The organism is Novosphingobium guangzhouense, from assembly GCF_002896965.1.
GTDB classification, from domain to species: Bacteria; Pseudomonadota; Alphaproteobacteria; order Sphingomonadales; family Sphingomonadaceae; genus Novosphingobium; species Novosphingobium guangzhouense.
Genome location: NZ_LYMM01000037.1, coordinates 1 through 57,671 on the forward strand (window position 1 = coordinate 1; position 57,671 = coordinate 57,671).

40 protein-coding genes and 1 pseudogene (1 of these 41 running past the window's edge) are annotated in these 57,671 nt (G+C 64.7%); 20 read left to right on the forward strand and 21 right to left on the reverse strand.

From position 1 onward, the window contains the following. Positions 1-110: pseudogene (locus A8V01_RS29235) on the reverse strand (5-dehydro-4-deoxy-D-glucuronate isomerase); the annotation flags it as partial. 105 nt (positions 111-215) lie between these two features. Then, positions 216-1,235 carry a LacI family DNA-binding transcriptional regulator gene (locus tag A8V01_RS13445; protein ID WP_103096352.1) on the reverse strand — a complete coding sequence of 340 codons (1,020 nt, stop codon included), beginning with the start codon at positions 1,233-1,235 and terminating at the stop codon, positions 216-218. A 295-nt stretch (positions 1,236-1,530) separates the two neighbouring features. Here A8V01_RS13445 and A8V01_RS13450 point away from each other — a divergent pair, with 295 nt between their 5' ends. The 3 genes from A8V01_RS13450 to A8V01_RS13460 are packed head-to-tail and all read left to right on the forward strand — an operon-like array spanning position 1,531 to position 4,655. Further along, entirely contained in the window at positions 1,531-2,328 is a 798-nt protein-coding gene (locus A8V01_RS13450; RefSeq protein ID WP_103096353.1) for a 2-keto-4-pentenoate hydratase, read from the forward strand. Positions 2,329-2,379: 51 nt separating this feature from the next. Continuing rightward, on the forward strand, positions 2,380-3,669 hold the full coding sequence (locus A8V01_RS13455; protein WP_103096354.1) for an MFS transporter: 1,290 nt from the start codon (positions 2,380-2,382) through the stop codon (positions 3,667-3,669). Between the two features lie 2 nt (positions 3,670-3,671). After that, on the forward strand, positions 3,672-4,655 hold the full coding sequence (locus A8V01_RS13460; protein ID WP_103096355.1) for an alpha/beta hydrolase: 984 nt from the start codon (positions 3,672-3,674) through the stop codon (positions 4,653-4,655). A gap of 141 nt (positions 4,656-4,796) precedes the next feature. Here the strand turns inward: A8V01_RS13460 and kdgD are convergent, their stop codons facing one another. After that, positions 4,797-5,723 (reverse strand): 5-dehydro-4-deoxyglucarate dehydratase, encoded by a 927-nt coding sequence (kdgD, locus tag A8V01_RS13465; protein WP_103096356.1) that lies wholly within the window; start codon positions 5,721-5,723, stop codon positions 4,797-4,799. A gap of 163 nt (positions 5,724-5,886) precedes the next feature. On the opposite strand from kdgD, the gene A8V01_RS13470 reads away from it, so the two are divergent. Beyond that, a complete protein-coding gene (locus A8V01_RS13470; protein ID WP_103096357.1) occupies positions 5,887-7,326 on the forward strand; it encodes a glycoside hydrolase family 28 protein in 1,440 nt (479 codons plus the stop codon). A 44-nt stretch (positions 7,327-7,370) separates the two neighbouring features. Then, complete coding sequence (locus A8V01_RS13475; RefSeq protein WP_245892513.1) at positions 7,371-8,267, forward strand: LysR family transcriptional regulator; 897 nt, start codon at positions 7,371-7,373, stop codon at positions 8,265-8,267. 35 nt (positions 8,268-8,302) lie between these two features. On the opposite strand, the gene A8V01_RS13480 is transcribed toward A8V01_RS13475, so the two are convergent. Then, positions 8,303-10,144 (reverse strand): DUF8034 domain-containing protein, encoded by a 1,842-nt coding sequence (locus A8V01_RS13480; protein ID WP_103096358.1) that lies wholly within the window; start codon positions 10,142-10,144, stop codon positions 8,303-8,305. Further along, positions 10,141-11,484: an MFS transporter gene (locus A8V01_RS13485; protein WP_103096359.1), complete on the reverse strand. Its 1,344-nt coding sequence runs from the start codon at positions 11,482-11,484 to the stop codon at positions 10,141-10,143. The genes A8V01_RS13480 and A8V01_RS13485 overlap by 4 nt, the downstream gene beginning before the upstream one ends. Before the next feature lie 325 nt (positions 11,485-11,809). On the opposite strand from A8V01_RS13485, the gene A8V01_RS13490 reads away from it, so the two are divergent. Further along, positions 11,810-14,665 carry a TonB-dependent receptor gene (locus tag A8V01_RS13490; RefSeq protein ID WP_103096360.1) on the forward strand — a complete coding sequence of 952 codons (2,856 nt, stop codon included), beginning with the start codon at positions 11,810-11,812 and terminating at the stop codon, positions 14,663-14,665. A gap of 89 nt (positions 14,666-14,754) precedes the next feature. Further along, positions 14,755-16,005: a family 43 glycosylhydrolase gene (locus A8V01_RS13495; protein ID WP_103096361.1), complete on the forward strand. Its 1,251-nt coding sequence runs from the start codon at positions 14,755-14,757 to the stop codon at positions 16,003-16,005. 11 nt (positions 16,006-16,016) lie between these two features. Here A8V01_RS13495 and rfbA read toward each other — a convergent pair whose 3' ends face one another. The 4 genes from rfbA to rfbC are packed head-to-tail and all read right to left on the reverse strand — an operon-like array spanning position 16,017 to position 19,529. After that, positions 16,017-16,964: a glucose-1-phosphate thymidylyltransferase RfbA gene (rfbA, locus tag A8V01_RS13500; protein WP_103096362.1), complete on the reverse strand. Its 948-nt coding sequence runs from the start codon at positions 16,962-16,964 to the stop codon at positions 16,017-16,019. Further along, complete coding sequence (gene rfbD, locus A8V01_RS13505; RefSeq protein ID WP_103096363.1) at positions 16,961-17,893, reverse strand: dTDP-4-dehydrorhamnose reductase; 933 nt, start codon at positions 17,891-17,893, stop codon at positions 16,961-16,963. Before rfbD ends, rfbA begins: the two co-directional genes overlap by 4 nt. Beyond that, positions 17,890-18,960, reverse strand: a complete 1,071-nt coding sequence (gene rfbB, locus A8V01_RS13510) for a dTDP-glucose 4,6-dehydratase (RefSeq protein ID WP_103096364.1) — start codon at positions 18,958-18,960, stop codon at positions 17,890-17,892. Before rfbB ends, rfbD begins: the two co-directional genes overlap by 4 nt. Beyond that, positions 18,951-19,529, reverse strand: a complete 579-nt coding sequence (gene rfbC, locus A8V01_RS13515; RefSeq protein WP_103096365.1) for a dTDP-4-dehydrorhamnose 3,5-epimerase — start codon at positions 19,527-19,529, stop codon at positions 18,951-18,953. The genes rfbB and rfbC overlap by 10 nt, the downstream gene beginning before the upstream one ends. Before the next feature lie 298 nt (positions 19,530-19,827). Between rfbC and A8V01_RS13520 the strand changes: the two genes are divergently transcribed. Together A8V01_RS13520 and A8V01_RS13525 are read left to right on the forward strand one after the other, a co-directional pair. Next, positions 19,828-20,724 carry a response regulator transcription factor gene (locus A8V01_RS13520; RefSeq protein WP_103096366.1) on the forward strand — a complete coding sequence of 299 codons (897 nt, stop codon included), beginning with the start codon at positions 19,828-19,830 and terminating at the stop codon, positions 20,722-20,724. Positions 20,725-20,877: 153 nt separating this feature from the next. Then, a complete protein-coding gene (locus A8V01_RS13525; RefSeq protein ID WP_103096367.1) occupies positions 20,878-21,111 on the forward strand; it encodes a response regulator transcription factor in 234 nt (77 codons plus the stop codon). A 58-nt stretch (positions 21,112-21,169) separates the two neighbouring features. On the opposite strand, the gene A8V01_RS13530 is transcribed toward A8V01_RS13525, so the two are convergent. The 6 genes from A8V01_RS13530 to A8V01_RS13555 all read right to left on the reverse strand — a co-directional run bounded on the left by A8V01_RS13530 (position 21,170) and on the right by A8V01_RS13555 (position 36,369). Then, positions 21,170-21,868: a 4'-phosphopantetheinyl transferase family protein gene (locus A8V01_RS13530; RefSeq protein ID WP_245892515.1), complete on the reverse strand. Its 699-nt coding sequence runs from the start codon at positions 21,866-21,868 to the stop codon at positions 21,170-21,172. A gap of 4 nt (positions 21,869-21,872) precedes the next feature. Continuing rightward, the gene (locus tag A8V01_RS13535; protein ID WP_103096369.1) at positions 21,873-22,874 is read right to left on the reverse strand and encodes a glycosyltransferase family 2 protein; all 1,002 of its coding nucleotides are present in this window, start codon (positions 22,872-22,874) and stop codon (positions 21,873-21,875) included. Beyond that, positions 22,871-29,386, reverse strand: coding sequence for a type I polyketide synthase (locus A8V01_RS13540; RefSeq protein ID WP_103096370.1), 6,516 nt, complete (start codon positions 29,384-29,386; stop codon positions 22,871-22,873). Before A8V01_RS13540 ends, A8V01_RS13535 begins: the two co-directional genes overlap by 4 nt. Before the next feature lie 49 nt (positions 29,387-29,435). Beyond that, entirely contained in the window at positions 29,436-33,986 is a 4,551-nt protein-coding gene (locus tag A8V01_RS13545; protein ID WP_245892517.1) for a MupA/Atu3671 family FMN-dependent luciferase-like monooxygenase, read from the reverse strand. Between the two features lie 257 nt (positions 33,987-34,243). Further along, a complete protein-coding gene (locus A8V01_RS13550) occupies positions 34,244-35,194 on the reverse strand; it encodes a glycosyltransferase family 2 protein (protein ID WP_170065926.1) in 951 nt (316 codons plus the stop codon). Then, the gene (locus tag A8V01_RS13555) at positions 35,167-36,369 is read right to left on the reverse strand and encodes a glycosyltransferase family 2 protein (protein WP_103096373.1); all 1,203 of its coding nucleotides are present in this window, start codon (positions 36,367-36,369) and stop codon (positions 35,167-35,169) included. The genes A8V01_RS13550 and A8V01_RS13555 overlap by 28 nt, the downstream gene beginning before the upstream one ends. A 288-nt stretch (positions 36,370-36,657) precedes the next feature. Here A8V01_RS13555 and A8V01_RS13560 point away from each other — a divergent pair, with 288 nt between their 5' ends. Together A8V01_RS13560 and A8V01_RS13565 are read left to right on the forward strand one after the other, a co-directional pair. Next, complete coding sequence (locus A8V01_RS13560; RefSeq protein ID WP_103096374.1) at positions 36,658-38,034, forward strand: oligosaccharide flippase family protein; 1,377 nt, start codon at positions 36,658-36,660, stop codon at positions 38,032-38,034. Between the two features lie 38 nt (positions 38,035-38,072). Next, positions 38,073-39,233, forward strand: coding sequence for a glycosyltransferase (locus A8V01_RS13565; protein ID WP_170065927.1), 1,161 nt, complete (start codon positions 38,073-38,075; stop codon positions 39,231-39,233). On the opposite strand, the gene A8V01_RS13570 is transcribed toward A8V01_RS13565, so the two are convergent. The 3 genes from A8V01_RS13570 to A8V01_RS13580 are packed head-to-tail and all read right to left on the reverse strand — an operon-like array spanning position 39,230 to position 43,305. Beyond that, on the reverse strand, positions 39,230-40,861 hold the full coding sequence (locus A8V01_RS13570) for an O-antigen ligase family protein (RefSeq protein WP_245892525.1): 1,632 nt from the start codon (positions 40,859-40,861) through the stop codon (positions 39,230-39,232). The genes A8V01_RS13565 and A8V01_RS13570 overlap by 4 nt on opposite strands. Next, complete coding sequence (locus A8V01_RS13575; protein WP_103096376.1) at positions 40,858-42,393, reverse strand: hypothetical protein; 1,536 nt, start codon at positions 42,391-42,393, stop codon at positions 40,858-40,860. The genes A8V01_RS13570 and A8V01_RS13575 overlap by 4 nt, the downstream gene beginning before the upstream one ends. Before the next feature lie 24 nt (positions 42,394-42,417). Further along, positions 42,418-43,305 carry a WecB/TagA/CpsF family glycosyltransferase gene (locus A8V01_RS13580; protein ID WP_103096377.1) on the reverse strand — a complete coding sequence of 296 codons (888 nt, stop codon included), beginning with the start codon at positions 43,303-43,305 and terminating at the stop codon, positions 42,418-42,420. A 272-nt stretch (positions 43,306-43,577) separates the two neighbouring features. Between A8V01_RS13580 and A8V01_RS13585 the strand changes: the two genes are divergently transcribed. The 5 genes from A8V01_RS13585 to A8V01_RS13605 are packed head-to-tail and all read left to right on the forward strand — an operon-like array spanning position 43,578 to position 48,708. Further along, positions 43,578-44,294: a polysaccharide biosynthesis/export family protein gene (locus A8V01_RS13585; protein WP_245892527.1), complete on the forward strand. Its 717-nt coding sequence runs from the start codon at positions 43,578-43,580 to the stop codon at positions 44,292-44,294. Continuing rightward, the gene (locus A8V01_RS13590) at positions 44,291-45,445 is read left to right on the forward strand and encodes a hypothetical protein (RefSeq protein ID WP_245892528.1); all 1,155 of its coding nucleotides are present in this window, start codon (positions 44,291-44,293) and stop codon (positions 45,443-45,445) included. The genes A8V01_RS13585 and A8V01_RS13590 overlap by 4 nt, the downstream gene beginning before the upstream one ends. Next, positions 45,442-46,935 carry a GumC family protein gene (locus A8V01_RS13595; RefSeq protein ID WP_103096379.1) on the forward strand — a complete coding sequence of 498 codons (1,494 nt, stop codon included), beginning with the start codon at positions 45,442-45,444 and terminating at the stop codon, positions 46,933-46,935. The genes A8V01_RS13590 and A8V01_RS13595 overlap by 4 nt, the downstream gene beginning before the upstream one ends. Before the next feature lie 14 nt (positions 46,936-46,949). Next, positions 46,950-47,720: a CpsD/CapB family tyrosine-protein kinase gene (locus A8V01_RS13600; protein WP_103096380.1), complete on the forward strand. Its 771-nt coding sequence runs from the start codon at positions 46,950-46,952 to the stop codon at positions 47,718-47,720. A gap of 22 nt (positions 47,721-47,742) precedes the next feature. Next, on the forward strand, positions 47,743-48,708 hold the full coding sequence (locus A8V01_RS13605; RefSeq protein ID WP_103096381.1) for a phytanoyl-CoA dioxygenase family protein: 966 nt from the start codon (positions 47,743-47,745) through the stop codon (positions 48,706-48,708). Positions 48,709-48,716: 8 nt separating this feature from the next. On the opposite strand, the gene A8V01_RS13610 is transcribed toward A8V01_RS13605, so the two are convergent. After that, positions 48,717-50,015 carry a glycosyltransferase family 4 protein gene (locus A8V01_RS13610; RefSeq protein ID WP_170065928.1) on the reverse strand — a complete coding sequence of 433 codons (1,299 nt, stop codon included), beginning with the start codon at positions 50,013-50,015 and terminating at the stop codon, positions 48,717-48,719. 145 nt (positions 50,016-50,160) lie between these two features. Between A8V01_RS13610 and A8V01_RS13615 the strand changes: the two genes are divergently transcribed. Genes A8V01_RS13615 through A8V01_RS13630 form a run of 4 tightly spaced genes read left to right on the forward strand, consistent with a single transcriptional unit; the run spans position 50,161 to position 55,776 of the window. Then, positions 50,161-51,390 carry a cell wall hydrolase gene (locus tag A8V01_RS13615; protein WP_245892529.1) on the forward strand — a complete coding sequence of 410 codons (1,230 nt, stop codon included), beginning with the start codon at positions 50,161-50,163 and terminating at the stop codon, positions 51,388-51,390. Then, positions 51,390-53,444, forward strand: a complete 2,055-nt coding sequence (locus A8V01_RS13620) for an acyltransferase family protein (protein ID WP_103096383.1) — start codon at positions 51,390-51,392, stop codon at positions 53,442-53,444. Before A8V01_RS13615 ends, A8V01_RS13620 begins: the two co-directional genes overlap by 1 nt. Then, on the forward strand, positions 53,441-55,021 hold the full coding sequence (locus A8V01_RS13625; protein ID WP_245892530.1) for a GMC oxidoreductase: 1,581 nt from the start codon (positions 53,441-53,443) through the stop codon (positions 55,019-55,021). The genes A8V01_RS13620 and A8V01_RS13625 overlap by 4 nt, the downstream gene beginning before the upstream one ends. Next, entirely contained in the window at positions 55,018-55,776 is a 759-nt protein-coding gene (locus tag A8V01_RS13630) for an SDR family oxidoreductase (RefSeq protein ID WP_103096384.1), read from the forward strand. Before A8V01_RS13625 ends, A8V01_RS13630 begins: the two co-directional genes overlap by 4 nt. Before the next feature lie 60 nt (positions 55,777-55,836). Here A8V01_RS13630 and A8V01_RS13635 read toward each other — a convergent pair whose 3' ends face one another. Together A8V01_RS13635 and A8V01_RS13640 are read right to left on the reverse strand one after the other, a co-directional pair. Next, on the reverse strand, positions 55,837-56,964 hold the full coding sequence (locus A8V01_RS13635) for a glycosyltransferase (protein ID WP_103096385.1): 1,128 nt from the start codon (positions 56,962-56,964) through the stop codon (positions 55,837-55,839). A 6-nt stretch (positions 56,965-56,970) separates the two neighbouring features. Further along, positions 56,971-57,671, reverse strand: the 3' portion of a protein-coding gene (locus tag A8V01_RS13640) for a polysaccharide pyruvyl transferase family protein (protein ID WP_103096386.1). Its footprint extends 544 nt past the window's final position; only the last 701 of its 1,245 coding nucleotides appear in the window; its start codon lies off the right edge, out of view; its stop codon occupies positions 56,971-56,973.

The window sequence follows — 57,671 nt, forward strand, 5'->3', positions numbered from 1 at the left end:
ACTTCCCCAGCCTTGAACATGCCCGTCACCAGATAACGGTCGCGCAGTTCCTCGTTGGAGACACACTCCATCATGTCCGGATGGGTGGCGTGGTACGTCTTGCAAAACACTGTGAACTCTCCCGTTCAGGTCTTGGGTGCATTCGTATCCGCTTTAGGTAACCGGTGTCAACGGGCTTGGGACCAGGACACCCGATTAGCCGCGAGACGGCGCAATCACCCCTTGGTGCAGGGTATGGCGGAAGCCCGGCGGATGAGGTCCGACAGGAAAAACGAGGGTTCCGATGCGGCAGAGGCAGGCCGGATCAGCTTTGCGGCAGCCGTGCGCGCCATCGTTCGGATCGGCCAGCGCACAGTGGTGAGAGGCGGCCAGATCTGCGCGGCCGTCGCGGTATCGTCGAAGCCGATTATCGACAGATCTTCCGGCACGTTCAGCCCCCGCTCGCGGGCTGCGTGGAGGATCCCGGCAGCCATTTCGTCATTGCTGGAAAACACGGCAGTGGGCGGCTCTGCGGCCGAGAGCAGCTTTTCACCGGCGGCCTTGCCCGATTCGAACCGATATGTGCCCCGCGCCGCGATTGCCGGATCGAGCGCAAGGCCGGCAGCCGCCAGTCCGTCAAGAAACCCCTGCTCGCGCTCGTTTGCGGACCGGAAGCCTTCCGGCCCCGCGACGAAGCCGATTCGCGTATGTCCCAGTTCGACCAGCCAGGCGACAGCCTCGCTCACCGCCTGGCGGTCGTTCGAGGCGACGAGGTGTTCGTCATCGTCCAGCTTGGCCGATCCCATGCGGACCAGCGTGCAGCCCAGATCGCGGCACAGTTCGGCCAGATCGTCGCGCTCCGACAGCGGAGGCAGCAGCATCACACCGTAAAGCCGCTGCTGCTCGATGAAGCGGCGGATATCCTCGGCCAGCGTCGGCGAATATCGGTTCACCGGATGAACGACGAGCGCGAATTCAGTGTCGCGAATGGTATCGAGGATGCCCTCCTGCACGCCAAGCACCATCTGCGCGTTCGGGTTGTCGTGGATCAGCCCGATCAGGAAATTGCGCCTGAGCGCCAGCGCCCGCGCCTGCGGATTGGGCACATAGCCGAGTTCGGCAATGACCGATTCGACCTTCTCGCGGGTGGCCTGATTGAGCAGCGGCGACTTGTTGATGACGCGGCTCACCGTCTTCTTGGACACGCCGGAAATGCGCGCAACATCGTTGATCGTAGGTTTCTGGCCTTCTGCCATGCGGCGTCCTTATGGTCTTGCGTCGGCGCGTTGGTCGTTGGGCCGAATTTTTCCGGCTTGCCTTCAAGCGGGACGAAAGGCAAGATGACACCGGTTACCATTCCGGCGCCTGTTCATTTGCACAGGGCGGAAAGACTCCGCAACGCCGTCACAGGCATTGCGGCAGGTGACCGATCCGACAGAGCGGACACTCTGTACAGACGGGTCGCGATGGGCGAAGGTATGACACCGGTGTCGCCGGTGACCTGCGCCGAAAGCGGCCGAAACACGGTATTCCTTGGGTGTGGGGATTGTTTTGACAGACACGGCAAAGGCAGTCGCCGAAGCATTCGTGACGGCGCGGCGCGAAAAGCGCGCATTGAATTCCTATCCCGGACAGGCCCCGACCGACCTCGGTGGTGGCTATGCGATCCAGGACATCGCCCTTGCGTTCGATGGACGCGAGGTTGCCGGCTGGAAGGTCGGCAAGATCAACCCGCCGCTTGACGGACAACTGGGCGCCAACCGCCTTGCCGGGCCGATCTTCACCGACAGCGTGGTGACGGTGGCAGAAGGCGAATCGCCCGAGATGCCCGTCTTCGCCGACGGCTTCGCGGCCGGAGAGGCAGAGTTCCTGCTCCACGTCGCAGCAGGCTGGGACGGCGTGGTGCCGCAGGACGATGCGGGCACCCGCGCGATCCTTGACGCGGTCCACATCGGCATCGAAGTCGCCAGTTCGCCCTATCCGGGCATCAACGCCGATGGCCCGCCGGTGACCGTTTCGGATTACGGCAACAACTACGGCATGATCATCGGCCCGGTGCTGGAAGGCTGGGACACGATCGACTTCAACGCCGTCACCGTGCGCCTCGACATCGATGGCGAGACTGCGGGAGAGGCGACCACGGCAACGATGCTCGACGGCCCGCTGGGCGCGGTGCGCTTTCTGCTGGGCAACCTTTCGGCACGCGGGATCGACTGCAGCAGCGGCACCTGGGTCTCGACCGGAGCGGTCACCGGGGTTCATCCGGTTAGGCCCGGCCAGCAGGTACTGGCGACTTTCGAAGGCCACGGTACGGTGGCCTGCGGGATCGTCGCGGCGATCCCCGCCTGATAGAGACTTTACGGCGGCACACGAACAAGATGGCCGCAAGGGAGTAGGGAAATGGATGCAGGAACCAGCGGTACGATAGGCCAGACCGCAAAAGTCGGGCGCTATCGCTGGGTAGTGGTGGCGCTGCTGTTCGCGGCAACCGCCATCAACTATGTCGACCGCCAGATGATCGGCGTTCTCAAGCCGACGCTTTCGGCGGAATTCGGCTGGTCCGAGTCCGACTTCGCGGGCATCGTGTTCTGGTTCCAGGTCGCCTACGCGATCGGCTACCTGTCGTTCGGCAAGGTGGTCGACGCGCTGGGCGCCCGGCTTGGCTATACCGTGGCCATCGTGATCTGGACCATCAGCCACATGGCCCACGGTTTCGCCACCGGCATCACCTCGTTCGCGATGGCCCGCTTCGGCCTTGGCGTTGGCGAATCGGGCAACTTCCCCGCCGGCATCCGCGCCGTGACCGACTGGTTCCCCCAGAAGGAACGCGCCTTCGCAATCGGCGTGTTCAATGCGGGCGCCAACGTAGGCGCGATCGTCACTCCGCTGCTGGTGCCGCTGCTGGTGCTTTGGTTCGACTGGCGCATGGCGTTCTTCGTCACCGGCCTGTTCGGCATCATCTGGCTGGCCGTGTGGTGGGCCGTATACCGCCACCCGACCGAGCACCCGCGCGTCACCCCCGGCGAACTGGCCTACATCCAGCAGGACCCCGCCGACCCGGTCGAGCAGATCGGCTGGAGCCGCCTGCTGGTGGTCAAGGAAACCTGGGCTTATGCGCTCGGCAAGTTCCTGATCGACCCGATCTGGTGGTTCTTCCTGTTCTGGCTGCCGGGCTACCTGTTCGAACGCTACGACCTTGATCTCAAGACTTTCGGCCTGCCGCTTGCCGCAATCTACCTGATCTCCGACGTGGGCAGCATTGCCGGTGGCTGGATGTCTTCCAAGCTCATCAAGGCAGGCCGCACCCCGAACTTCGCCCGCAAGGCGACGATGCTGCTCTCCGCGCTGTGCGTGCTGCCGATCTGGTTCGTCCAGAGCGTCGACAATGTGTGGATCGCAGTGCTGGTTATCGGTCTTGCCACCGCAGCGCACCAGGCGTTTTCGGCCAACCTCTACACCCTGCCGTCCGATGTGTTCCCGCGCGGCGCGGTAGGCTCCGTGGTCGGCATCGGCGGCACCGTGGGCGCCTTCGGCGGCATGGGCATGGCCCTGTTCGCAGGCTATATCCTTGACGCCACGCACAGCTACGAAGTGCTCTTCGCGATCTGCGCGAGCGCCTATCTGTTGGCGTTGCTGGTCGTCCACGTCCTCAGCCCGCGTCTTGCGCAGGCGCGGGTCAAGGCGGCCTGAGCATGGAGATCGACCGCAGGGCCCTGTTCGCCGGGGCCTTCGCGGCCTCGGTGATCCGCACGATACCGGCGGGGGCGGCAGAAGCGCTCCCGCCGCGTCCGTTTCATGAGAGCGGCGAAGTGATCGACCTCTGGCCCGGCACGCCGCCCGGAGCGCCCTCCCCACTGCCGGTGGAAATCGCGACCGAGCGCTCCGCCAACCCGGCCCAGCCCGACCGCGTGATCGCGGGTATCGCCCGGCCGCGCATCACCGCCTTCCGTCCGAAGTACCCCAACGGCGCCGCGCTGCTGGTCATCCCCGGAGGCGGTTACCGAGAGGAATCGTTCGACAAGGGCGGCATCCAGGTTGCCCAGTGGCTGGCCGAACATGGCTATACCGCCTTCGTGCTGACCTATCGCCTGCCTGCGGAGGGGTGGAAGGACCGTTCCAACACTCCCCTGGCCGACGCCCAGCGCGCCATGCGCCTGATCCGCGCAAAGGCGGCTGGCTATGGCGTAACGCCGGAACGGGTTGCGGTGATGGGGTCGTCGGCGGGCGGGCACTTGTGCGCCGACCTTGCCAGCCGGTTCGATTTTCCCGCCTATGCTCCGGTGGACGCGGCGGACAAGCTCTCTGCCCGGCCGTTCTGCGCAAGCCCCCTCTATCCGGTGGTGAGCATGGACCCGGCCATCACCCATGCCGGATCGCGCGAGAAGCTGCTGGGCCCGAACCCGACGCCCGCCCTGGAAGCCGCGCATTCGGTGGACCGCAATGTGACCGCCAAGAGCCCGCCGCACTTCATCGTCCATGCCGAGGATGACGCGACAGTGCCGGTCGAGAATTCACTGCGCCTGCGCGCGGCGCTGCGCAAGGTGGGGGTGGCGGTGGACCTGCACCTTTTCGCCGAGGGCGGGCACGGGTTCAACTTGTGGAACATTGCCGGCAAGCCGGTGGCGGCATGGCCCGGCCTCTGGCTCGACTGGGCGAGCCGGTGCGGACTGGCTTGAAAGAGATTGGATTGGCCTGAACTGCGTTCGGCGCATCGCACAAAAAACAGGGATGAACCGGCTCCCGGAGGGGTGGGAGCAAGTTCATCCCTGCATCAGGGCGCGGGCGTTTGGAGCCACCCGCGCCTTTGGGGGATAATCTCAGGCCGTTTCGCGCAGCGAGGCCTGGGCCTTTTCGACAAGCGCGGCGAGCATCGCCTGCTCTTCGGCGGTCAGGTCGGTCAGCGGCGAGCGCACAGGCCCCGCCGGACGGCCGATCACGTTCATGCCCGCCTTGACGATCGACACCGCATAGCCGGTGCCGCGATTGCGGATCGCGATATAGGGCAGCACGAAGTCGGTCAGACCCGCAAGGATCGCCGCCTTGTCACGCGCGCGGACGGACTTGTAGAAAGCCAGCGCCCATTCCGGCATGAAGTTGAAGATTGCCGAAGAGTACGTCGTCACGCCCATTTCCAGATAGGCGGGCGCGAAGGTTTCCGCCGTGGGCAGGCCGCCGATATAGGTCAGGCGATCCCCCAGCTTGGCATAGATGCGCATCATCAGTTCGACGTCGCCGACGCCGTCCTTGTAGCCGATGAGGTTGGGGTTACGTTCCGCAAGACCGGCCAGCGTGTCTTCGGTGACGATCGCGTTATCGCGGTTGTAGACGATGACGCCCAGCGAGGTCGCCTTGCAGACCGCCTCGATATGCGCGGCAAGGCCCTCTTGCGTCGAATTGACGAGATAGGGCGGCAGCAGCAGCAAGCCATTGGCGCCCGCCTTCTCCACGTTCTTCGCAAGGTCGACCGCGATCGCCGTGCCATAGCCGCAGCCCGAAAGCACCGGCACCTTGCCCGCCGCTTCCTCGACCGCGGCCTTGACGATCACCGGCACTTCGGTCGGGGTGAGCGAGAAGAACTCGCCCGTGCCGCCCGCGGCGAAAAGGCCCGCCACGTCATAGTCCGACAGCCAGCCGAGGTGGTCGCGATAGGCCGCCTCGTCGAACTTCAGGTCGGCGTCGAAGTGGGTGACCGGAAACGAGAGGAGGCCCCCGCCGATACGGGCGGCCAGTTCCTGAGGCGACATCGCTTAATGCTCCAATTGATCCTGAGCCTCCTTGCTACCGCTGCCCCGGCGCTGCGCCCATCGCTGGAAATGGATCGATTTATGTCCACCCGGCATCAATGAGGCCGCCGGGTTGTGAGACAAGCATTGCATCGAGCCCATGAGGCAGAGGGAGAGAGCCGCCATGAACACCCCCAGTGCAACCACCGTTTCACGCCGTACCTTGCTGGGCGGATCGGCGCTGTCCGTGGCCGCCTGCGCAATGGGAGGCACAGCATTTGCCGCCACTTCCGCCGATCCGTGGGACCATGCAGCGTGGATCGTGCAGTCCATCAAACAGACGAAATTCCCCAAGGCGGACTTTCCGATCACCCGCTTCGGCGCGAAGCCGGGCGACGGGCATGACAACACCGCCGCCATCGCCGCTGCCATCGCGGCCGCGCATGATGCAGGCGGCGGACGGGTGATCGTCCCGGCGGGCGCATGGAATTCGGGGGCGATCCACATCCGCTCGAACGTTAACCTGCACCTTGAGGAAGGGGCGACGATCCGCTTCTCGCGCGATCCGAAGGACTACCCGATCGTCTTCACGCGGTGGGAGGGGATCGAACTGATGAACTACTCCCCCTTCGTCTATGCCCACGGGCAGGAGAACGTCGCCCTTACCGGCAGCGGCACTCTGGACGGGCAATCGGGGCCGGACGCCTGGTGGAGCTGGAAAGGACCATGGGGCGGCACGGTGGAGCACGGCTGGAAGGAAGGCATGGCCGACCAGCGCCCCGCCCGCGCCCGCCTCTTCGCCATGGCCGAGGACAACGTGCCGGTGAAGGAGCGCGTGTTCGGCGAAGGCGATTACCTGCGCCCCGCCTTCGTCCAGTTCTACGCCTGCGACCGGGTGCTGATCGAAGGGGTGAAGCTGCGTCGCTCGCCGTTCTGGCAGGTGCATCCGGTGCTGTGCCGCAATGTCGTGGTGCGCGGGATCGACATCTCCAGCCACGGCCCCAACAATGACGGCTGCGATCCCGAATCCGTCGACATGATGCTGATCGAGGACTGCACGTTCGACACCGGGGACGATTGCATAGCCGTCAACTCGGGCCGCAACGCCGATGGGCGGCGGCTGGCCGCGCCGTCGCAGAACATCGTCATCCGCAACTGCCGCATGAAGGAAGGGCATGGCGGCGTGGTCGTCGGCAGCCAGATCTCGGGCGGGGCGCACCACATCTATGCCGAGCGCTGCCGGATGGATTCGCCCGACTTGTGGTATGCCCTGCGCTTCAAGAACAACGCCCTGCGCGGCGGCCTGCTGGAGCACTTCCATTTCCGCGATATCGACGTAGGCCAGGTTTCGCGCGCGGCCATCGCCTGCGACTTCAACTACGAGGAAGGCGCGGACGGTCCGTTCAAGCCGGTGCTGACCGGTATCGTCGTAGAGCGTCTGAAAGTGGCGCAGGCAACCCGCGTGCTCGACAGTCAGGGCCTGCCCGGCGCGCCGATCGGCACGCTGCGTCTGGAAGACTGCACTTTCGACGGAGTAGCCAAGGATTCCATCCTGAAGCACAGCCCGCAGATCACGCTCGACCGGGTGCGGGTGAATGGCAAGGTGGTCACCACGCTCGCCTGATTCGCGAACGGCTTTTCCTTGAGTCAGGCAGCATGTACGTATCGATGATGTTCGAACTCACCCACTTGCGCTGCTTCGTCGTGCTGGCCGAGGAACTGCACTTCGGCCGCGCCGCAGAACGTCTGCACATGACGCAGTCGCCGCTCAGCCGCCAGATCCAGGTGCTGGAACGCATCCTTGGGGTGGAGCTGTTCAACCGCACCAGCCGCCGGGTGACGCTGACGCTGGCGGGCGAGACGTTCCTTCACGAAGCGCGCCGCATCGTGCGCCTTTCCGAAAGCGCGGCGCTGGCAGCGCGGCGGGTATGGAAAGGGGAGACGGGCCGCATCTCGATCGGCTTCACCGCCGTTTCCGGCTATGTGCTGCTGCCGCGCATCGTCAAGCGCGCGGCGGTGGAACTGCCGGGGCTCGAACTGCAACTGCACGAACTCGTCTCCGGCGATCAGTTCGAGGCGCTGCATACCGGGATGATCGACCTCGCGCTGGTGCGCCCGCCGGTGGACAAGGTGCAGTTCGATTCCGCCCCCCTGCTGCTGGAAAGCCTGATGGTGGCGCTGCACGAAGACGATCCGCGTGCGGGGCAGGAACGTTTCGCACCGGGGGATTTCGACGGGCAAGACCTTGTCATGTATGCCCAGCGCGGGGCCGGTTACTTCAACCAGTTGCTCTCCAGCCTGTTCGAGCGGGCCGGAGCGGCGCCGAACTATGTGCAGCACGTCACCCAGATCCATTCGCTGCTGGGACTAGTCGGCGCGGCACTGGCGCCGGGGATCGTGCCTGAAGCGGCGGCAGGACTGCAACCGCGCGGCGTCGTCTTCCGGCCGTTCGAGAGCGAGCCCGCAGCGCCCGTGGAACTGCATCTGGCCTGGCGGCGCGAAAGCGAGAACCCCGCGCTGCCGGCGTTTCGGGAATTGTGTTTGAAGGCAGTTGCGGAAGCCTGAATCCCCCCGAGCTTGTCGCGGGGAGAGATTTGGGATCACACCATCTCCGGCCACGCCAGCGTCGGCTGCTGGGTGAAGCGGCTCATTTCCAGCACCACCCGCGCGCCTGCCCCCGGCTCCAGCCTGAGCGCCACGTCGCGGTCGCCCACGGCCACGCGCCTGTCACCGATCCGCACCGCCTCGATCCGGTGTTCGCCATAGCCGCCGCCGCGGATCACCAGCCGCCGCGCCAGCGCGGGGTTGAGGTTGACCAGCGAGAGCGTGGTCGTGCCCGCATCCATCTTCTCGACCAGCGCCGCCACGTCCTCGGGCAAGCCCGGACGCTTGCGGTCGGCATCGAAGTGCCGCAGCCGCGCGAACAGCAGCGTGCCGCCCTGATTGGGAGAGGTCTTCGACCACGGCGGCCGCGCCACGTGGATCGCGCCCATGGTCTGGTGCAGCAGCGCGGTCACCGAAACCGGGTTACGCTCGATCGGATTGTCGGCAAGGCGCGTCGCGGCGGTGGTCCTGTCCTCGTGCACACGGACCATCTGGGTGCGAACCCGCTCCATATCGTCAAGCAGCGCCTGTTCGGCCCAGCCGTCCTGCTTGCCGTCAAGGAACCGGGTCCACGGCGTCGGCTCCATCGCCACGCGATCGGCCTCGCGCTGCGACAGATACCAGATCTCGCCGGTATTGAAGCGGTAGGGGCCGGGCTTGAAGCTGTACCACCCCTGCGCGCCGTGCATGGTCGGGGCGCAGAGTACGCCATCCACCTTGCGCGCCTGTGCGTTGATCGCGGCGTTCTGGTCACGCCAGACCTGCAGGTAGCGATCGTCGCCGGTCGCCATGTAGGCGTTCATGAAGCCCATGATCGCGCGCGGGATGCGGTTGCGATCCTCGCGCTTGCCGGTGACGGGGTTGATCGGGCTGAACCCCCAGCCATAGGTGCCTCCCCACCAGTGACCGCCCGCGCCGCCGCCGACCTTGCCATCAGGGCCGATGTTGCTGGGCAGGATACCGCCGTTGGCCTTCGCCCGCGCCGCCCATGCTTCGACATACTCCAGCATCCAGTCGCGGAAGCGCGCCTCACCGGTCAGCATCCACGCATTGAAGCCCAGCGCGGTGGAATGCAGGTTCAGCGGGTTGTCGCCCACCGTCTGGGTATATTCGCGGTAGTGCTCAAGCGTGTCCTTGTAGCTCGATTCCCCGTGGACCATCTCAAAGGGCGCGGTGTCGAAGGGATCACCCGCCCAGTCCAGCATCGTCGCCGGGCGCATCAGCGGGCCGATGCTGCCGTTGAACATCGACCGGATCAGCTTCAGCTTCGGATCATAGTTGCGCGCGATCGGATCGCGGCCGGTGTAGAAATCGGCAAAGCGACGGGCGCGCTCGATCAGCTTGCGGTCTTCGGGATTGCAGAGGCCCAGCTGGTTGAAGGTGGTCAGCCCTTCGGAGATGTGCTGCCAGTCCATCTGCGGCGGGAATTCGCGCTGGTACATGCCCGCCCGACCCATCGGCACATCCTTGGTGCGCGCGCGCGAATATTGCGCGAAGTGCGCTTCCTGAACTTTCTGTGCCAGGTCAAGCAGGCCACCCTCGCCGCCGATAAGGTAGAGGTAGGGCCAGTCGTTGATCGCCTCGATGGCATCGTCCGGGCCGTCGTTGGCGCCCCAGCGCAGGAATGCCTCGATCTCGTGGTTCGCGTTGAAGTAGCGGTCGTGGAAGGCGCGGGCGGCGTCGCCCTGCATGGCGATGAGGTGGCGCTGCAGCACCGCCCAGCGCGGCGCGGCCATCGGCGTGTCGATGGCGATCTCGGCGGCGCGCGCGCGTGCCATCGCGGGGACAAGGGCAAGGGCGCCGGTGCCCAGCAGTACGGAACGACGGTTCAGGTTCATGCAGCAAGCTCCAGCCGTTCGAGCTTCTGCACGACGACGAAATAGGCAACGATGGTCAGCAGGCAATGCGCGCCCACGAAGATCAGCGCAGTGTCGAAAGACCCCGCCTGCGCGACGAGGATTCCCACCACGATGGGCGTCACGATCCCGGCGGCATTGCCGAAGGTGTTGAACACTCCGCCCGCCAGCCCCGCCAGCTTGCGCGGTGCGACGTCGGACATGACCGCCCAGCCGAGCGACGCCACGCCCTTGCCGAAGAACGCCAGCGACATCAGCAGCACCACGCCCACCTGACTCTCCACCCTGGCGGCAACCATGATGAGGCTGGCCAGCAGCATCCCGGCCAGCAACGGCGCCTTGCGCGCCGTGGTGATCGATCCGGTGCGGGCCAGCAGCATGTCGGACATGACGCCCCCTGCCACGCCGCCGACGAAGCCGCACAGCGCCGGCAGCGCGGCAACGAACCCGGCCTCCAGGATATTGAAGCCGCGATCCTTGACCAGATAGATCGGGAACCATGTCACGAAGAAATAGGTCAGCACGTTGATGCAGTACTGGCCAAGGTAGACGCCGATCATCATCCGGCTGGTCAGCAACTGGCGGATGTTGTTCCATGTGAAGGTCGGCTCGCGCGCCTCGGTGCGGCTGACCGGCTCGACGAGGCCGCCGCCTTCGCGGATGAGGTCGATCTCTGCCCTGTTGGCCCACTTGTGGCGCACCGGCTCGCGGATGAAGGCGGCGAAGGCGCCCATCGCCATCAGGCCCAGCCCGCCCATCACGAAGAACACCGCGCGCCAGCCCCATTCGTGGACCACCCAGCCCATCAGCGGCGCGAAGGCGACGAGCGAGAAATACTGCGCCGAATTGAAGATCGCCGATGCCGTCCCGCGTTCTCGCGCCGGGAACCATGCCGCCACGATCCGCGCATTTCCGGGGAACGATGGCGCCTCGCACAGCCCGACGAGGAAGCGCAGCAGGAACAGCTGCGTCACCACCGTCGCGCCGAGGATGAAGCCCGCGAAGCCCTGCAGCACGGTGAAGAACGACCACGTGCCGATCGCGGCGATGTAGATCGGCCGCGTCCCGAACCGGTCGAGCAGCGCACCGCCGGGGATCTGCGCCAGCGAATAGGCCCATGCGAAGGCGGACAGGATGAAGCCCGTCTGCACCGCATCGAGCCCCAGTTCTGCCGAGGCCGATGCCCCCGCGATCGAGAAGGTCGAACGGTCCGCATAGTTCAGCGATGTAATGATGAAGATCAGTGCGATAATGCAGTATCGCACCCTGGTCGGGCGTAGCTGCGCGGGAGCCGCCGCTTCTATCGAACCTGACAAATCCATCTCTCCATCGCCCCATATCCGCCGCACTGGTTTGCGGCTTTTTCCGTGCCTTCAGACTTACGCGCGGGCCGTCCACTCCATCCATGCCGCTGTGCAGCTTGATCGATGTGCGCTGTGCATCGTCGGCTGCTCCAACCGATGCGCGCGCTGCATCGATCAAGCCCGTTTTCGCGCACGAAGCCATGAGGCACCGGGCGTATCAATCTGGTCTTGTTGCTAGTCACTGACACCGGTATCAAGCCTGACCATATAAGGGAGGCTGGGCCGGTCAAGGCGAGGACGGGAAAGTCCCGCGTCGCCGGTCTGTAATGGGGAGGAAATCAGGGTGCGTAATTCCGCAGTTCTTCGTCGTCGTCTGGTGCGCGGTGCGTCCGCAACCGTGCTGGCCGTTGCATGCATTTCGCCCGTCTATGCGCAGGACGCGCAGACGTCCGAGATCGACGGCGCAACCCCGGCCGACATCATCGTCACGGGCTTTCGCAATTCGGTGCAGACTGCACAGGCTGAAAAGCGCGAATCCACCGCCGCGGTGGACGTCATCAAGGCAGAAGACGTCGCCAAATTCCCGGACAACAACCTGGCGGAATCACTGCAGCGTATCCCCGGCGTCGCGATCAGCCGCGAAGGCGGTGAAGGCCGTGCGATCTCGGTACGCGGCCTTGGCCCGGAATATACCCGCGTGCGCATCAACGGCATGGAAGCCGTGGCGACCACCGGCGGTTCGGACGCGGGCGGCGGCGTGAACCGCGGCCGCGGCTTCGACTTCAACATCTTCGCGTCCGAACTGTTCAACTCGCTGACCGTGCGCAAGACCGCCTCGGCCTCGGTCGAGGAAGGCTCGCTTGGCGCCACGGTTGACCTGCAGGCCGCCCGCCCGCTGGACTTCAAGGACAACTTCGTCGTCGCCGGGTCCGCGCGTGCGGGCTACAACGACTTGTCCAAAGCCTGGGACCCGCGCCTTGCAGGTCTTGTCAGCTGGCAGAACGATTCGGGCACCTTCGGCGTCCTCGCCTCGGCCGCCTACTCCACCCGCACCATCGAGGAGGAAGGCCACTCGACCGTACGCTGGAGCCCCTCGGGCGTGAACGGCGGCTTCAACGCCGCATCGACCCTGCCGGGCTATACCATCGGCCAGATCAACGCCGCCCCCGCCGCCGACGGTTCCAACTGGGGCGACCTGATCTATCACCCGCGCATCCCGCGCTATGATACCTGGAAGAACGACATCAAGCGCCTGGGCCTGACCGGCGCAATCCAGTGGAAGCCCTCGGACCGCACCGAAATCGTCGTCGAGGGGCTCTATGCGAAGTCCAAGACGCAGCGCTGGGAAAACTACATCGAAGCGCTGTCGTTCAGCCGCTCGGGCGCTTCGGGCAAGTCGCAGACGATCATCCGCGACGGCGAGGTCGATGCGAACAACTCGCTGGTCTATGGCGTGTTCGACGATGTCGACATGCGCATCGAATCGCGCCACGACCGGTTCAGCACCACCTTCTACCAGTACAACACCGTGCTGAAGCAGGAACTGAGCGACACCTTCCGCGTCAACGGCTATGCGGGCTACTCCAAGTCCAAGTTCGACAGCCCGGAACAGACCACCGTGGTGCTCGACCGCCAGAATTCGGACGGGTTCTCGTGGGATTACCGCGACAACAGCCGCTCGCCGGTCATCAACTGGGGCTTCGATCCCAGTGATCCGGCAAGCTGGTCGTTCACCAACGGCGCTTCGGACGTGCGTATCCGCCGCAATGAGGTGACGAACGACTACCTTTCGACCAAGCTGGGTGCCGAATGGGATCTGACCGACGGCTTCAAGCTGTCGTTCGGCGGCGAATACCGCCGCTTCCGCTACAGCACCTTCGAAAGCCGCCGCTTCGTGGCCGAAACCCAGTCCGGCACGCTGACGCCTGAACAGGTCGCCGCGCTGACTTCGCCGTTCAGCGGCAATACCGGCGATCCGAACTACAACGGCTACGTGATCCCCAACCTGCAGGGCTTCATCGATACGCTGGATATCTACTGCAACTGCGTGACCACCATCAACGGGCAGCAGGTGGACTTCCGCGTCAACGGACGTGACGTTGCCGGCACCAACCCCAACGCGACGGCGGCCAGCAACACCGGATCGATCAAGGAAGTCGACAAGGCGCTGTGGTTCCAGATCGATTTCGAGCGCGAGATCGGCGGCATCATGCTGCGCGGCGATGCGGGCCTGCGCTATGTCCGCACCGGCCAGACCTCGTTCGGCTATGGCCTTGCCAGCGGCGTCGCCACCCCGATCACCGTCAAGCGCAGCTACGAGAACTGGCTGCCCTCGATGAACCTCGTCGCCGAGATCACGCCTGACTTCCTGCTGCGCTTCGGCGCGGCGCAGGTGATCACCCGTCCGGGCCTCGGCTCGCTGTCGCCGGGCGGCAGCCTGACGCTGCAGCAGGCGAACCAGGTGTTCAACCAGGGCAACCCGTACCTGAACCCGACCGAGGCGTTCAACCTCGACCTTTCGGCCGAATGGTACTTCGCCCCCGGTTCGCTGCTGGGCGTCAGCCTGTTCCAGAAGGATATCGGATCGCTTTCGGGCACGCAGATCTCAACGCTGGTGCCGTTTGACCAGCTGGGCTTCCCGCTCAACCTGGCGACCGATCAGGGCCTGCCCGCCAACGTGCCGGTCACCGTGCGGCGCACGATCAACGGCGATGGCGGCAAGCTCAAGGGCTTCGAGCTGAACTACCAGCACCAGCTGGACTTCCTGCCCGGCTTCCTGAGCAACCTTGGTATCCTTGCGAACTACACCTACGTCAAGGCCGACCTCAAGTATCCCGGCCCCGGCGGCGTCGGCACCGTGGTCGGCCCGCTGACGAACCTGTCCAAGCACACCGCCAACGGCACGCTGTTCTACGAAGACAAGCTGCTCTCCCTGCGCGGTTCGGTGTCCTACCGTTCGGGCTATGTCGAGGCTTTCGGCGGCGGTGCACGTGAACAGAGCACCGAGGAAGGCGTGAACAGCGCGATCAACGTCGATGCCTCGATCGGCATCAACCTGACCGACAAGATCACGCTGACCATCGAAGGCAACAACCTGACGAACGAGGTGAAGGACATGTACATCGGCGATGCCGATCGCGTGGTCCTCAACCACAGCTTCGGCCGCCAGTTCTACTTCGGCGTCCGCTTCAAGTACTGACGACCTGTCCCGGCCCCGCTTCGCGCGGGTGCCGGGATTTTTTTGGTCCATTCATGATAGCGCTATCGAAATTGCGGGAGAGAGATGACGTGACCAAGGGCTTCGAACTGAGCCGCCGCGCGGTGGTAGCCGGCAGTCTTGCGCTGCTGGGTACGCGCCCCTCTCTCGGCCTAGCGGCAGAACCGCTGAAACGCCCGCCGTTCCCTGTGGAGGACGATCACGGCCGCCCGATCGCGCCGCCGCCGCCCGGCTATTACGACGTCGCCACCCGCAGCGGCCCCGGTCTGCCTGTGACGGCGGAAACGGAGCGCGGCGGCTGGGTCACCAGCGAAGCCGCGGTGGACCGCAAGGGCGTGCGCTTCAAAGGCCCCGGCGCGCCGCCGAAGAACGCGCTGCCGTGGAACGATTCCGATTCCGGCCGCGTCGTCACGCAGGGGCTGATCCCGCCGGTGAAGCCGCTGATCCACGTACACTTGCGCGACACCATCGTGTGCCTGGGCGGGGACGGGTTCTACTACATGACCGGCTCCACCGGGGACGACATCTGGAAGGCCAACGACGGCGTCGAACTGTGGCGCTCGGCCGACCTGAAGCAGTGGGACTACCTTGGCCTCGTCTGGAGCATCGAGCGCGACGGCGGCTGGGAAAAACAGTGGACCGTGCGAAAGGGCGACTATTTCCGCGCGATCTGGGCGCCGGAAATCCACTTCATCAACGGCAATTACTACATCTGCCATTCGGTCAGCCGATCGGGCATTGCGGTGCTGCGCAGCACCACCGGCAAGGCGACCGGCCCTTACGTCCACGCCTTGTCCCCCGACAAGCCGCTGCGCAACGGCATCGACGCGACCCTGTTCGGCGATGACGACGGCGCGGTCTACCTGACATACGGCGGCGCGTTCGAAATGGTGCGCCTCAAGCCCGACCTCTCCGGCTATGATGGCGAATGGACGCCGATCACGCTGGAAACGCCCGATCCCGATCCGCTTCACCACAACAAGAAGTGTGTCCATCGCGGCTTCAAGGACATCGGCTTCGAAGGCGCCACAATGTTCAAGCATGACGGCAGGTACTACCTCGGCGCCGTGGACCGCTTTCACCCCAACCGCTATTCCTTCGCGCTGGCGACTTCGGACAAGCCTTTCGGTCCTTACCGCGACCGGTACGAAAGCGTGCCCTGCGGCGGCGGCGGCAATATCTTCAAGGACAAGGACGGCCGCTGGTGGTGCACCATCTTCGGCAACGACGACGAAGCGCCCTTCCGCGAGAAGCCGGGGATCGTGCCTGCCCGCATGGACGAGAAGGGACACCTTGTCCCCGACTTCACCCCGCGCGGGTAACGTCCCTGCCGCTATTGCACCGAGGGATGCGGCTCCAGTTCCAGCCGCGTCCCCGTGATAGTCGGTTCGGGGGCTATCCCGCCCTGCTCCAGCACGTGGCGCAGGTAGCGGGCATAATCCGACTTGCCGAGCCTGACGATAGCGCGTTCCAACCCCGCTTCGCTGATGAAGCCACGGCGATAGGCGACTTCTTCGGGGCTGGCGATCTTGGTGCTCTGGCGCTTTTCGAGGATGCGCACGAATTCCGCCGCGTCCATCAGACTGTCAGGCGTGCCGGTATCCAGCCAGGTGTAGCCCCGGCCCATCATCTCCACCGATAGCTGCCCGCGTTCCAGATAGGCGCGGTTGACGTCGGTGATCTCCAGTTCCCCGCGGGGCGAAGGGGCAAGGTCGGCGGCGATGTCCACCACTTGCTCGTCGTAGAAATAGAGCCCCGTCACCGCCCAGTTGGAGCGCGGCAGGCTAGGCTTCTCATCGATCGAAACCGCGCGCATCCGGCTGTCGAACTCCACCACGCCGTAGCGTTCGGGATCCTGAACGTTATAGGCGAAGACGCTAGCACCCCCCGCCTGTTTGCCGGCGCGCTGCGCCGCGCGGGCCAGAAGGTCCGGCAGGCCATGGCCATGGAAGATGTTGTCTCCCAGGATCAGCGCCGATGGGCCTCCCTCCACGAAATCCGCGCCTATCACGTAAGCCTGAGCCAGCCCTTCCGGGCGTGGCTGCACGGCATATTCCAGTTCCAGCCCCCACTGCGTCCCGTCTCCCAGCAGTTCGCGGAAGGCAGGCAGGTCACGCGGGGTGGAGATGATCAGGATCTGCCGGATGCCCGCCAGCATCAGCGTGCTCAGCGGATAGTAGATCATCGGTTTGTCGTAGACCGGCATCAGCTGCTTCGAGGTAGACAGCGTCATCGGATAGAGCCGGGTGCCGCTGCCCCCGGCAAGAATGATGCCCTTCATGAAGAGGCTCCCGCAAGCTGGTTCAAGGAGTGATGCCGCGCCACAAGCCGCGCGACCACCGGCCGCAGCGAGGACCGCCACGGCGGCAGGGTAATGCCATGCGCCGCCGCGATGCGCGCGCAGTCGAGCCGCGAATCCGCCGGGCGGCGCGCCACGGTGGGATAGTCCGCCGTGGTGATCGAGCGCACCTGAGCCCATGGCCCGCCCATTTCGTGCGACTGGTCGAACACCGCGCTGGCAAGGTCCGCCCAGCTGCCATCGCCCTGCGCTGTCATGTGGAACAGGCCGCGCAGCCGGGGATCGGGATCGGCCAGCAGGTTGCGCGCCACCGCGATAATGCCGTCCGCGATATCAAGCGCGCTGGTCGGATTGCCGAACTGGTCTGACACGACCGCAACTTCGTCGCGATCACGGGCCAGCCGCAGCATGGTCTTCACGAAGTTCCCGCCGAACGGGCTGTGCACCCAGGCCGTGCGCAGCACCGCACTGTCTGCTTCATGCGCGGCCAGCACGGCGCGCTCGCCCGCCAGCTTGGTTGCGCCGTAGATCCCCGCAGGCGTGGCGGTCGCAGCCTCTCCATGCGGTCCCCGTGCATCGGCGGCAAAGACATAGTCGGTAGACAGGTGGACCAGCGGCACGCCAAGATCGCGCGCGGCCAGCGCCACCGCCCGTGCGCCGCCTTCGTTCACCGCCAGCGCCTTCGCCCGATCGGTTTCGGCCGCATCGACCCCGGTATAGGCGGCGGCAGAGACGATCGCGTCGGGCTGCAGCGCCGCCAGCGCAGGCAGCACGGTTTCGGGCCGCAGGAGGTCAAGGACCGGGCGGCCGACGGTGACGACCTCCACCCCCAACGCCTTGCCACGCTCCACCAGCGCGCGGGCGACCTGCCCGCCGGTGCCGGTAACGGCCAGCCGAAAATCCGCGCTCATTCCGCGGCTTCCTGTAACAGACCCAGCCGCTCTCCTTCGTAGCGATTGCGCAAGGGGCGCCACCACCATTCGTTGTCGATGTACCAGCGGACGGTGCGGGCGATGCCGGTTTCAAACGTTTCCTGCGCACGCCAGCCCAGTCCGCTTTCCAGCTTGGTCGCATCGATCGCATAGCGGGCATCGTGGCCGGGGCGATCCGCCACGAATTCGATCAGGCTTTCGCGCGGAGAGGCTGCAGGGGCCATGGCGTCCAGGATCAGGCAGATGCGCCGCACCACGTCGATGTTGCGCCGCTCGTTGCGGCCGCCGACGTTGTAAGTCTCTCCCGGCCGGCCATGCGCCGCGATGCAGTCCAGCGCGCGCACGTGGTCTTCCACATAGAGCCAGTCGCGCACGTTCTCGCCCCGACCGTAAACCGGCAGGCGGCGCCCTTCGAGGGCATTGATGATGGTGAGCGGGATGAGCTTTTCCGGGAAGTGGTACGGCCCGTAATTGTTAGAGCAGTTGGAGACGACGACCGGCAGGCCATAAGTGCGATGCCAGGCCTTCACCAGATGGTCCGACGCCGCCTTGGATGCGGAATAGGGAGAACTGGGATCGTATGGCGTAGTTTCCGCGAACAGCCCTTGCGGGCCAAGCGATCCATAGACTTCGTCCGTGGAGACGTGGAGGAAACGGAAGCGATCGCGTTCCGGCGCGGGCAGCCGCTGCCAGTAGTCTCGCGCCACATCCAGCAGGGTGAACGTGCCCATGACGTTGGTGGCCATGAAGTCCGACGCCCCGGTGATCGATCGGTCGACATGGCTTTCCGCCGCAAGGTGCATGACACGATCGGGACGGAACTGGGCGAAGGCACGTTCCATCGCCGCGCGATCGCAGATGTCGGCCTGCATGAAGCGATAGTTCCCGCGCCCGGACACGCTATGCAGCGAAGCCGGATTTCCCGCATAAGTCAGCTTGTCGATATTGAGGACGCAATGCTCGCGGCCCTGTACGGGATTGGTCACCAGATGGCGCACCAGCGCAGAACCGATGAATCCCGCCCCGCCTGTCACCATTACACGCATGCGGCAAGCTCCTCGAACACGAAATGAGCGGGCCGTTCGCCGAGCAGGGGCTGGGCACGATCCTTGGGTGACAGGCTTGCCGGGTCGGCCAGATCGGGCCATGCGATCGCCAGCGCGGGATCGTCCCAGCGAAGGCCGAGATCGCACTCTGCGCTGTAGTAGTCGGTCACCTTGTAGGCGACGACGGTTTCCGAAAGCAACGTGCAGAACCCGTGCGCGAAGCCCGGCGGAATCCACAACTGGATGCCGTTGTCCGGCGTCAGCACTTCGCTCACCCAGCGACCATAGGTGGGCGAGCCGGCGCGGATGTCCACCGCCACGTCAAGGATCGCGCCCGCCGTGCACCGCACCAGTTTACCCTGCGCATGGGGCGGGCGCTGGAAGTGCAGGCCGCGCACCGTTCCGGCAGCAAGGCTGCTGGATTCGTTGTCCTGAACGAACATCGCATCACCGCAATGACGGGTGAAAAGATCGGCGCGGAAAGTCTCGGCGAACCAGCCGCGGGCGTCGGCGATCCTGCTCGGCAGGAAGGCGCATGGCCCGGCAATCTCGAATGTCCTGACACGCATGGTCAAATCCCCCGCCTTCCCGCCTGACGGGAAAGTGTGCGGGCAAGAAGCCAGATTTGGCCGTCACCGCCTATTCGGGGATGACCGCCCCGACTACGCTATTACGACTTCAGGGCTGTGAGTTTTACGCAGCACCAAAGAGTAACGTGACCGGATTATTTCGTCCGAGCCGCAACAAAATCCCGCAAATTATGTCTGTTAGCCACTGAATTTTACGGCATTGTCAAAATATTAATCATCATTCATGGTGTCGGCACGCATGGGGGCAAAAAGTGCGAAGAAGGGCATACGAACAGACATGCCGGCATCCATTTCCATTGCGATCACCAATTCGATCATTCGCGAAGGTCTTAGACGCATATTCACGGATGCTTCCTTTGAAGTCGTGGAATCCGTTTCCCACCTCGATGAACTTGACCTTCATTCCCGGCCGGAGGATGGCCGGCACATACTCGTCGTAGAACGCGAACTGCTGCAGGAAGACTGTGTCGGCAGTATCGAGACGATGCAGCGCAATCATCCGCAAACAACGGTAGTCGTCCTGACCGCCGCCTTCGATTTCGACGAAATGGTGGCGCTCTACATGGCCGGGGTCTACGCCTATTTCCCGGACAACGTGCCTTATCTCTCGCTGGTCGCGATCCTGCAGATGGTGGCAAACGGCCAGAAGGTGGCGCCGCCCCAGGTGATCGACTTCCTTATCGCCCTGCCGCCGACCGTGCGGCACCCCGCAGCCACTCCCGCGCTGGAAGCCTTCGGGTTCCGCGAACGTGAACTGCGCGTGCTGGAACATCTGGCACTGGGCCAGCCGAACAAGGCGATCTCACGCGAAATGGCGATCAACGAGGCTGCCGTCAAAGCGGCGGTCAAGGCGATCCTGCGCAAGCTGGGCGTAGAGAACCGCACGCAGGCGGCGGTCATGGCGCGAGAGTTAATCAATACCCCCTCCGCCCCGCTTGATCGCGAGAACATGGAGGGAAACGTCGACCCGTTCCCGGCGCACCACCCTCCACCGCAGAATCAATCCGGGCATGGATCGACCAGCTGCGCTCCAGACTCTGAGGTGCATGCGGCACAGTCATCAGAAGAAACACGCCCTTCGCGCGCCAGAAACAGTTTGTTACAAGACATGATGCGGAAATCTTCTGCCTGCCTGATCTACCTTCCGGCACTCCAGATGGCCTTGGCATCCTGACTTTTCAGAATCCCATTCTAGTACAGACAACACTCTAATGGGACTCATATGGAAGATTTACTCCCCCAAAATATTACGTGACTCTCCGTAAGGGCGATGCGACATTGGGTTTGTGGGGTTAATTGACTCCATTAGAGTCTAAGGGGGTTTTAGATGTACCGAATTCAAGCTACCGAAAACGTGCAACTCACCTCGCGCGAACTGGATGTGCTGCAATATGTAGCGATGGGCCGTTCCGCGAAGGAAACCGCGATCGAACTGAAAATCGCCCCCTGCACCGTGGAACGGCACGTAGAAAACGTTCGCCTGAAGACGCGCACGCGTAACCGGGCACACATGATCGCCTATGTCATTCGCGAAGGACTGCTTCAGTCGCAGGCGAATTGAGTAACGGAGCAGAACTAAAGCGCGTGGGAGAACAAGAATGTCGGTTAGTTCACACGAACTAACTCCGGCCTCGCAAGGCCCAAGACATCAGCAACCCGCCCTTCGGGTCGACAACATCGCTTTCCAACATTTCTCCATCGACAAGCACGTTCCTTGGGCCATAGCCCACACCGCATTCGAACGATGACGGGGCAATCGAAAGCCCCTTGCCGAGTGCCTTGGAACAGGCTTCCTTCCTGACCCACACGCTCAGGAACGCATGGTCGTAATCGCTGTCATGCGCCATCTCACCCAACTGTGCTGCTTCGCGATCCGTGTAGTACATGGCCGCCAGCCCGGCCGCATCGTCGACCGCACGCACCGCTTCGATGTCGATACCGATCTCCGCCCCATCCGCCACCGCGACAAGCGCGAAGGCGCCGGTATAGCTCATGCTGCAATGCACATGCTGCATCCCGGCCAGGCGCGGCTTGCCATGGTCGTTGAAGGCATAGCGCTGCTCTGCCGCAGCGATGCCCGTGCAAGCCTCCACCAGCAGCCGCAGCGCCCCGTGCGCCGCACGATAGCGCCGCGCCGCCGATTCGACGACGAAGCGAGCAGCCCGATCCCGCTCTGCATCGCTCAGCCACGCGGACAGCGCCCGCTGGTCTCCATCGCCCGCACGCACCAGCCAGAGCGCGAAAGGCGCTGCCACCGGTTCTGCGATGATGCCATGCAGCGCCAGCGTTGCGGCAAAGTCCGGTCCGTTCACCCGCACCGATTCAGCGCCGTTGCGGTGCCAGCATCCCGAACCAGACGAAATCGCTCAGCAGCCTGGGCGGATCTTCGCGGGGAGCGCGGCGCAGCCGCTGCTTGAGGAGATGGACGCAATGCCCCGCCACCCACGCAAGATCGGCGGCAAACGCATAGGCCCAGCCGTGATTCTTGCGAAAATAGCGCCGCCTTGAGGCAAACCAGTAGCCGGGCACCCGCCGTGCATGCGCATCCTTGCCGGTAACGCCCGTGCTCTGCCCCGCGACATGCAGCACCGTGGGACGTGGCGCGTACCAGCATTGCCACCCCTGCGCGCGTGCCGAGCGGCAGAAGTCGGTTTCTTCGTAATAAAGAAAGTAGTCCTCGTCGAAACGCAGCCCGCCTTGAAGCGCGTCGCGCCGAATGGCCATGCTGGCACCGGAAACCCAGTCCGCTTGCTCCGCCCGCCCGTCCATCCGCCGCGCGGTTGCATGACTTGCCAGCAGACGCGAGGCCGTCCCCCAGCGCAGGGCACGCTCCAGTTCACCCAGCACGGTGGGAAAGCGGAAGGCGTAAGGCCAGGGCGCGCCGTCAGCCTGCAGCAGCGCGGTGCCGACGATGCCCGCACGCGGGGTCGCGGCCATGAACGTCGCCAGCGCATGGGCGGCGCCGGGCATCACGCGGGTATCGGGATTGAGCAGCCACACCGCCCCGCACGGCTCCTCCTGCGCTTCCCCGCCGCGCAGGGCGTGTTCGATGCCCAGGTTGCAGCCGCTGCCGAAGCCGCCATTGACCGGTGAGCACACGACTTGCGCCCAGTCCCATCCCTCACGGATGATCGCCGCCTGCAGCAGTTGTGCCGAGCCATCGCGCGAATCGTTGTCGACCACGATCGCCCGCAGCAGGGCGCCCGACCGGCGCTCTGCATCCAGACTGGCAAGGCAATCGACCACCAGCGGTCCCGTCCGGTAGTTGACGATGACGACGTCGATCGGGAAATCCGGTTCCCGGCGAAATGCCCGCCCGATCATTCGGCCGCCTGCTGGAAGAAGTCGACCCGTTCCCCGGCGGCAAACGAAGTGCGGCGCCATGCCCCGTATTCGACAATTGCATCGTCCAGCGCGCTCTGGAACAGCGGCGCCAGCGTGGCGACATGGGGTTCCTGCAGGTTGGACATGTGGCCGCCGGGAACATCGATGATCACGATATCCTCCCGCACCCGCTTGCCCCAGCCGAGCGCATAGTCACGATAGACCTTGCGGTAGGGGGTATCGTCGGCAAGATCGGTGTCATCCGATGCCTTGAACAGCGCCACGCCGGTCGCTTGCAGGATGCCGATCGGACGATGCTCCTTGTGCGCCACTTCATAGAGCTTGAGAAACGGCATCGCTGCGGCGCCCGCTTCCTCCTGCGTTGCATCGCCCGTTCTTCCGGCCAGGCGCAGAGCCTCAACCGTGCGCCGGTCCTGTGCCCGCAGTATCCGCGACCGGACCTCCCAGCGGGCCATGTTCCATGCCCGGCGGCCCAGATCGGGCAGCGCGTGCAGCGGATTGCCCGAACGCAGCACGCCCAGCACGCGGCCAAGACGGGCGCGGCTTTCCCCGAAGCGATGCTTGCGCGCCTCGACGTCTGCGGCATCGATAACCCCGACGAAGGCCACCTGCTGGCCCATCGCCTGAAGTTGCTGCGCCATCTCGAAAGCGATCACCCCACCTGCACAAAGCCCGGCGAGGAGGTAGGGCCCTTCGGGCTGCACGGCACGCACCTTGCCGATGTAATGGGCGGCCATCTCGTCAATTCGGGTGTGGGCGTAATTGCCGTCCGCCTTGCGCAGCGGTTCAAGCCCCAGCACCGGGCGTGCACCATCCAGCCGCAGCGCCAGTCCGCGATAAAGCAGAGTTTCTCCAAGCCCGTCGTGAATCAGGAACAGCGGCGTTGCCGGGCCGCCCTTGCGGATCGTGACCACACCATGTTCCAGGTCCTGCGCATGAGCGGTCATGTCTGGGGCGTGGCTGTCCGGATCGATCACCGTGGCAAGGCCGGCTACAGTCGGCTGCCCCAGCATCGCGGCAAGCGGCAAGGTGCGCCCGGTCTTCTTGCGCAGCCGGTTGGTGAACTGCACCGCCAGCAACGAATGGCCGCCAAGGTCGAAGAAGTTGTCATGCCGCCCGACCGCGTCCATGCCCAGGAGGTCGCACCACAAATCGGCGATAACCTGTTCAGCGGGCGTCGCCGGCAGGTCTGCCGGATCACCCTCTGCCGCCTCTCGCCGGCGCGCGCGGGGCGGACTGCGCAGGCGCGCCAGAACCGGGCCAAGGTCGTAGGGGGAAATGACCATATGCGGGCGGCTGCGCCCCGAAAGCAGACGGGCGACCACTTCCACACCCTCTTCGGGCAGGATGCCTTCGGATGACGCACTGCCGCCATCTGCGCCCTCGCCCCCGCCCGCAACGGCCGCAACGGCCGCAACAACTGGCGCCGCTGCGGTACTGCGAGCAAGCCGTGCGGCATCGCCCATGTGCATCATCGTGAATTCGCGCACTTCGGCCACCACCAATCCGTCGGCGTCGGTGATGGTGACGTTGAACACCGCCGTCTGGCCGTCGGCCGAAACCAGCCGGATATGGCTCCAGGCAAGCGCGGGCAGCGGGGCGTGCAGCAGGAAGCGGCGATAGGTGAACGGCGCGTAGAAATCGCACGTCGGATCACGGCCGGGGATCAGCGTCTGTGCGCCCGCCGTCGCGAAGTCCAGCAGCGCGGGGTGCAGCCCCATCGCCTCTGCCTCGGCGGTGAAAGGTGCGGGAAGTTCCAGCTGCAGCAGCGCTTCTCCCCTGCCTTCCGGCCCCTGGGGGGAACAGAGCGCCTGTACGATGGTGTCCCAACGCGGCCCAAACGCCATCATCGGCTGATCGGCCGCTCCGCATCGTGCCGGCACGCAGCGCTCGGCAATGGCGCCAAGGTCAAGCGTGGAGCGCAGCGGCGTCAGCGTATGGGGACGCACGACACCATGCGCGTGGACCGTCCACTCGCCAGCGCCCTGACCACGGCCGAGGATCGAGACCTTCCAGCTCCCCCCGGCGCGCCTGCGGACATGAACGCGAAGCGCGCGCTCTTCTCCATCCGGCACCGCGAAGGGCTTGAGGAAGGTGAAATCGGACAGTTCCAGTGCGCCCTCGTGAACCAGCGCAACTGCCGCCCGCGAGATCTCAAGGAAGGATGTCCCGGGCAGCAGCGCACCGGCACCGGCGACGCGATGCTCGTCGAGCACCCAATGCCGCTCCGGGGTCAGGATGCCGGTGACCACGAATTCGTCATCGGAAATGGTAGAGACCCGATCGAGGAAGGGATGGCTGACCGGCTTGCCCGCGCCGGATTCCTGCGGCAGCGCCACTGCACCGCTGGCTCCTTCTTGACGGCCGCCAAGCGCGGCAGCCATGCCGACTTCGGCCCATTGGCTCCAGCCGACCGACTGCACCCGCGTGCGTGGATCGCTGCGCCGGGCCTGCGCATAGGCATCAAGAAAGGCATTGGCGGCGGCATAGTCCACCTGCCCCGGCAGCCCCGCAAAGGCGCTGACCGAGGAGAACAGCAGCAGGAAACCGGGCGCGCGCCCCTTATGCGTCGCCTGCAGCGCCGCCTCCAGCGCCAGCGTGCCCACGATCTTGGGCCGCAGCACGGCATCCACCGCCTTGCGGCTGCGGGTTTCGATCAGCCCATCGTCCAGCGCGCCTGCCGCATGGAACACTCCGTCGATCGGGCCGAAGCGGGCGATCGCCTTGCGGATGCCCCGCTCCAGCGCCCGCGCGTCGGCCACGTCGGCGACGATCAGTTCCACCTGTGCCCCCGCCGCTTCGAGGGCAAGCAGCCTGCGCACCTTGTCCTCCACCGCCAGCGGCAGGTCGCCGCGCGCGATGCGTTCGGCCCATTCACCGCGCGGCGGCAGGGCGCTGCGGCCCACCAGCGCCAGCCGCGCCCGGACCCCGCGCGCAAGGTGGTCGGCGATGGCAAGGCCCAGTCCGCCCAGCCCGCCTGTGACAAGATAGACCCCGCCCTCGCGCAGCCAGCTTTCCTGCCCCCCGGCCAGCGGCTCGCGGACGCTGCGGTAGGCAAGGGTCCAGCGCTCGCCCGCGCGCAGAGCCACATCGCCGGCCGCACGCGCAGTGCAAGCCTCCGCGATCACCGCGTCGGCCAGAGCCGTGGCGTTGTAGGGCTCAAGGTCGATGTCGATCGCACGCATGTCGATCGCGGGATACTCGGCAGAGACGGTGCGTGCGGCGCCCACCGCCGTCGCCTTGAGCGGCACGATGCCCGCATCCCCGGCCACCCGCTGCGCCCTGTGGGTGACAAGCATGACGACCACCGGCCCTTCCTCGACCTGTGCGGCCAGTTCGGGCGCCATCGCGATCAGCGCGTGCAGTCCCCGGTCGAGGATCGCGGCATCCCGGCGCCGCGCCGCGGCCACTCCGCCGACGAGCCAGCAGTGATAGACCTTGCGCGGCATCCGCCCGTCGCGCGCCAGCTGCACGAACAGCCGCGCCCAGTCCTCGCGCGCGTCGGGCCGCAGCGCGAAGGCATCGACGGCACTGGCGGAAAAGCGCGATGCGGCGTGGACGGTGACCGTCTCCACCCCACTCTTGCGCAACTGCGCGGCAAGGCCCGCGCCGAAGCCATCGTCATCGCAGAGCACCAGCGCGGGGCCGCCTTCGCCCTCTGTCTGCTGCGGATCTTCGCGGCTCCACACCGGCTCATAGCCCCAATCGTCCAGCGCCAGCCGGGCATCGGCATCGCCAGCACCCGATCCGCCCCCTGTATGGAGGCTGGCCCCCGGTTCTATCCAGTGCCGTTCACGCTCAAAGCGGTAGGTCGGCAACGGCACGCGCAGGCGCCGCTCATCACCCCACCACGCGGCCCAGTCCACCTCCACCCCCAGCGCCCAAAGCTCTCCCAGTGCTTCGAGCAGACGCTGGTCGTCCGCAACGGCCTCCCCCGCATGGCGCATCGAGGCGACCACCGGCTGGCCGGCCTTTCGCGCCGGATGCTGGCGCGCAAGGCTGGTCATCGCCCGGCCGGGACCAACCTCCAGCAAGACCTGTTCCGGCGTATCCAGCAGGCATTCGAGGCCGTCGGTATAGCGCACCGGTTCGCGCAAGTGGCGCACCCAGTATTCGGGATCGGTCGCCTCCGCCGCGCTCACCCAGCGCCCGGTGAGGTTCGACGCGAAGGGGATCTGCGGCGCGCGCAAGGGGATCGTGCGCAGCAGCGCGCGGAATTCCGGCAGGATCGGATCAAGCATCGCCGAATGCGCCGCCACCTCGATCGGGATCGCCTGCGCCTCGATCTCCTGCGCGCGCAAGTCGGCAAGGAAGCCCGCCACCGCGTCCGCCGCGCCGGAAACCACGCATAGCGCGGGCGCATTGATCGTGGCGATCGACAGGCCCGGCGGCAGCAAGGGGGCAAGCCGAGCTTCGGCCAGCGGCACGCTGATCATCCCGCCCTTCGCAGTCGTCTCGAACAGGCGGCCGCGCGCGTGGACGATGCGCAGACCCGCCTCAAGGTCCATCACGCCTGCAATATGTGCCGCAGCATATTCGCCGCAGCTGTGCCCGATCATCGCGGCAGGCTCGATCCCCAGCGCCATCCAGAAACGCGCTAGCGCGGTCTGGACGATGAACAGCGCAGGCAGCGCATTCGACGGCCGTTCAAGCTGCGCGGCGGCGCGTTCGCGGTCGGCGTCGAGCGGAAACAGCCAGCGCCCAAGGTCCGGCACGCCGATGCGGGCCAGCACCGCAAGCCCTGTGTCCACATCGGCACGGAAGCCTGCTTCGGTTTCGTAAAGGTCGCGCGCCATGTCGACATGCTGCAGCCCGCCGCCGCAGAACTGGAAGGCCACCGGGCGCCCCGGCACGCAGGGCTGCTTGGCCGAAGATGAGCGATCTGCAGCTTCGAACGCAGCTGACGCCTCTGCCCCGTCGCGCGCCACCGCAAAGCGCCGCCACGCCAGCGCGCGGCGGCCGGTGTTGAGCGTGAAGGCAGCATCCGCAAGCGATCCTGTGGAGCCCGCGAAATGCTGCGCCAGCGCTGCGGCATTGGCATCCGCCGCGCCCGCCGTCGCGCCCGATGTCATCAGCAGCTGGCGGCGACGGCTCGGGCCTCCGGGTTCGCGCAGCGGCGCCTCCTCCATGATGAGGTGTGCATTGGTGCCCCCCACACCCAGAGAGCTGACCCCGGCGCGACGGGGGCGATCGTCGCGCCGAGGCCAGGACGCGCTGGCGGCCTGCACGCAGAAAAGGCCGGTATCCAACGCGCATTCGGGATTGGGGGCCCCGAAATTCGGGACGGCTGGAAGCTGGCCGTTGCGCATTGCCAGCGCCACCTTGATGACGCCCGCCGCGCCCGCCGCCGTATCGGTATGGCCGATGTTGGCCTTGACGGAGCCCAACGCGCAGGGCGCGGGCCGTCCACCCCGATCCGAAGCAGACTGGGTAAAGACCTGCCGCAGCGCCGCCACTTCGATAGGATCGCCGATCGGCGTGCCGGTGCCGTGCGCCTCGACATAATCGATGGCGGCAGGATCGATGCCCGAAACGGCCAGCGCCTCCGCGATCACCGCCGCCTGCCCGTCCACGCCGGGAGCAAGATAGCCGACCTTGCCCGCACCATCATTGTTGATCGCAGAGCCCCGGATCACCGCATGGATATGGTCGCCGTCGGCAAGGGCATCGTCGAGCCGGCGCAGCGCCACCACGGCCACGCCGCTGCCGAACACGGTGCCTTGCGATGCCGCATCGAACGGGCGGCACAGGCCATCGGGCGAAAGGATTTCACCCTGTTCGTACAGGTAGCCCTGCCGGTGCGGCAGCTCGATCGACGCGCCGCCCGCAAGCGCCATGTCGCATTCGCCCGAAAGCAGGCTCTGCGCGGCCATGTGGATCGAGACGAGCGAGGTGGAACACGCCGTCTGCACGTTGATGCTCGGCCCCTTGAGGTCGAGCAGATAGGAAACCCGCGTCGTCAGGAAATCCTTGTCGTTGCTGGTGTGGCGCAGCAGGAACAGCCCCACCTCGTTCACCAGCTTGCCATTGGTAAGCAGGTTGTAGGGCAAATAGGCATTGTGCCCCGATCCCGCGAAGACGCCGATCACGCCGCCTGATGCCCCTGCAACACCTTGCGCAAAACCCTGCGGCGTGTGCCCCGCGTCTTCCAGCGCCTCCCAAGAACATTCCAGGAAATGGCGATGCTGCGGGTCCATCACCGCAGCATCGCGCTTCGACAGGCCAAACAGCGCAGCATCGAAGCATTCCATATCGGCCAGCGGCGCCCCCCGGCGCACGTAATCCGGATTGCGCAGCAAAGCAGGGGCAACCCCGGCGGCCAGCAGCTGCTCTTCCGAATATGTCTCGATTCCGTCGCGCCCTTCGCGCAGCATGGACCAGAACTCGTCCGGGCCGCGCGCACCCGCGAACCGGCACGCCATGCCGACGATGGCGATCGCACTGGACGTATCGAGCGCAGGGTCGAACGGTTCTTCGATGGGCTGGTGCATGAAAAATGTCCTTCAGTTCGCGCCGTTCATGCGAATGGAAAGCGGCCGGTCAGACCCTCACGCCGATGCGTGCGGTCGCGCGGCGGCTGCGGGCCTGATTGCGCGCCTCGGTCCTCAGCGCCGCACGGCCCTGTCCGGCAATCGCGGCGGCATCGTCCCGCCCGCCCGACAGGTGTGCGCCAAGTGCGGCGATGGTCGGGAAGCGGAAGATGTCGGTCAGCGCCACGGGCTGGCTCAGCTCCGCAGTCAGGCGGCGGTGGACCTGGATGGCCAGCAGGGAATGGCCACCGATGTCGAAGAAGTTGTCGGTCAGGCGCACTTGCGGCAGCTTGAGCACGTCGCACCAGATCGCCTGGATCTGCGCCTCAAGCCCGGTGGCCGGGGCGGCGCTTTCGTCCACGTTATCGATCACCACGCTGACCGCTTCCGGCAGCGCATTGCGGTCGATCTTGCCGTTGGGCGTGCGCGGCAGCGCGTCCAGCAGGACGAAATTGCCCGGCACCATGAAATCGGGCAGCCGTTCCCGCAAGTGGGCGCGCAAGTCCTCCACTGCCGGCGCGCCGGTGCGCGGGGCAAGGTAGGCGACAAGGCGAGTTGCCGCGGCGTCCTTGCGGGCGACGACGACCGCTTCGGTGACATCGGGGTGCGCGGTGAGCGCGGCTTCGATCTCGCCCAGTTCGATGCGGTAGCCGCGGATCTTCACCTGATGGTCAAGCCGCCCCAGGAACTCCAGCGTGCCGTCCGCGCGCTGGCGGGCAAGGTCGCCGGTGCGATAGACGCGCGCACCCGGAACGAAGGGATCGGCAACAAAGCGCTCGGCGGTCAGCTCGGGCCGGTCGTGATAGCCGCGCACCACCCCGGCGCCCCCGATGACGAGTTCGCCGGGCGTGCCCTGCCGCACCGGCTGTAGGCGGCGATCAAGGATGTAGATCTGCTGGTTGAGCAGCGGCCTGCCCAGCGGCGGCGCACCGCCTTCCTCAAGCGCATGGACGGCGGACCACACGGTCGTCTCGGTCGGCCCGTACATGTTCATGACGGTGCCGGAAACGAGCGCGGTCATGTCCGCGGCCAGCTGCGGCGGGAAAGCCTCGCCGCCGACCATGAGGTGCTGAAGCGCGGCCAGAGCGGGGCGCGCGGCGAGGTCGCTGGCAAGGACCTGAAGCAGTGATGGCGTGCACTGCAGATGCGTCACGCCATGGCGAGCCATAAGGTCGTGAAGGGGGCGCTCGGTGCTGTTGTGGTACCTTTGGGTGCCGTTAGGTGCCGATGCCGGTACAGGTGCCTGCGCGAGAGTGCGCAGCTGCGCAATTTGCGGAAGATGGTCTATAACTGTCTGTGAATCCACACCAAAATCGATCAGGCAGCCGATCTCATCGACGCCGAGCGCTGACAGCCGGCGAACCAGCGCAACGTTGTCCTCGGGTGTGCCGAACAGGCCGCTGGTTTCGAAGTAGCGCTCGAACGCATGGTCCAGCAGGGCGTCGGTCTCTTCCGCGCTCAGGTCGGAAAGTTCCAGTTTTTCCGCACCTTGCGGCGTCTTGAAGGCCGGAAAAGACCAGGCGTACTGCTTCAGCAGGTTGGTCGAGGTGCGCAGGTACTCGATCAACGCCGGCCTTACGGCCGCGCGAACGGCATCTTCGCTTTCTCCAAGAAAAGTGTGTAACATCAATGTGATGCGACCTTCCCCGGGATGCCCGGCCTCGTTCCAGGCGGCACGGTAGGCAGCGATCTTTTCCGCCACCTCCTCGATCGACTGCCCCAGCAGGTGCGTCAGCACGTTCGCGCCGATGCGCCCCGCTTCGCGGAAAGTATCTGAATTTCCAGCAGAAGTTATCCAGACGGGCAGCTCCGGCTGGACCGGGCGCGGGTAAGTGCGCACCGACACGTCATGCCCCAATGGCCCCGGATAGGCCCGCGCCTCGCCCCGCCACAGCCCCCTGACGTCCTCGACGCAGCGCTTGAGAACACCCGAACGGTCAGCATAACAATCTGGATTCAATACGAAATCATCAGGCTGCCAGCCCGCGGCAAAAGCAACTCCCACGCGCCCGCCGGACAAGTTATCGACCAGCGCCCACTCCTCCGCGATCCGCAACGGATGGTGCAACGTCCCCACCACGCTCCCGGCACGGATCTGAACCCGCGAAGTAATCGCCGCAATCGCCGCTGCGGCGACTGCGGGATTGGGGTAAGGCCCTCCAAAGTCATGGAAATGTCGCTCCGGCGTCCAGATCGCCTCAAGCCCTTCGGCATCGGCAAAGCGGGCGCCTTCCATCAGCAGGTGATACTGATCGGCAGCGCTCCCGGCGCTGGAACTGGCGAAATAGAACAGGCTGAAACCGACCGGACGGGCATCCGCAGGCGCGAATTCGGGCACATCGCCGCGCACCTCGCGTTCGCTGGCGATGACGACATGGTAGCCGTGCATCAAGGGCCACATCAACTCAAGCGTGGAAATGTCGAAGCTAAGACTGGTCACTGCCAGCCAGGTCCCGTCAAGCGCGATCTTGCGGTCCATTCCCGCGTAGAAATTCAACAGGTTACGGTGCTCTACCATAACCCCTTTGGGAAGCCCGGTCGAACCCGAGGTATAGATCATGTAGGCAAGGTTCGCGCCGCCCACGCCCCCGTCGAACGGGTCGGCCGAACAGTCGGAAAAGGCTTCGCGCATGGTATCGACATGCAGGATCGGCGCATCGGTAGGCGGCAATTCGCCAGCCAGTCCCGCCTCGCTCAATATCAGGCCAAGTCCCGAATCCGCGACCATATGCGCGATACGTTCGCGCGGATAGGACGGGTCCAGCGGCACGTAGGCACCGCCTGCCTTGTGGACCGCGACAAGACAGGCAAGCATCTCCACCGATCGCGACAAATGCAGGCCGACAAGAACTTCCGGCCCTACGCCACGGGCCGCAATGTCACGTGCGATGCGGTTCGATAGCCTGTCGAGTTCAGCGTAGGTCAGGGAGGTTCCCAAAGCCGTCACCGCCGGCCTGTCCGGCGTGCGCGCTGCCTGATCCACGAAATGGTGATACCACGCAGGCCCTGCGGGAACCGGCCCATTGGTGGCATTCCATGCGCCTACGATCCGGGCATGCTCCTGCGCCTCAAGCAGCGGAACGTGCCCGACCGGCGCATCCCCGCCATTTGCACACATTGCTTCGAAACCACGAATGAGATCTTCGGCATCGGCATGGGTGAGGCGGGTGGCATCGCAAGTCCAGCGCAGAACGCCTTCTGAGCCGCAGATAGCGATATCAAGCACCGCATCGCTCGGCCGCACTTCAGCACGGCGCTTCACCACCTGCACGCTCACCGGATGACCGAACCCGATCCGCCCGCGCAGTTCAGGACTGCGGGCCATGAGATCGGCGGAAATGGCAACACGACGGTGCAGGCCGGCCACTTCACGGTCCACAACGTCACGCAATGCAGCCATCGAGGCCCCGTAATCCACCGCAGCCTTGAGCGGCATCTCCGGAGCGAACCAGCCTGCGACGTCATCCAGCCGCGCGCGGCTGATGCAATCCGCGTAGCCGATCTCCACGCTATCACGATCTGCCGCACGGGCCAGCCAGCCAACGAGTGCGGCAAGCGCTTCGCCGTCCGCAAGCCCTTGAGGGATCTCGCGGTCGATCACGAACGATTGCGCAGGCCCGTCCCCGACACGAGGCTTGAACTGCGGCAGTTGCAGACTTTCACGCTGCTGCAAGCGCCGCCGCCACCATGCCTCATAGCGCCCCGCTGCGGCATCCAGGCAGTTCAATTGATCGCGGCGGTCAGGGTCAAGGGCGCAGAATCCCGCGACGCCGACCAACATTTCGCTCACCTCGGTTCCGGTCAGCACTTCGCCGGACAGCAGCGCGATACGATCCAATCGCAAGTCGTGATCGCCCGTGGCGACAACCGGCGTGGGGCCGGACACGAGGATCGTCCCCGGCTCGCGTCCGGACAGCGTGGGCAGCGGCGTGACCTGCTGCACAAGCAGGATGCGGTCACCAAGCAACGCCTTGGCCGCACCCATCGGGTTGGCATAAGGGCCGAAATCAAGCGCGCGCACCAGCGCCTTGATCTCTGCCGCAGAGCTGCTCCAGTCGATGGTTCCGGCTGCATGCGGGCGATCTGCGCGCCCGACAACGCGATCCGGCGCCCGATCTTGCGGGACCGCTGCTGCAATCGCGCCGTCCAGATCTGCGACAATCTGCTCGAAGCAGCGCAGCCCTGCCTCAAAGCAGCGGGTGTTGAGCGACAGCGCGCTTTCCTCCGCCGCGATTTCGAAACGCTCGCCGGCAAGGATCGCACCTTCATCGACCGCTCCGGTCATCAGATGCCAGGTGACGCCATGCCGTGAAGCGCCGCCCAGCAGAGCCCAGATCGGCGCGTTTAACCCCGCCAGCTCCGGAAGCGGGCCGTCATGGAAATTGATCGCCCCGCGCGATGCCAGGGCCAGCACTTCGGCAGGAAGCACGGCCAGGTTGGAAATGCTGAAGAGGTAATCGACGCGCGCAATCCCAGCGGTCAGCAATTCACGCGACTTTTCGAAAAGCGGGATCCCCGAACGGCGGGCCCATGCGGCTGCAGGAGAGGCGGGGTCAGCCACGACGGCTGCGATGCTGTGACCGCGGTCGAGGAGAAGGCTGCCGCATTCCGCCAGTAACGTCTCATTCCCGATCAGAATGCTTCTGTTTCCCGCCCTCATGCAATGGGCAGATTCGCCGCCAGATGCCATTTCATGCCCCACGATAGAATTATCTCTGAACTTGAGACAACATTACCGCACAATCGTCAGGATGAAATTTGATCAATTCTGATGGTATTTTTACCACGTGGCAATTCATTGACAATTTTATCTGAACACTACTTGTATTCAATCAAGCCGACAGGCATTCCGCCACGCTTTTTACGGACTCCAGCACGCCAATAGTCGATCTGCCCTTGCAGATGCGGCAGTTTGCCAAGGATCAGCCAAGTAGCCTGGAGGGCATCCTTGCGAACCCGGATACGCAGCCAGAGCATGGGCCAAAGCAGCCACATCGGCGGCAAGGCCCAGATGACGTTGCTCAGGACCATTCTTCGCAAATCGCGGCCCTCTTGCGGGTCCTGCGCACCGCGCATCGCCAGAGCCTCAGCCGTGGCATACCCACTGCGACGATTGCGCTGCCACCATTGTCCGAAGCGCAGCATAGCCGCGTCGTGAATGGTCATATCCCCGTCGATCCGGCGGATCAGCCAACCACGCCGCCGCATGCGGTAGCACATATCGGGTTCCTCGCCGGCGATCAGGGCTTCGTCATAGCCATCGATCTGCCGCAATGCCGCGACCCGGAACAGCGCGTCACCGCCCACACTGCGGGCAATGCCTACCGGCGTGTTCCATTCAGCCTCACACAGCCGGTTGTAACGGCTGGCGTCCGGGGCCCTTTCGCGCCGACGGCCGCAAACCGCAGCCAGCCTGTCATCGGCCAGCATCGCCGTGCAGCCTTTTTCCAGCCAGCCCGGCATAAGCTCACAGTCACCATCGATGAAATGAACCAGCTCCAGCAGCACGTCGTTGCGCAAATGCCAGTCTAGTCCCGCGTTTCGCGCCCGAGCGGCCGTGAAGGGGAGTGCCGGATCAAGCTCCACCACAGGCAGGCCCCGCCTCCTCGCGCGGGCCACGCTTCCGTCGCTCGAACCGGAATCGACGTACACCGCACGCTGACCGGTGCGCATGACGCTATCGATACACTGATCGAGCCGTGCCCCTTCATTCCGACCGATGATGACGAAGCCTACTCGCGTCACGGAAGGCGCTCTGTACGGGTCCATTCCCGCTGCCGGTCCGTTATGAACTGGACGATCAACGGCAGCTTCCAGGCGACATAGGCCGGCAGGTCGCGCAAGGACGAAGGCGGCAAAATTTCCCGCCCGCAGCGCCACCAGGCGCGAGCTACACCTACAGCCGCTGCGACTTGTACCGCCATCAGCGCCAGGAACGGTCCGCTCGGCCCCGCCAGCGCCAGCACGACGCAAAGCGCCGCAAACGAGCACAGCGCAAGCAGCACCGTGGGCGGCACCATGAGGTCGCATGCGACCAACGTCAGGGAAGGTCGCCGCACTGCACGCGCCAGAAGTCGGGGTACATAGCGCCAGGCCGTCTGCATCATGCCGTGCTCCCAGCGCCTTCGCTGGCCGCCGGTGCCCTCTATCGAACTGGAAGCGCTGAGGATTCGGGCATCCGGCGCAACTACTACCCTTTGGCCTGCAAGGAGAAGGTCAAGGCCCATCTCCAGATCTTCGACCAGCGAGCCGCCCCGCCAGCGCATCGCAAGGAACATCGTGCGTGGGAACGCCATGCCAGACCCGTGCAGCAAGGCAGCGCCAGACAGCCGCGCCAGCCCCTGCTGACGCACAAGGTTCTTGATGAGGAAGGCAAAGCCCGAAATGCGCACCACCGGCCCCGCATCAGGCGATGCGGCAAGCAGGAAGATGCCCTGAACCGCAGCATCGCACCGCGCTGCTTTGGCTGCCAGCGTCGGCAATGAACCGGGCAGCGCACGACAGTCTGCGTCGAATACGAGCACGGCGCGGACATCAGGGCGATGGGCAGCGATGAATGCCCGGCCATATTCAAGCGCATGGCCTTTTCCCCGCCGCTCAGCGTCGTGGCGTTCGATCACCGTGGCGCCAAGCCCTCGCGCCCGTGCAGCTGTATCGTCGGAGCAGTTGTCGGCCACCACCAGAAGTTCGTCATTGCTACGCAGTTGCGCGTGGGCAGCACGTATGGCCGCTTCGATGCCCGCCGCTTCATCATGCGCGGGCATGATGATGATGAAGGGCGGCACTTCGCCAACCTCTTTGCTTGCACGCTTGCGGGTGCCGGCAAGGCATTCAAGCGCCAGCATAGCCGTCGGCAGCCCTGCCACCGCCGCCGTGGCCCAGGCGAGCCCTTGAACCACCGCATCGGCTGTTACCGTCCGCCCGGCAAACCCGAGAAGCTCCATCCGATCCCCCCAATGCGCACACGCGCAGCGCCATTTCGTCCAACGCAAGGATAGGCAGCACACCGAAGGCCCGGCAGACGTGAAACTCCCTTGGAAGTTCTCATGATCGACACCACGGGGGCACCGCTCATAGACTTGCGCGCAGGGCTTCCCGCCAATTGCCAGGGAGAATTGCTGCATGCTTATGGGGCTGTGCTCATACCCTCCGCCGGCTCACCATGCTGCCGGAAGTATCTTCGGAAGTATCAGGAAAGGGCGAGAATTTCTGGCAACGGCGCGCGGATCGCAATGACCGCACAGACTTCCGGCGCTGGATTGCCACTACTTCGCCCCGGCCTCCTCGCCCGCCTTCGTGGAGCTGTCCTGAGGGACACCAATGTGGTCGTGGCGTCGGTGGTCGCCACCAACCTCCTGCGCGCAGCAAGCAGCATGATCCTGACGCGACTGCTTGCGCCGGAAGTATTCGGCATCTCGGGCGTCATTGCATCGCTGCAAATAACGATCACTCTGGTCAGCGACTTCGGATTCCAGGGTTTCGTCGTTCGGCAGCAGGACGGCGACCGGAAACGCTTTCTCGACACAGTCTGGACCGTCGCGGTACTGCGTTCCATCGTGCTGACGGCGACGATGGCGATACTGGCTGTTCCGCTGTCTCATGTTCTGGGCAGGCCCGAACTCGCGCCACTGATCGCATCCAGCTCGCTGCTGTTCCTGGTGGACGGCGTGGCTTCGACCAGCATGATCACCGCCTTGCGCAGCCGCCGCATCATCACGCTGTCTAGCGTCGAACTCTTCGCGCTGACCATGCAGATCGCGGCAAGCGCGCTGCTGGCATGGTCATGGCCAAGCTACTGGGCGATCCTTGGCGGGATGTTCATCGGCACCGGGCTGAAGTCCGCGCTGAGCTTCGTGGTGTTTCCCGATGCACGCCGGGCCTTCGCGCTGGAGCGCGAAACCCTGAGCGCGCTCTGGGCATTTTCTCGGTACGTGACAGGGTCCAGCATCATCTACCTTCTGGTTACCCAGTGCGACAAGCTGGTGCTCGCCCGGTTCATGCCTCTCGACCAGTTCGGGTTCTACGTGCTGGCCGGCAATCTTGCATCCGCACCGCTGGCCTTCGCTGGCAATTACACCGGGCGCGTGCTGCTGCCCGCCTACGCGGCCCTGTGGCGCGAAAAGGTGTCCGACATGCGGGCGCAGTTCTATGCACGACGCCGCCTGCCATCGTTGCTCTATGCCTTCGCAACCGGCGGCATCATCGGCAGCGCGCCGCTCATCATCGGCATATTCTATCACTCCACTTATGCCGACACGGCATTCTACATGCGGGTTCTGTGCATATCCTCGCTGCTGGCCATGCCTTCCAACGCCGCTAACGAGAGCCTGATGGCGACCGGCCGGGTGAGCGCCTACTTCGAGGCTAACCTCGCCAAGCTGGCCTGGCTGGCGACGATGGGAACGGCAGGATATCTGCTGTTCGGCCAGATCGGACTGATCTTCGCCGTAGGTTCGATCGAGGCATCCGCACTGGGCTGGAAATGGATGCGGCTACATCAGGTCAGGTTGCTCGACCTGCCGCAAGAGGCACTGTTCATGGCCGCCGGAATCGGCGGGATTGCCCTTGGCGCGGGTGCCGACCTGATCCTCGCGCCGCTCCTGACATGACCGTCGCAATACCGGCTTGCAGAACAGAAGGAGAGATCATGCCCACCTTGCTGCTCAGCGTCCCGGCCCCGGTAAAGATTTGTCAGGACGGCTATCATCTGGACACCAAGTTCGTGGCGGGCATGCAGGCACACGTCGCCGACTGGGGAAGCGATGTGCGCTGCGTCATGTGGGACAGCGGGGACAGCATCCCTTTCGGCCAAATCTATCGTGCCAGTGAACTGAACTTTGATCTCATCGTGCTGGACCGCAACGCTGCGATGCCCCCTGAGGTTCTGGAAGGCGTATCCATCGCGCTTGTTTCTGCGGACATGCCCGGATTTGGAGCGATCTGCCGAAGCATCGCCGCAGCGAGGATACCCTACGTCGTGGGGGCGGAATATACGCTGGATACCCGCCTGAGAACCGTCTGGCTGGAGCGGCACATCTCGTTTCTGCGCAAGGTCCGCCGCAGTCTGTGGCTGCTGCGGAACGAGCGTCGGATAAGGACCGGCATCAAGTCGGCCGCCAGCGCGCAATTCAACGGCTACCCGGCTTTCGACAGTTATGCGGAGCTTGTCATCGGCCCGCACATCTATCTGGACAACCGTATGAGCGCCGAAATGATGGCCTCGCCGGCAGAGATGGTCACGCGTTCGGAACGCCTGCTATCGGGAAGAGCGCTGAGGCTGATCCATTCGGGCCGTCTGGAACCAATGAAAGGCAGTCAGGATCTGCTTCAGGTGATGCGTGAACTGTCCGCACTGGGCGTTCGGGCTACCCTCGACATATACGGCACCGGAAGTCTCGAAGCGCAGATCCGCTCTGCCCTGGGCGAATTCGACGGAGCCGTGCGGCTTCATGCGCCGGTCGATTTCAGGACGGAGCTGGTTCCTGTCAGTCGTACTCAGGCTGACATATTCCTGTCCTGCCACCGCCAGTCCGATCCATCGTGCAGCTACCTCGAAGCGATGGGCTGCGGCCTCGCCATCGCCGGGTACCGCAACCGAATGTGGGAGCAACTGAGCAAGGAGGCGCAGTGCGGCGTGGCGGTCCCCCTTGGTTCCACCAGATCCTTGGCGAAAGCGATTGCGCGATGGGACCGCCACCGCCAGGCGATCGTGGACAGCGCCCAGGCTGGGCTCAGCTTTGCCATGACCCATGACTTTGAACGCGAGTTTGCTGGCAGAATGGCGCACTTGCGCAGCCTGGTCGTCTAGGCCGATGCGATGCCTGCGTGAGCAGGCGTGCGCGAACGCGGCAGCGGCGTGGAGAGGCGTGCCTGCCCGGCCGGCGTTCTTGCCCATGCCCTGCCGATCGCGCGGATCGCGGCCGCAAAGCCCATGAAGCCGACAGTCAGGTAAGCCATACGGGTAGCGAAGAACGTGAAAAACAGTGTTGCGCTGAGCGCCGCAAGACTGCTGAAAACGAACGCGGCAGGCACGGCCGTTGCCGCTGCGACCTCTGCGCGGCGCCGGCGCCAAAGGTACATCAACGGCACCACAAGGTTCCACACGAACACCACAAGGCCGATCACACCCGACACCAACGCGAACCACAGATACGTGTTCACATAATCGATGATGCCCTCCCCCTGCCGCATGTCCTCCAGCCGGATTTCCAGTGCAGTTCTGGAAAAGCCGATGATCGGACTGTCTACCAGTTCCTCAATCCCGCGATCGAAGAGCGCTCGGCGATAGTCAGCAGTCTCGCTGGCCTGCCCTGACAAGCCGAGGGAGTCGGAGAACGAAGGATATATGCTTGCTGCCGCAAGGATCATCGTCAGCGCCGTCACCGTTGGCGCGACCTTGCGTACCAGCGCGCTCCAGCGCCCCAGGAACATGTCCGCCAGCAACACCGCCAGCGCCAGAGCCACCCAGGCGTTGCGGGACTGGGGCGCCGAAACGCCCAGGAACATGCCGAGACAGAGCAGGCGATGCTGCATCCGGGTCCTGAAGTCGTCGCGGATCAGCCACAAGGCCAGCAGGCACAGTGCCATGACCAGCGCGATCGAGGTCGGTTCGTTGAACGGACCACCGGGACGCATGAAGACGCCACGCACCTTCACGGCAAGCAGCTTGGGCACGTCATAGTGCCAGTACAGTTCGTTGTAGATCGGCCAGTTCTGCCACATTTCGAACACCAGAACGCCTGAAAGGGCGATCCCGGAACACGCGAACCAACGCATCGCCGACCGCATCGAAGCCACATCCCTCAATCCCCGACTGAGGATGTAGTAAGGCATGGCAAAGTCGAACCCGATGTTGATCGTCGTGCGCAGGACGTGCGTGACGCTCGTTTCGCGGGCGGAGGCAAAGATCATGACCATGAGGAGCAGCCCGACCCGCCAGTCGTCTCCCCTTGCGATCCTTGGCGCGCGCCCGGTTCTGGCCCCATTTATGGCTCCGCGCGTGCCGCTCACCATCATGATCGCCGCCACTGCCCCCAGCGCAAGCATGTCATGCACGCCAATGTCGAACAGCTTGGTCCCCGCCAGTTCGACCGACTGATCCAGGTTGGGCAGCAGCAGCAGGCTATGCAGGTAGATGCCCACAATCTGTTCGGGGCGGCTTGAGAAGACCGGCACCCACATCAGCATGACGAAGTACAGCATCCACACATTCGGAAGCAGCCAGGCTACGGCGGGCATGAAGAAGGTGATGAGCAGCGCCCGCACCGCCATATCCTGCCGCAGCGATGGCTGCATGCAACGCACGAAGCACAGCACGGCCGCGGTGCTTGCGCAGGCGCCGTAGAAGGCCGGCTTGGCAGTGACGAAAAGAGCAGCGGCAGTGCCAAGCATTCCCAGCAGGACAAGCGGGATGGAGGACGAAGTCTGTCGGTTCAACGGCTGGCCTCCAGGAAGCGATGCACGGCCTGATATTTCGGCGCCTGCGCTATCGGCTGCCCGCCATACTCGCGCAGCCCCCAGGCCCCGTATTCGGAAATCGGCGCGGTCGATGCATAAAGCATCAGCGTATCGCCGAAACGGTCGCGCCAGGCGGTCAGGTAGCGCGCATAGACCGCGCCCATGCGCGGATCGCGCTGCACCGCACGCGCCAGTGCAAGGTCGGCCGTGACGAGGTGCTGCCCGGCTTCGTAAGTGATGTAGCGCTTGCCATATTGCGCCGCGATCGTGCGTTGCTGAGCCGCCATGTCGAGCGCATTATCGATCGCTCCGGGCATGGCTGCGAAGACGAGATCCGCGTCGCCGGACCTGTAGCCCTGCATATCCATCCACACATAGGGCGCGGTGGCCAGGGCATCGACCCAGTCAGCGGTATCGCCAAAGCCCAGGATCATGCGGGCGAAATCGGGATTGGCGTTCTGCGTGGCGGCGATCCGGACCAATGAACCAGGCCCGTCGGCATACACCTCTGTCCAAATCCGCATCGCCTCGGTCACACGCTGGGCATAGCGCTCCATCGCCGCCCGCGTCGGGTTGCCGTTGCCAAGCCCCCGCGCCAATCCCTCGCGCTTTGCATCCTTGGTTGCCTCGAACATGTCGTTCCAGACTTCGTTGCCCACTTCGACATAGACGCGCCTATCGGGATCAAGCCGTTGACGAACCAACTGCGCGAAGCTGCGGATATAGGCCGCATCGGCATGATAGGGCATCGTGAACCAGGCATCGGCGCCGGTCATGTTGGCCAGATCCACCATGTCCTCCACCGATGCACCGCCGGGGCCGGACTGCGATGCGAAGTCCGGCCGGGTCCGCTGGCCCCATGAAAGGCGGGCGTTGTCGTTGGTCCGCTGCCAATCCATGAAACGCAGCACCGCAAAGCCAGAGACGAAGCTCACAAACTCGGGATCGAAGCGCTCGGCCGCCTTTGTATCGGCCTTGCGGCAATCGATGCCGCGCACGGGATCACGCGGATCGGTCCGTGTCAGCTCGATCCAGGCCATCTCATCGGTCCTGCCGGTCGGCGACAGGACAAGGTCAAGTCTGTGAGGCCCACGTCCCGTCACCCTCGCCACACCGTCCGCCTCCAACGTGCCGCTGCCAAGGAACGTGCAGCGCACGCGAACGGGATGGAACGGAGCTGCCGGCAGGACCAGCAATCGCGTTGCGCTTTGCCCCGGCTCCAGTCGCCTGATCCATCCGGTCTCATCCATCTGGGCTGCAGGCATAGGGCTCCACCCTTTCCCGCGTGACTGGAACCATTCGCTCTGCGCGATCATGTTCGCGAAGACCTGCTGCCGGTTGTACCAGTGCAGGGTGAAGAGATTGATGCCCACCGTGGTCCCGGGGACTGGAGCCGCCCGGAACGATCGCAGCTCCGTCCCCCCTGCCGCCTGCCACACTCCCCCAAAGTGCAGCAGCGCCGACAGGGAAACGGCTCCTCCCGCCAGCAGAGCCAGCATCATCCGCTTCATGATACGCCCCCGATCATGTCGCGCCTACGCGTTCAGCGGCGTTCGCGCCGGGATCGGCGCGCGGCTGTTGCGCCACATCTGGTGGATGCGGAAGATCTGCGGTCCCTCGATCAGATAGCGCCGCCAGAGCCGCTGCGGATTGGAGCAAAGCCGGAAAGCCCATTCCATCGACATCTGCTGGATCATGACCGGCGCGCGCTCCTGCTCTCCCGACAGGAATTCAAGGCTGGCACCGACGCAAAAGCCGATGCCCTGCGCGCCGCGCGCTCTGAAGACGCGCCGTGCGATGATCTCCTGCTGCGGAGAGCCGACCGCAAGAAACGAATAGCGCGCCTTTGCCTCGACCACGAAACGGACCGCCCGCGCCACTTCGCGAGGGTCGTTGATGAAGCCCATCGGCGGATTGTAATGGCGCACATCACGCAGGCCGTAGAGCGTCTTCAGCCGCGCCACGGTGCCATCGCTGCCGCCAAGGATCGCAACGGTATCGTCCGGCGCTATACCCTGTTCGAACAGGCGCAGCGTCAGGTCGCTACCCGTGACCACGGGCAAGCTGCGTCCATCACCGCGCGCCAGACGGGCAAGGATGCGGCTGTCGCACAAAGTCATCCATGCGTCCCGATAGGCAGGCCACAAGTCCGAACGGCGCCGCAGCAACCGCACGACATGATCGACATTGGGCGTCACGATGTAAGTGAACGGCGCCGATGCAGGCCGCTGGCACACCACCGCCATCGCCGCAGGCAGATCAATCGGCGTGAAATCGAGATCAAGGAACTCGACCTCATACGGATGCGCGGCCCGGTGTCCTGCATCAAGGTCGGCGAGGGCGTCCAGCGGCAAGCCCAGTTCGGGCACCAGCTGAGGCATCGCTATTTCGTGGCCGGCAAGGTTCAGGTGTTCAAGCGACATGGCATGTGCCTCCCCGCTCGCGATCATGCAACCAGCCGATGCCCCGGTCTTCCCGGCCAACTGAGGGCAAGGAATACCCATCCGAAAAATCGCCCGGCCTTTCTCCCCCCCTTCTTCTGTCCAGGGAAATTCCTGCAGGTAGTGCGCGATGAACCGATGCGGCTTTCTCCCCACGGATAAGGCGGGGCTCCAATGCAGGAGTTTTCGGCAAGCGTCACATGGGGTTAGCCTTTTCGACAGACCGCCATTCGATGTCGGCCGAGGGGGTAGACATGCTTCATCCGAACGATACGAGCCGGTCGCGTCCAGCGCGCCGGTCAACCCAGGCCGTCACGGCGGCCATCCTGTTGATCACCACAGGCTTCCCGGCCCAACCCGCTGCCGCGCAAAGCCGGGCCGGCAATCTTGCCGCTCCGGCAACGGCGCCGGTCGTATCCGGTGCGCAATCGGTAGCCACGATGCCCGATGCCGCCGCGGCCACGCGCTACACCGTGCGGGCGGGCGATCAGCTTGACGTCTTCGTCTGGGGCGAAGAGCGCATGCAGCGCCAGGTGCTGGTCCAGCCGGACGGCACTTTCGCATTTCCCCTGGCCGGCACGATCCGCGCCGATGGCCGCAACATCACGGATATCGCCGACGAAATCCGCGGCCGCATTGCGCTCAACTATACCAGCGCGCCACCGGACGTGACCGTAACCGTGCGCGAAACGGACGGCACGCGCTTCTACGTTCTGGGCAAAGTGCGCACTCCGGGCAGCTTCACCAGCGGATCGGCCCCAAACATTCTTCAAGCGCTGAGCATGGCCGGCGGCACCGCCGAGTTCGCCGACACAGGCAATGCGGTGATCCTGCGTCAGACCCGCGGCGGGCAGATCGTAGAACGCATCAAGCTGAGCAATCTGCTGAAAGGCGCACGTTCGCTCAATCCCGGCGCGCTGGGCACGCCGTTGCCGACGCTCCAGAGCGGCGACGTCCTGCTGGTCCCGTGACGGCGGCGCATCGTGGGCCCCTGTTCCTTCTCGCCACCGTCCCAACAACGCTGGCACTCGTCCCGGCCAGTCCAGCCGCGCAGGAACAGCCGCCCCGTATCGAGTTCGACATGACGGTGCTGTCCGGACGCAACCCGTTCCTTACCACCGACGACCGCGCCATGACTTCTGCTGCGGAAGTTTCGGCGCGGGGCGAGGCGGCGCTGCCGGTAGACGCCAGAACCACAATCGATCTCGACGGCAAGCTGGCCTATCGCCGCTACAGCCGCCGCTATGGTTCGTTCGTTACCGGCCATGCCAGGGGAGCGCTGGACTATCGCGGAAGCGAACGCATCGCCCTGCGTACAGAAGCCTCCTTCGAGCGGCAGCTGCCACTGGAAGGCAGCAACAGCACGATCGATGCTGCGATCGATCCGATCAGTCTGCAGGACCGTATCGAGCTTAAGCAGGACATACGATGGCGCCCTGATCCGTACCTAACAATAACGGGAGAGGCCGCCTGGAGCCGACTGGCACCGCGTGGATCGATGCTGCTGATCCGAACCGACGCGACCAGCTTCGGATTGAGCGTGGAACGCAGAATTTCCCCGTCAAGCTGGGTTGGCCTGTCGGGAATGGCCACGTTCAGCAAATCTGCCAACCGGTCTGAAGCGGACTCCGGGATCGTCATGCTCAAGATGGGAACGCGCCTCGCCCGGAACCTGTCTACGCAGGTCGAGGCCGGACTTTCCAGGATCGAGCGGCGCGAGCCCGCCAGACCGAACGACAACGGACCGGCACAGCTGACGGCTACGATGTCGCTCTGCTACGATCCGCGCCGGTTGCGCATGTGCCTGTCAGGCCGGATAAGCCCGTCAGTCACCAGCTTTGGCGGTATCCAGCGCGAAAAGGTCCTGACCGCGACCTTCGATTTCCAGACAGGCGAACGCGGCATGCTGCGCGCCAGCGGCGAATATCGGTCGGTCCCAAGCCCCATATTCGGATCTGACGCGAAGATTACGCGGCTGTCCACGACTTACGAACACCGGCTTGACAGCCGGTTCCGCCTTCACGTCGGTGCGGACTATGACCGCCGCACCGGCATGTCCAGCCAGACGCAAAGCTCATGGACCATCCGGGCAGGCGTCACCATCCGGATACCCAGCCGATGAACAGCACGCCACAAGCATCCGCACCATCCGCAACCCAGCCCACGCCGATCACCAGCGATGACGATGCGCTGGGCATCTATCCGGTGGAGATTCTGGCAATGCTGCGCCGTCGCTGGCGCTGGCTGATCGCCCCGACCCTGCTGGGCGCAGCCGGCGCCATCGTGGCGGTCGTGATGCGCGAACCGGTTTACCGTTCCAGCGCGACCCTGCTGATAGATTCCCCGCAGATCCCGCCCAGCCTGATCTCCTCACCGCTCACAGAAGTGGCAGACGAGCGCATCGCCAAGATCCGACAGCAGATCGTAAGCCGCGACAGCCTTACCCGGCTGATAGAGGCTAACGGGCTCTATCCGCGCGAACGCGCCGCGATAGACTATCCCAAGCTGCTGGAAATCATGCGCACGAAGATCGGGGTCAATCTGGTCGCCGCCAACCAGGCCCAGGGCCGGGGAGGCACCATCGCGTTCAATCTCTCATTCGATTACCGCAACGCCCGCACCGCGCAGGCCGTGACCGAGCAGTTGACGAAGATGTTCCTCGTCGAAGACAAGCGCTTCCGCACCGAACAGGCAACCGGAACCGCCGCCTTCCTCGCCAAGCGTTCCGACGAACTGCGCCGCCAGTTGCGCGATCTGGCAGAAAAGCGCCGCAGCGTGGAAGCACGCTATGCCGGCGCCCTGCCGACCGATGTGGCGCTCAGTTCACAATCCAGCTCTGCAATGCGCGCCGAGATTTCGCGCACGGATGCCGAGACGCAAGGGCTGGTGCAGCAGTCCGCTCTGCTCGCCGCGCGCCAGCAGGAACTGGAGCGCACGCCGCCCGGCATCGAGGCTCTGCATCGAGCGGAGGAGCGCCTTGCCACGCTGCTCTCCACCCATTCCGAGACATTTCCCGACGTCATCGCGGCACGAGCCGAAGTGGCGCGGCAACGCGCGATGATCCGCCAGGAACCTGCCCGCGGCGCAACGCTGATCGAAACGGAAATCAGTGCGGGACGTGAACGCATCGCCACCCTTGCCGCGCGGCGCGCCGAACTGGTCCACACGATGTCGGAACTCGACCGCAGGGTCGCGCAGGCACCGCAGTCTGCCTACGAATTGAATACGATCGAGCGCGAATACGACAACATCAAGCGGCAGTATGACTCGCTGCGGGAAAAGCAGCTCGACGCGCAAGTCGCCGCCAACCTCCAGACCGAGGACAAGGGCGAGCGGTTCACCGTGGTCGATCCGCCCAATCTGCCATTGCATCCGATGGGGCAGAAGGGCTGGATCATCGTCCTGATGGGCATCGCCGCCGGGTTCGTCTTCGGGCTTGTCATCGTGATTGCCCGCGAACTGCTGACCGGCACCATCCACGGCACCCAGAGCCTGCGCCGCGCCGTACCGGCCCCGCTGTTCGGAGCCATCGCCACCCGCCGCGCGCCGACACTCCTCGACCGGCTCATCCGCCGACTGCCGGGCCGTGCGCCGGCCTACTCGCCAATCTGACCGGGAGCAGCGCCATGAACGCTGAAGTACAATTCAATCCGCAAGGGGCCGTAGAAGCCCAAGCCGTCGCCGGTATCAGCTTCACCCCCGAAGCCCGGCGTCTTGCAGACAACAACATCGTCGGGCTGGCACCGCCCAGTAACGAACTGCGGCCCTTCACGATGATCCGCGCCGCGCTGCTCGATCATGCCCGCGCTACCGGCACGCGCGTGTTCGCCGTGACTTCGGCTGATCCCGGCAACGGCAAGACGCACGTGACCGCGAACCTGGCGATGGCGATGGCACGGATACATCCCACGGTCCTCGTCGAACTGGACCTGCGGCGCCCCGCGCTGGGCGAGCGGCTGGGCCTGCCGGGCGACTACGCCGGGGTGGAGGACTATCTTGCAGGGGAATGCCCGTGGAGTGCCACGCGGGCATGCATCGAAGGGCTTGATCTAACGGTCCACCGGGTACGCCGGCCCCGTCTCGACGCCGAAGTCCTGTTGGCCGGCGACGCGCTGCCCCTTGCGCTGCACAATCTTCAGGCGACACAGAGCGGCACCATCTGCCTCATCGACACCCCGCCAGCGATTCTCAGCGACGATCTCGCCCTGATCGCGCGCAACGTCGACGGCATCCTCGTGGTGGCCGAAGAAGGGCGCACCGCGAAGGCCGCGCTGCAGGATATCGCGCATACCGTAAGCCCGACCCCGATCATCGGCACGGTGCTAAACCGGTCGATCTCCCAAACCGCGCGCAGAATCGACTACGGTTATTACCAGAGCGGCTACCAGCCTGCCTGATCCACCCTGACCGGAGGATGCTATGACGACCCTGATCTCGAAAGGGCGGGCCAGATGGCTGCGCGATCTCCCTTCCAGGGCCGCGCTTGCCCTGCTCAATGAACGCCGTCTGCGCCTGTGGCTGGGCAAGCGCCACGAAGCCGCCCTGCAACGCCATGCGCCGGACCTGCCCGACCTCGACCCGCTCGGCAATCATATCGTCGAGACGCTGAACAGCAAGGGCGTGTGCATCACCAACCTTGATGACCTGCGCATTCCGGGAGCCCATGACGTCGTCGAGTCGGCATGGCGATTGTCGAGCGACTTTGCCCCGCAAGCCCGGACACTGGCAAAGGGCGGGCAGCAGTTCATCATCGTCCCGCCGGCAGAGATCGTGCGTCATCCGCAGATATTCCGGCTGGGGCTGCACGAACGTCTGCTTGACATCGTGGAAAGCTACCTCGGTCTGCCCGCCGCCTATGATGGCGCGGCGATCAACTACACCGTTGCGGATGGGCTGGAGATCGCGACCCGAAAGTGGCACCGCGACCGGGAAGACCGCCGGATGCTGAAGGTGGCGGTCTATCTTCATGACGTCGACGATGAGGGCGGCCCGTTCGAATGCATCGCCCGCAAGGACCCGGTACGCAACGACATTGACGGGTATCACTATGAATTCGGCTACGACGCAATGCTGAAGCAGCGCCTGGGTGCGGACTATGCCAACGACCTTACCAGCTGCACCGGCCGGAAAGGGACGGTCGTATTCTGCGACACGGCGCGCTTCTTCCATCGCGGTAAACCGCCAACCGGCCGAGACCGTGCAGCGATATTCTACAGCTATTTCGCGAATCCGCCGCGCCATCCCTTCCTGTGCGAACGCAGCGGCATCAGCCGCGATGAAGCGCTGGGGATGATCGAAGGGCTGTCTTTCCGGCAGCGCCGCGCCGCCTTGTGGCGGCGCGAAGTGCCGCCAATCATGCGGCTGATACCATCGGCAAGCGTCTGATTTGGCCGTTAAGCCGGGATCGACTGCAAAAGATCAGCCATCCGGCGCGCGCAGATTTCGGGGTCATGCCGTTCACGGACGCGGGCGCAGCCACGCGCGCCCATCCGCTCCAGATCCTCTGGCACGGCATCCAGTGCAGCGTTAATCGCAGCCTCCAGATCATCGACCGAGCCAGAGCGCACAAGCCAGCCAACCTGGTCATCGACCAGTTCGGGAATGCCGGCGATCGCGGTTGCAATTACCGGGCAGCGCAGTGCCATACCCTCCATGAGCACCACCGGAAGCCCTTCGGCGAAACTGGGTACCACCAGCGCGCGTGCAGAGCGCAGCGTGTCGCGGATCGTTTCAGGGCTGGCCCAGCCATGAAGCGTGATGATGTCCGCCAACTTCAGACGCTCGATCTGCGCGGCGATGAGCGCCTCGTCCTCTCCACCTCCGATCAGGTCCAGCCTGACTTCGCGCCGCACCGCTATCCGGGCAAGGGCTTCCAGCAGCAACGGCAAGCCCTTCTGGGCACTGAGCCGCGCTACGCAGACCAGGCGCGCATCCTCCCTCTGCTGCCCGGCTTCATCACGGTTGCCCCCAAAAAAGGCTGGCTCCGGTGCGCAGGGAACGACATGGATGCGCGGCCAGTCATCAGGTCGCGCCCAGCGCATGAGTTGCCCGCGGCCGAAGCTGGACACCGCCACCACGAAGGCGGCCTCGGCGATCTTGCCCGGCAGGTCCAGCCCGCGTGGATCATCGAATTCATCGGGGCCGTGCGCGGTAAAGCTGTAAGTGACCGGCGCCATTCGCGCCACCAACCGCGCAACTGTCGCCGGATTGGTTCCGAAATGCGCATGGAGATGCGACACGCCGACGGCCTCCAGCCGTCGTGCAAGTAGCGCCGCTTCCGCGAAGTAGGCAAGCGCGCGGACGCCATCTCCAGCCCCCCGCCATGCCAGCGCCATCGCGCGCAAGGCCACAATGGGCCGCCTGACCAGACATGCAAGCGTGGCCGATGCAAGCGCACGCCGGTCTTCCAGCAGCGCGGTAGTCCGGCCAGCTTCGGCGCGCCCCGCCCCATCGGCGGGAACTTCGCCGGCGCGGCGAACGGTAAAGCGGTGAACGTCAAATCCCTGCCGTTCCAGCGCAGCGATCTCGGTCTGAATGAAGCTGTGGCTGATCTTGGGGTAGACGTTGCTGAGATAAGCTATCGCCCGCCGTGGCTCGCGCGCGCGCGCCCTGGCCCGCAAGCCCGCCTGCTCCGGTCCGCAATGGCGCTTGAAGGCGAGCGGCACGCCGGCCGGTTCGGTGATGTCCAACATATGGGCATTATGCGCTCTGCGGCACACCACGGCATTGCGTGTTTTCCGTAGGGAATTGGGGCTGGTCGCCCTTGGAGCGTGATCGCGCGGATGCCGCCGGGCCCCGCTCCATGAGATGACGCAGCTTCACTGCAGGAGACGCGTCTTGCCGGCATTGGCCGCCCTGAACACCGGTTACTGGAACAAGATCCGGGATCGCAAGCAGTCGGGACGACAGCCTGAACAGGCCGTCACCCGCAGCGTCAAGGCAGCGCTCCGGGCTGGCGCGCTGGCGGCTACCGCGACCCTGGCTGTGATCCCTGCCCGACACCCCGTCGCCAGCCCGCTGCCGCGCCTGATCCCGCCCGCTATGCCGCGCGCCACCCCGGACGGGCTGCATCAGGTAGCGCAAATTCCGCCGGACGGACAAGCGCAGCTCGCCCGCGCCTTCAACGCCTCCGTACCTCTGGCAAGGGGCACCCTCACCGCCGCCCGGCCTTTCCACCTTCGCGCTACGGCCGAGCATCTTGCACGGGCCACGGATTGCCTTGCCGCAGCGGGGTACTACGAAGCAGGCACAGGGGTCGCCGATCAACGGGCGGTCGCGCAAGTGGTGCTCAACCGGGTGCGCCACCGCGCCTTTCCGACAAGCGTTTGCGAAGTGGTCTTCCAGGGCTCGGAGCGCCGCACCGGTTGCCAGTTCACTTTCACATGCGACGGCTCCCTGCTGCGCCGCACGCCTTCTGCTCATGCGTGGCAGGCAGCGCGCCGGGTCGCCGCGGAAATGCTGTTGGGGGAGGTGGAGCCCGCAGTAGGCCTTGCCACGCACTATCATACCGACTGGGTCAGCCCGGCCTGGGATCGCACGATGGACAAGATCGCCGCCGTGCACACGCACCTGTTCTATCGCTGGCGCGGCCCGCAGACTTTCGAAATGCGCCATAGCGGCAATGAGCCGGACATTCCCATGCTGGCACGCATCTCCGACGCACATCGCACCGGCGCAGGAGAAAAGCAGGTGCTGCCAACGCAGCTGCTCCCATCAGCCCTGACACCCCAGGCTTCCCTTCCCGCGTCATCACCGCGCGGCGCGCAAACGGGGATCGGCAGCGCCCTTGCCCCGCCCCCACCCAACGTGTTCCTCGTCACCCTTCCGGCATCCGGCACGCCTGCCAGCTTCCGCGCGATGGCCAGGGAACGCTGCGCCGGAATAACCGGATGCCGTTTCATCGGCTGGACCGACGCCCTGCGCACCCCGCGCGCCCTGCCGATGCCCGGAAGCGCAGTCGATACGATCGCCTTCATCTACGAGCGCCGTCAGGCCTCGGACACGACCGAAACCGTGCGCTGGGATTGTGCCCGCTTCGCCCCCGAGGGCACCGGGCACTGCATCTGATGCGCAGCGAACCGACCAGCCCACATGGGTCGTACCGCAAGGAGATAGATGGACTACGTGCCTTCGCGGTGCTTGCGGTGGTGCTCTATCACTTTGCCGTACCGGGATTTAAGGCGGGCTTCATAGGCGTCGACGTGTTCTTTGTGATCTCGGGCTTCCTGATCGGCGGAATGCTCTGGTCAGAGATGCTGGACACAGGCCGGATCGATCTGGGCCAGTTCTACTTACGCCGCATCCGCCGGCTGGCGCCCGCGTTCTTCGCAATGGCGACAGTCAGCACTCTGGTCGGCTTCTTCGTGCTGCTTCCTTTCGAATTCAGGAACTTCGGCAAGGAACTGATCGCGTCGAGCCTGTGGATGTCCAACATCCTGTTCTACCGCGAGGCAGGCTATTTCGACTTCGGCGCAGAGAACCGAGTGCTGCTGCACACCTGGTCGCTCTCTGTGGAAGAGCAATTCTACATCGTCCTGCCACTCCTGCTCACCCTGCTGCTATTGGCGCGCACGGGCCCACGGGTGATCCTGACCTGCCTGATTGCGATTTGGGCCGCGTCGCTGCTGGCTTGTGTAGCCCTCACCGCCGGATATCCGGTGATGACCTTCTATCTGTTCCCTTATCGCGCTTGGGAAATGCTTTCAGGCGTGCTTCTGGCGATCTGGTTGCGCCATGCCTCCCCCGCTCCATGGCTGCAGGCCACGTTGGCAAGCGCGGGCTTCCTGCTGCTGGGCGCATCGCTTCTCCTGATCAAGAGCGCGGGCTTCCCCGGCTGGCAAGCGCTGTTCCCCGTTGCAGGCAGCGCCGCGCTGCTGGCTGGCGCAACGAACGCGAGAGGCAACCCGGGCATCGTGCTGTCACACCCGGTCCTGACCTTCTTCGGACTGATCTCCTATTCGCTGTACCTCTGGCACTGGCCACTGCTGATCCTTTCACGCTACTGGCGCGGCGCCTATGCTTCCCCGATGGAGACCGCGGGCTGGCTGGTGCTTGCCGTGGTCACAGCGGTGTTGAGCTGGCGCTTCATCGAGCAGCCCTTCCGCCGCAGCCTGCGCGTTACCCGCCCCGTGCTGTTGAGCAGCACGGCCTTTGCCGCCTGCACCGTCCTTTCGCTCGGCACGGCGGCCTTCGTGACCAATGGTCTACCAGACCGATTCTCAAGCGGCACACAGGTGTACATCACCGCCTCGGGCGGGTTCCTGCAGGACATGAGCCGCTGCCACCGTGCAGCCGGCGGTCCTCTTGCGGGAATCGAGACTTGCTCCATCGGGCCGGACGGCCCTGCCGAATTCCTGATCTGGGGCGACAGCCATTTGCGCGCGCAGATGGACGGGCTCGCCATCGCCGCGCGCGATGTGGGGCGGCCGGGTCTGATCGTCTGGCACGCCGGCTGTCCGCCCCTGTTCGGACTGGTCAAGCGGGAAAATGCCGCCACCCCCGATCAGGACAGGGCATGCAGTGAGGACAACCGCCGCATCCGCTCAGCCCTGCGGCACTATCCCGGCATTCGCCGCCTGCTGCTGGTTGGCCGCTGGGCCTATTATGCTGACGGCAGGGGAGTGGGTCGCGACGCCCGCAACGTCATCACCCTGGCCCCGGAGCGCGGCTCGGGACTTCCGCACAATGTCGGGCAGGCCGAACTCTTCGGCATTGCCCTGAAGCGCACCGTCGCGGAACTCAGTCGTACCGGACATGACGTCTATCTGCTTCGTCAGGTTCCCGAACTGCCCCAATACGACAGCATCGTTCTGGCAAGGGACATGGCCTATGGACGGCTGACAGCCCTTCAGGCCAGCGCGCTCGCCAGCGTCGAAATGCCGGTCCTGCTCAACCGCAACCGACTGGCCGAAGTGCCGATCGATGATCTTGTCACGCATCGACAAGTCAATCTGATCGACCCGTGGCCCAGACTTTGCCGGGAACGTTGCAGCGGAATACAGAACGGAGTTTCACTCTACTTCGACAACAACCACATGTCCTACGCGGGCGCCGTTCAGCTGCGTGACCTGTTCATCCCATTCCTGTCGGGAAACACCGCAATAGCGGTCGCCGGTCCATGACCGACAGTGTAATGGGAGAAATCCTCGAGAGGTGCTGGGACGTCATCGTGATCGGCACCGGCATCGGCGGCGGCACCATCGGGCGCCGCCTTGCCGAGCAGGGCCTAAGCGTCCTGTTCATCGAAAAGGGGCGTTCCGGCCACCGGGCCGAGCAAAACCAGATGGCCGGCGATGAAATCGTCGATCCCATCGCACGGCTGATGCGGGGATCATGGCCCGACCCGGTCCGTGCCCGCATCGAAGGACAGGAACGCCGTTTTCATGCCGCCATCGGCGCTACCGTGGGCGGCTCCTCCGTTTTCTATGCGGCGACACTGGAACGGCCCGAGCCGCATGACCTCGATGACAGCGCCGAACGCCCCCACCCGACCGCCGGGTGGCCCATAAGCTTTACGCGAATGCTCCCCTACTTCGACCAGGCGCAGGCCCTGTTCGAAGTGCGCGGCCAGTCCGACCCCCTGACCCGACACCCCACCCCCAACCTCAATCACGCCGCCGCTGTCTGCGAAGGCGATGCCCGGCTTATGGAAGGCATGCGGCGCGCGGGGCTCCATCCCTACCAGTTGCACAGCGCCATGCGCGGGATCGAAGGCTGCGGTTCGTGCCTCGGCCGCAAATGCCCCCGTCCCTGCAAGCTGGATGGGCGTTCGGCGGGCATCGAACCTGCACTCGCCACCGGACGTGCGGCCGTTGCCGAATGCTGCGAAGTCATCGAACTGCGCGGAGAAGGCGCTGACGTCACCCGCATCGTCGCCCGCCGCGACGGTGCAACGCTTGAATTCACGGCCCGCCACGTCGTACTGGCCGCAGGCGCACTGTCATCGCCCCGCATCCTTCTTGCATCGCGCTCTTCGGAATGGGCCGACGGCTGCGGCAACGCACGCGGGCAGGTCGGGCGATACCTGATGTTCCACCTGAACGAAATGTTCGCGCTCTGGCCCCGACGCGGAGAAGGCTATGCCGAAACGGCCAAGTCCATCGGCTTTCGCGATCTTTATCACGTCGAAGGCCAGCGCTTCGGCATGGTGCAGGCCATGGGGCTGGATGCAGGCGAAGGCGAGATCCTGGGTTATCTGCGCTCCAAGATCGACTGCAGCCCTTTGCGCCGTCTTCCGGGTGCAGGCCACTTGGCCCGCATCCCGGCCAAAGTGGCGGCGCAGGTTCTGGGGCAGGCAAAAGTCTTCGTCGGCCTGCTGGAAGACATGCCCTATGCCGAAAACCGCGTTACGATCGACCCCGACCGCCCAGGCGGCATACTGATCGACTACAGCTTCAGTGCAGAACTGCATCAGCGTCGCAAGCGGTTCCGCAGGCTGATCCGTTCCTCGCTGAAGCAGCACCGCAAACTGTTCCTGACCTATCAGCCGGAACTGAACTTCGGCCATCCTTGTGGAAGCCTTCGCATGGGTAGCGATCCCGCAAAATCCGTCGTCGATGCCCGATGCCGGGTCCACGGCATGCGTAATCTGTGGGTTGCCGACGCCTCGTTCATGCCGACCTCGATGGGGGTCAATCCCAGCCTCACCATAGCCGCCAATGCGCTAAGGGTGGGCGACGCGATCCTTTCGGCGCAGTGAACCTGGCGATCGTCACCGGTGCCGGCAAGGGCCTGGGGCGCGCGCTTGCGCTGGAACTCGTCATGCGCGGATGCACTGTCGCCGGAATTGGGCGAAGCGCGACAGATCTTGCCACTACCGCAATGCTATCCGCCACCGAAAACGCATTCCATCCCTTCGTCTGCGACGTATCGGATTATGACGCGCTGCGCGGCACCTTCAACGCCATCCGCCGCATCGGCCCATTGGCTATTCTAATCAACAATGCCGCAATCTATCCCCGCCGCGACTTCCTGGACGAGACGCCGGAAAGCTTCATGCATGCCATCTCGGTCAATCTCGGCGGGATGGCCGCATGCTGCCGGATTGCGCTGGAAGACATGGTGCAACAGGGCGCGGGGCGCATCGTCAACGTCACCAGCTTCGCCGACCTAGCACCGATCGCGGCCAGTAGCTCCTACGCCGTATCGAAAGGCGCGGGCCGGATCTTTACACGCGCCCTCGTGGCAGATCTGGAAGAGCGCTTCCCCGGCATCGTCATCTCGGACTGGATACCCGGCGCGCTGAGCACAACGATGGGTATCGCCGATGGCATCCCGCCCGAAGTCGCCGCCCGCTGGGGCGCCGAACTTGCTTTATCGAATGCTCCGTCGTTGAACGGTACGCTTTGGGAACGGAACAATGAAGTGCTCGAACAGCAGTCCTTCAAGCGCCGCATCCTGAATCGCATGCTGCTGCGCCCTGCGCCCGTGCCGCGAATGCTCTGTGCCGCCTAGACCGCACCACCTTCATCCCGTCGACCCCAACCACTCAAGCCTTCGTAAAGGTGCCGGATATCACAGCACCCCTTCGATGCATTTGACGTTCTTCTCGATCAGAATATCGTTCGAGAGGTTGTTCACGACGTTGTCGTAAGCATTGCCGACTATCTTGGTCCGGTATTCCTCATCCGCGATGACCTTGGCGATCGCCTCTGCAAAAGCCACCGAATTGCCCGGCTCAACGACGATTGCCGTATCGTCGTGCCGAGCAACGTCGACGACACCCGTGGGCAGGTTCGTGGCCACGACCGGCACCTTCAATGCCATGGCTTCGACTTGCGAAATTCCATAGGCTTCGGTCTTCTCTGTGGAAGGGAACGCGAAAACGTCCGCTGCGGCAAGCAATCTCAGCTTTTCGTCATGCGAGATGAAGCCCAGGAACTTGACGCGATCCGCAATACCCAGATCGGCGACCTGACGCCGCGTCGCTTCGTTACAAGGGCCGTCACCACCGATTATACAATACAACTGCGGATCGCTGGCGATCGCGTCGATAAGAACGTCCAGCCCCTTGTAGCGCGCATGGCGCCCCATGAAGGCAACAATCGGCCGCCCTCCGCTCAGTTCCCGCCCCCAAGCCCTGGCTTCGGCGCGCTTCTCATCCGAAAGCGTGTACTTGTCCAGATCCAGCCCGAGCGGGATCGCGATGCTGTTGCACTTCACGCTTATGTCGTCGGACGAGGTGATATTCCGCAACGACGTAGCAATCAGAAGAGACGTGTCTTTTAACAGCGCGTTGAAGACCTTCCTTGCGAAGAAGCGAAGGATCGGACGCCCGTAGATATCCATGTGATGCGTGACGACAAGCGAACCGGGGTTCTTCCGCACCTTGAATCTCAGCCAAAGCGCCACTGCCAGCCAGGGGTTTGGCGAATGGAAATGCACGACCTTTGCAGGAAAACGCAGCGTCTTGAAAAACGTCGATATGCCGATCGGCTGCGACTTGAGAACCGCCAGCGTCGATGTTCTGACGACCCTGACGCCGTCCATCATCTCGTCCGAAGAACCCTTGGCGTGGTTGTTGCAGATCACTGCAACATCATGCCCCCGCCCCGCCAGTCCCTCGGCAACGACACGGGTGTTTTCTTCGACGCCGCCAGAGAATGGAGCGTAATATTTCCCTACGACAAGGATATCAGTCATCTTATCTCAAACCCGTGCTGCGATGGGCGACGAAGAAATGATCGATCTTACCGAAGTTAACAGATCATCCTGAGCCTGTGATGCCAGGGCGCGAGACTTGCTGCCGTCGACCTGGCCAGCAAGCGCCTTTCTGCCATATTCCAGGACCGTGTCGGCATCGGGCTTTCCGAAAGGCACCACAAACTCGCCCCGGCCCATCAGGGCCATCTGGCTTTCCAGTTTGTCGTCCCAGCCCAACGCGACAGACGGAACATCATGCGCGAAAGCCACGATCTGGGCGTGAAGGCGATGCCCGACAAGAAGGTCGAGCCCCTTGATGACAGCCACCAGGTCCGACGGTGTGATCGATCGCGTTATGACGGAAAATCCGGACACGCCCTCTTTCGATGCGAGATCGGCAAGGTGCGCCAGATAACTTTCGTCTTCCTCGGCGCCGTTGGTGAAAAGGTTCACCTTGTATCCAGCGTCTGCGTATGCCTTGACGAGCGCAATCCAAAGCGCATCGTACTTGTCCCTGATCGACGCATTGCCCGCATATTGGGCAAGTTCGTCAGGATCCGATACGTTCAGACCGACGCCCGATGTGCTGGCCTCGACGCTGCTGTAGCAACTTTTTGCCAGATAACCGGGGTCCAGTGCCGTCGACTTTGGGATGTCTATGCCCGGAAGAGACTGCTCCAGCCTCTCAAGAGATTTGGCATCACGAG

Excerpts from the sequence above, each read along its gene's own strand:
- A8V01_RS13445 (WP_103096352.1), bottom strand. The coding sequence starts at position 1,235 with ATGGCAGAAGGCCAGAAACCTACGATCAACGATGTTGCGCGCATTTCC.
- A8V01_RS13455 (WP_103096354.1), top strand. The coding sequence starts at position 2,380 with ATGGATGCAGGAACCAGCGGTACGATAGGCCAGACCGCAAAAGTCGGG.
- A8V01_RS13460 (WP_103096355.1), top strand. The coding sequence starts at position 3,672 with ATGGAGATCGACCGCAGGGCCCTGTTCGCCGGGGCCTTCGCGGCCTCG.
- kdgD (WP_103096356.1), bottom strand. The coding sequence starts at position 5,723 with ATGTCGCCTCAGGAACTGGCCGCCCGTATCGGCGGGGGCCTCCTCTCG.
- A8V01_RS13470 (WP_103096357.1), top strand. The coding sequence starts at position 5,887 with ATGAACACCCCCAGTGCAACCACCGTTTCACGCCGTACCTTGCTGGGC.
- A8V01_RS13475 (WP_245892513.1), top strand. The coding sequence starts at position 7,371 with ATGATGTTCGAACTCACCCACTTGCGCTGCTTCGTCGTGCTGGCCGAG.
- A8V01_RS13480 (WP_103096358.1), bottom strand. The coding sequence starts at position 10,144 with ATGAACCTGAACCGTCGTTCCGTACTGCTGGGCACCGGCGCCCTTGCC.
- A8V01_RS13485 (WP_103096359.1), bottom strand. The coding sequence starts at position 11,484 with ATGGATTTGTCAGGTTCGATAGAAGCGGCGGCTCCCGCGCAGCTACGC.
- rfbA (WP_103096362.1), bottom strand. The coding sequence starts at position 16,964 with ATGAAGGGCATCATTCTTGCCGGGGGCAGCGGCACCCGGCTCTATCCG.
- rfbD (WP_103096363.1), bottom strand. The coding sequence starts at position 17,893 with ATGAGCGCGGATTTTCGGCTGGCCGTTACCGGCACCGGCGGGCAGGTC.
- rfbB (WP_103096364.1), bottom strand. The coding sequence starts at position 18,960 with ATGCGTGTAATGGTGACAGGCGGGGCGGGATTCATCGGTTCTGCGCTG.
- rfbC (WP_103096365.1), bottom strand. The coding sequence starts at position 19,529 with ATGCGTGTCAGGACATTCGAGATTGCCGGGCCATGCGCCTTCCTGCCG.
- A8V01_RS13520 (WP_103096366.1), top strand. The coding sequence starts at position 19,828 with ATGCCGGCATCCATTTCCATTGCGATCACCAATTCGATCATTCGCGAA.
- A8V01_RS13525 (WP_103096367.1), top strand. The coding sequence starts at position 20,878 with ATGTACCGAATTCAAGCTACCGAAAACGTGCAACTCACCTCGCGCGAA.
- A8V01_RS13535 (WP_103096369.1), bottom strand. The coding sequence starts at position 22,874 with ATGATCGGGCGGGCATTTCGCCGGGAACCGGATTTCCCGATCGACGTC.
- A8V01_RS13540 (WP_103096370.1), bottom strand. The coding sequence starts at position 29,386 with ATGCACCAGCCCATCGAAGAACCGTTCGACCCTGCGCTCGATACGTCC.
- A8V01_RS13550 (WP_170065926.1), bottom strand. The coding sequence starts at position 35,194 with ATGGACCCGTACAGAGCGCCTTCCGTGACGCGAGTAGGCTTCGTCATC.
- A8V01_RS13555 (WP_103096373.1), bottom strand. The coding sequence starts at position 36,369 with ATGGAGCTTCTCGGGTTTGCCGGGCGGACGGTAACAGCCGATGCGGTG.
- A8V01_RS13560 (WP_103096374.1), top strand. The coding sequence starts at position 36,658 with ATGACCGCACAGACTTCCGGCGCTGGATTGCCACTACTTCGCCCCGGC.
- A8V01_RS13565 (WP_170065927.1), top strand. The coding sequence starts at position 38,073 with ATGCCCACCTTGCTGCTCAGCGTCCCGGCCCCGGTAAAGATTTGTCAG.
- A8V01_RS13575 (WP_103096376.1), bottom strand. The coding sequence starts at position 42,393 with ATGAAGCGGATGATGCTGGCTCTGCTGGCGGGAGGAGCCGTTTCCCTG.
- A8V01_RS13580 (WP_103096377.1), bottom strand. The coding sequence starts at position 43,305 with ATGTCGCTTGAACACCTGAACCTTGCCGGCCACGAAATAGCGATGCCT.
- A8V01_RS13585 (WP_245892527.1), top strand. The coding sequence starts at position 43,578 with ATGCTTCATCCGAACGATACGAGCCGGTCGCGTCCAGCGCGCCGGTCA.
- A8V01_RS13595 (WP_103096379.1), top strand. The coding sequence starts at position 45,442 with ATGAACAGCACGCCACAAGCATCCGCACCATCCGCAACCCAGCCCACG.
- A8V01_RS13600 (WP_103096380.1), top strand. The coding sequence starts at position 46,950 with ATGAACGCTGAAGTACAATTCAATCCGCAAGGGGCCGTAGAAGCCCAA.
- A8V01_RS13605 (WP_103096381.1), top strand. The coding sequence starts at position 47,743 with ATGACGACCCTGATCTCGAAAGGGCGGGCCAGATGGCTGCGCGATCTC.
- A8V01_RS13610 (WP_170065928.1), bottom strand. The coding sequence starts at position 50,015 with ATGTTGGACATCACCGAACCGGCCGGCGTGCCGCTCGCCTTCAAGCGC.
- A8V01_RS13620 (WP_103096383.1), top strand. The coding sequence starts at position 51,390 with ATGCGCAGCGAACCGACCAGCCCACATGGGTCGTACCGCAAGGAGATA.
- A8V01_RS13625 (WP_245892530.1), top strand. The coding sequence starts at position 53,441 with ATGACCGACAGTGTAATGGGAGAAATCCTCGAGAGGTGCTGGGACGTC.
- A8V01_RS13635 (WP_103096385.1), bottom strand. The coding sequence starts at position 56,964 with ATGACTGATATCCTTGTCGTAGGGAAATATTACGCTCCATTCTCTGGC.